We start from the raw sequence: 51576 nt of genomic DNA, 5'->3' as shown, positions 1-51576 counted from the left end.
GTCGTCTCCCAGACGAACTGGTCGCGGTTGGGCGCCTTGTAGTCGTGGCAGAGGAAGACGCGCGTCTCTCCGGGAAGCTGCATCAGCCGCCGGATCGAGCGGTACAATTGCCTCGCGCAACCGCCCGGAAAGTCGGTCCGGGCCGTTCCGTAGTCGGGCATGAACATTGTGTCGCCGACGAACAGGGCGTCGCCGATCGCATAGGCCAGGTCGGCTGGTGTGTGGCCTGGAACGTGCAGGACCGTTACCGGAATTTCCCCGACCGAAAAGTCGTCGCCATCGGTGAACAGCCGGTCGAATTGCGATCCATCGCGGGCGAACTCAGTGCCCTCGTTGAAGATTTTCCCGAAGACTTGCTGGACGGTAAGGATCTCGTGCCCGATGGCGATTTTTCCGCCGAGCTTCTCCTGCAGGTACGGCCCGCGGATAGGTGGTCGGCATGCGCGTGGGTTTCGAGGATCCAGTCGACGGTTAGTCCGTGCTCGCGGACGTAATCGACAATCTCATCCGCCGACTTCGTGGACGTGCGGCCCGAGGGCTGGTCGAAGTCGAGAACGCTGTCGATGATCGCCCCCGCTTTGCGGCGGGGTCGGAAACGACATAGCTCGCGGTGAAGGTCGCTTCGTCGAAGAAACCCTGAACGGTCGGCGCCCGCGCGTCCCCGCGGGTCACCGCTTCGACCTGCTCGATCGCCTTCTTGATGGGAGCGTCATCAGTCATTGGCGAAATTCCTCGATATTCCGCTGCCGAGCTCGGGGCAGTAAATTTCCTGTAGCAGCACAAGCAGCCGTTCGGCGCGTGGATCGGCGACGCGATAGAAGACTGTCTGGGCCAGCTTTCGCGTGGCAACCAGCCCCTCCTGGCGAAGCTTGGCGAGATGCTGGGACAAGGCCGACTGGCTTAAGCCGACAAGTTCACACATCTGGCTGACGGACAGCTCTACGCCCCCGCCAGATGGCAGAGCACCAACAGCCGGCTGGAGTTCGACATCGCCCTAAGAAGACTCGCCGCTTCCGCAGCCTGATCTCCAAAGGCAGGATCGAGCATTGTTTGGGTCATTTCCATTAGTATTCACTAATTTAGTGATACCTAATGGACTGTCAATGTCTCGGGTGCGTGACCGTTGACAGCGGGCGACGTCGGAGTTCCACTGAACGGGATGTTTTCGAACCCCTTATCGAGGGACGCATCGGCGAAGTCGAAGGTTGCGCTCGATTTCGCGTCTGCCGCCTTGCGGTCGGGCAATCGGCTGAAGGCGCAGATGCATCTTCGCGACAGGCTGGCGGAAGACCCGACGGACGCGGACGCGCTGACGGTGCTCGCTCAGATTTCCGCCGAGGATCGTCAGATCGAGGATGCGACCGTCCTGCTTCGCCGCGCCGTTTCGGCTGATCCCAGGCCGGAGAGACGGCTCGCGTTGATCGAGCATCTGTTGAAGCACGCAGGTGCGGCTCTGGCCCTCCGCGAATTCGAAGAGCTTCCGCCCAATTTCCGAAAGAAGCTGGAAGTCAGCGGGATGGAGGCGAAGACGCTTGGCCTGCTCGGCATGCACGACGCCCAGATCGATACCTACAAGCGCATGCTTCGTGAGCAGCCGAACCGCGCGGGAACGTGGATGAACCTCGCCAATGCGCTTCGGACAGTTGGCCGGATCGACGAGGCAGTGAAGGCGCTGAAGCGAGCGACCAAGCTGCAGCCCACCATGGGTCAGGCTTATTGGACGCTCGCCAACTTCAAGTCGTATCGGTTTTCAGCGCCGGACATTGCCCAGATGCAGCAAGCGCTTCGGCAGAATGTCTCGCTCGATGAGGCGCTGCATATCCATTTTGCGCTCGGCAAGGCGTATGAGGATCAGGGGACTACGAGGCTTCGTTCCGTCATTATGCCGCGGGCAATGCGCTTCGCACACGGCAGCTGGATCCCGAGACGATCCCGATCACAGAGCCGGTCGAGGACGCGCTCGCGCACTGCACTCCGGAAATCTTCAAGCGTTTCGCGGGCGCGGGGTGCACGGCGAAAGATCCTATCTTCGTATTCGGGCTGCACCGCTCGGGGTCGACGCTCGTCGAGCAGATCCTCGCCAGTCATCCGCTGATCGAGGGTACGGCCGAGCTTCCGGTGATGAACACCATCGCCGCTCGGCTTCGGCGGTCATCCGGCCAAACCATCGGCGAGGCGATCGCGGCGCTCGAACCGTCGGAGATCGCGGCGATCGGCGAGGAATATATGGAGCGGACCCGGCCGTTCCGACAGACCGGCAAGCCCTATTTCGTGGACAAGATGCCGGGAAACTGGATCAACGCGACCTTGATCCGGCTGGCGCTCCCGAATGCGAAGATGGTCGATGCTCGGCGATATCCGATGGCGTGCGGGTTTTCGAACTTCAAACAGAATTACGCGACTGGTGTGACGTTCTCCTACAGCCTCCGTTCGATCGGCGAATTCTACTACGATTACTGGCGTTTCATGCGGCACTTCGACGGCGTCCAGCCAGGCGCGGTCCACCGCCTGCTCAACGAGAAGCTGATCGAAGATCCGGACGGAGAGGTGCGGCGGCTGCTCGCTTACATCGGCGTTCCGTTCGATGATGCCTGCCTCGAATTCCATGCCAACAAGAGGGCGGTTCGAACGCCGAGCGCGGAGCAGGTGCGGCGACCGATCAACCGGGACGGCGTCGACGCCTGGCGGCCTTACGAACCGTGGTTGGGTGAGCTGAAGGAAGCGCTCGGGCCGGCTCTCGAAGGCTGGGAAAGCTAGCTCCAACGAAAAGGGCGGAGTGGTTGCCCACCCCGCCCAGTTTCGATCGGGTTACGCCTATCCTCTCTCTGGCGCCGGAGGCGGCGGAGGAGGCGGTGGCGGCGGTACCGGACAGGCATCCGTCGCCAATATCACCGAGCCGTCCGGACACGTCTGCGTCGCCGGTGGAGGCGGCGGCGGCGGAGGAGGCGGTGGTGGTGGCGGTGGAGGTGGAGGCGGTGGTGGAGCCGCGAAGTTGTAGATCAAGCTCGCCAGCAAGCTGTGCGACTGGAACCGCGTTCGGGCGTCGAACGTCCCGCTTACCGAGGCGCCTGAGGCAAAGACCTCGCTTTCCTTCACGCGCGGTCCCCTGAAGTAGCGATACTTCAGCCCGAGATCGATGTTGGGAGACAAAGCGTACCGAACCCCGGCGATCCCCTGCCAGGCGAAACCGCTATCCTTCGCTGTGCCCGACAAATCGTCGATTGTCGTATCTGTTGAGTCGAGCGAGACGCGGTATTTCGTCTGTGCCCAGCCGACGCCGCCGCCGGCGTAAAAGCTCAGGCCGTTTTCATCGCCAAAGTCGAGCAAGGCATTGACCATCGCCGACAGGACCGTCGTCTTGCCGTCGGCATCCGCGTCGTATGGGCCATAGGTAAAGGTGTCGCCTTCACTGCTCGTCGCGACCAATGTCGCATTGTCATAGCTTTTGTGCTTGGCCTGTTTCCAGCCGAGCTCGCCTTCGAGCCGGAACATGCCGAAGTCGTAGCCCCCGATCACGTCGACATCGACGCCGGTTTTGTAATTGGTCTTGAAGTCGGCGACGAAGTCATAAGTGCCGCCTTCGGAATAGGTATACGTGCCGGCGAAATCGACGTGGCTGTCTTTCGGGAAGAGCGCGCCGCCCTCCACTCCGAAATAGCCGCTTCCATCACGGGCGACTGCAGGTGAAGCGATTGCGGCCGCGGCCGCGGCGGCCAGAAGATATTTGCGCAACTTGCCCTCCTCCGTTGTTTTGAACGCGGGTGACTCGACGAACGCTTTATCGGGTGAACGCAGACCCGGAAGCAGGTGCTACCGGGGACAAGAGCGACGCATTGATTCATATCAGTCTTCGTGTGCTGGAGCAAAGAAAACTGCGGATTCTCGCGGTTTTCTTACGCTGGGATAAAGTCCAGATTGCGCCAGATCAGCGGTAGAGTGTAAATCCCTCTGCCCGCGCAATCCGGCATTATCCTCAAATCTGGAGGTGCATCCATGCGGCAGTTGGTTTCGCTATCGACCATCGCGATCGTTTCGGGAGGCTTGGCGTCGCCGGTCGCTGCGCAGCAGGTCGTGCGCCAGAGCAACGGCGAACTCAACGTCGAATTCCCCGGTCCGTGCACGGTCCATTACAACCGCAACCTGACGATCGAGAGCGTCGATCGCAGCTGCACGTCCTACCAGAGGGCGCAGGCGGAGCGGGCCATCGCGCCGTACCGAGGCGGCTATCCGGGCTATCCGCCGCAGCCGGGCTATCCAGGTTACCCCGGCAACGACCACACCTATTACGATCCGCAATATCCGGGAGCGAACCGTCAGTACCGGATCACCGACATCCGGTACGACCGCGTCCAGTTCGCCGATGGCTGCCGTGTCTATTACAACTGGATGGGCCAGCACCTTCGCAGCAAGGGCGGCTGCAACATCCGGCAGCGATCGATCGCCGATCGGGCAATGGCCGATTGGCGGCGGCACAGCGGCTATTATCCGGGCGGTGGCGGCTACAACCCGGGCGGAAGCTGGAACGACATCATGCTTCTGCCATCCTACGACGGCGGGCTGCACGTCCGTTTCACCAACAAGTGCGACGTCTACTACAACGCCCGCGGCTACCGGATCCGGGCCGACAACATCTGCAGCCGCAACCAAGTCGCTCGCGCGGACCAAGCGGCGAGGTACTACCGGCCGGGCATCCGTTACTGACCCCGCCTATTGAGTGCGTCGCCCTTTGGCTTGAAGAGCTGAGTCAACGCCAGCTTCCCGGCATCGTTCTGGCTCAAAGGTTACATTTGCGGGCAAAAGGCTTATGTGGGGGCGCTACTAGTCGCAATCGAACGGTCTCCAGGCGCTTTGCGGCTCCTCATTCCTTCTATCGCCTCTCCTAGCGCCAGAGGACCGATTGGCGGTCCTCCATGGAAGGAACGACAATATGCCGATCGGCACAGTAAAGTTTTTCAACGACCAAAAGGGCTACGGCTTCATCGCACCCGAGGACGGCGGCAACGACGCTTTCGTCCACATCACGGCCGTTGAGCGTGCCGGAATGCGCACGCTGCAGAAGGACCAGCGCGTCAGCTACGAGCTCGAAGAAGACCGGCGCGGTAAGATGAGCGCCGTCAACCTTCAGTCCGCGTAACGTAAGCGAATTCCCTCCCGTTTTCGGGAGGACCTTCGGCCCGCTCCGCCTCGCGCGGGCGGGCGGAGGGAGCCAGGAGTTGAACAATGGTCGAGCCCGTATCCGTACGGCAATTGAAAGACCGCGATGTCTACCGGCTCCGCGCCGAGCAGGCTCGCGCCGAGGCTGACGAAGCGACGCTCGAGAACGTGCGCGATCGCTGCCTCCGTGCAGAGGCCGCGTGGATGGAAATGGCCACGCGAGCCGATCGCACCGAGAAGATGCGCGCAGACCTGGCCGCCGCGAAAGCCGCGCAGCTGGCGGAGAGCGCCGAAGCCTGAAGGCCTGCGAGATCCGCGATTGCCGGATTTCCACCAAGGCGAAGTTGCGCGCGGCCTAAGCTGCGCTGCGAGACGCGTCCGACGTCACGGGATTTGCTCCCGTGGCGGCCTTCGTTGGACATCGGTCTACAAAAGACTGTCTGGCTGGACTTCCCAATTGAAGTCTGGGACTCGGGCTTGGCTATCATGGGTTCCGGGGTGGGCGCTCAGCGACGATTTCCTCGGCAGTGATGGCGCGGGCCGATCTTACTGAGGTGATGACCCACGACCGAGTCCGAAAAGGAACTGTTGGCCTAATGTCTGTAAGAGGTCGGAAGAAAACACGACGTAACAGTCGCTAAGAGGCGCTGACGAAAGAATCCAAAACCTTCTTCAACCCCGCATGCTCAAACTCGATCTCGAGCTTGTTGCCTTCCTGCGCGACGATCTTGCCGTAGCCGAACTTGCCGTGGAACACGCGCTGGCCGAGCTCCAGGTCCGTCCGTCCCTGGTTGCCTAGCGACACCGCAGACGCCTTGGCTTCGATCACGCGCTGGGGGTCGCGGTTGAAGCGGCCGCCCTGGCTCGCGCGCTGCCAGCCGGGGCCGCGGGTCGCGGCTCGCATGCCTTGCGCGGGGCCGAGGTGAGCGAAGGGATCGGCGCGCTCGCTCCATTGCGCGCGCCACAGGCTCTCGCCGCCGGACATGGTCGTTTCCTGATCGATATGCGCTTCGGGAAGCTCGCCGACGAAGCGGCTGGGGAGGGAGCTGGTCCACTGGCCGTAGATGCGCCGGTTGGCGGCGTGCATCACCGTCGCCTTTTTCCGCGCGCGGGTGATGGCGACGTAGGCGAGGCGGCGTTCCTCCTCGAGGCTGGCGAGGCCGCCTTCGTCGAGCGCGCGCTGCGACGGGAAGATACCTTCCTCCCAGCCGGGCAAATAGACGATGTCGAACTCCAGCCCCTTGGCGGCGTGGATGGTCATGATGGTGACCTTCTCGCCCTGCCGGTTCTCGTCATTGTCCATGACGAGGCTGACGTGTTCGAGGAAGGCAGGGAGGCTTTCATATTCCTCCATCGCGCGGGTGAGCTCGGCGAGGTTTTCGAGGCGGCCGGCGGATTCCGCGCTGCGCTCGGCCTGGAGCATGGCGGTATAGCCGCTTTCGTCGAGCATGATGCGGGCGAGCTCGGCATGGGGAAGCTCGTTCGCCATCTGCTTCCAGCGGGCGATGTCGGCGACGAAACGGCCGAGGCTAGAGCGGGCGCGGGACTGAAGCTCGTCCGTGTCGAGAAGCTTGGCGGCGGCGATCAGAAGCGGCTCCTGAGACGCGCGCGCGTGCGCGTGGATGGTGGCGATTGCCTTGTCGCCGAGGCCGCGCTTGGGCTGGTTGACGATGCGCTCGAACGCGAGGTCGTCGGCGGGCTGGTGGATGAGGCGGAGGTAGGCGAGGGCGTCGCGGATCTCGGCGCGTTCGTAGAAGCGGAAGCCGCCGATGATCTGGTAGGGCAGGCCGATCGCGATGAAGCGCTCTTCGAACTCGCGCGTCTGGAACTGGGCGCGGACGAGGATGGCGACGTCGTCGAGGCTTAGCCCGCGGCGCTGCATGCCCTCGACATCCTCGCCGATGCGGCGCGCCTCCTCCGGGCCGTCCCAGATGCCGACGACCTTGACCTTCTCGCCGTCGCCCTTGTCGGTCCAGAGTGTCTTGCCGAGGCGGCCGGCATTGTTGGCGATGAGGCCGTCGGCGGCGGCCAGGATGTGCGAGGTGGAGCGGTAGTTCTGTTCCAGGCGGATGACCTTCGCGCCGGGGAAGTCCTTTTCGAAGCGGAGGATGTTGGCGACCTCCGCGCCGCGCCAGGAATAGATCGACTGGTCGTCGTCGCCGACGCAGCAGAGGTTGCGGCGCGGCTCGGCAAGGAGCTTGAGCCAGGCGTACTGCGACTGGTTGGTGTCCTGATATTCGTCGACCAGGATGTAGCGGAAACGGTCGCGGTAGCTCTCCAGCACGTCGGGGTGCGTGCGGAAGATCGTCAGCATGTGGAGCAGGAGGTCGCCGAAGTCGCAGGCGTTCAGGGTGCGCAGGCGGTCCTGGTAGGCGGCGTAGAGCTCGCGGCCGCGGCCGGGGCCGAACGCTTCCGCTTCGCCGAGGTCGACCTCTTTCGGAGTCCAGCCGCGGTTCTTCCAGCGATCGATGAGGGTGGCGAGCTGACGCGCGGGCCAGCGCTTCTCGTCGAGATTGACGGCGCTGATCAGCTGCTTGAGGACGCGGAGCTGGTCGTCGGTGTCGAGGATGGTGAAGTTGGACTGCAGGCCGACGAGCTCGGCATGGCTGCGGAGCATGCGCGCGGCGACCGAGTGGAAGGTGCCGAGCCACGGCATGCCCTCGATCGCTCCGCCGCTGATCCTGGCGATGCGCTCCTTCATCTCGCGCGCGGCCTTGTTGGTGAAGGTGACGGCGAGGATCTGGCTCGGCCACGCCTTGCGGGTTGCGATGAGGTTGGCGAGGCGAGCGGTGAGGGCGGAGGTCTTGCCGGTGCCGGCGCCGGCGAGGACCAGCACGGGGCCCTCAGTCGTAAGCACGGCCTCCCGCTGCGGCGGGTTCAGGCCGGCGAGCCAGGGGGCTTCGCGACTCGAGTCGGGCGAGTCGGGCAGGTCGGCGGACGAATCTGGCACGGGTTGGAGGTAGGTTAGGGGGAACGGAACGGCAACCAAAGTGGGCGACTCGTGGGAATCATGAAATGTTCCGACTGTTGTTCCCAGTATCCCCGTTATCCACAGGCCTGAGCACATATTTTTCGCTTCCCCGACTCGGCGGCGACGTGCATTGTCAAATGGTGATCGGGACGGAAGTCCCCGCCTCCACCGGAAGGCCCGCAAGGGACAGAAGGGAGCGGAGGGTGACGGAAGGACCGATCTCCGCCGACAGGCAATGCGAAACTCTTCGGAGGTTTGTGGCGCCAGTCGGGAAGAGGCGCCGGAAGAGTTGATCTTCCTCTAGCGCGACGCGGTTCGGAAGCCCTCGGGCGGAAGAACAAAGCGAAACGCAAGAGTGGTCGACCCAAGAAGGGCCGCAGAACATCGGGTGGCTTTGGCTTAGCCAGGCACCGATAGTCGAAAGGGAAGCGAGCCTTCGGGCAGCGCAGCCAAGTAGACGGTCGGTCTCCTCTTCGGAGGGAGCTGTCAGATGGGAAGCGACGCCTGAGCTGGTGAGCCAGGACTTTTGGAATAGGTCCCCTGGGACTTGGACCACTTGACCGGCATATCCTTCGCTCGGCGCAGTGGGGGCTGGCAGCAATGCCGGCCCCATTTCTATTTAGGCCAGGCGCTTTCGAGCGGCCGGCCAGATCCGGTCAATCCGACCCACCCAAGCAATTCGTGATTTACAACCTCCACGGGCGACATCGCGCAGGTGCAGCTGACCTACGAGAGCCCGTCACGCGATTTCCAGATCCGCCGCCGCAGCGAATATATTCGCTGAACCTCGCCTACACGCACAGTTTCAGCCCCACCCTGTCGGTGACCGCGAACCTGAATGGCCACGGGACGACGCGCTTCGGGCACCGTCTGCGAGCGCCTTTGGTGCAGGAAGACTATGAGAGAAGGGAAAGCCAGCCGGAGTTCAAACTCAAGCTCGTGAAGACTTTCGGCAAGCCATAGGCCCGACTAACGGACGATGATGTCCGTATGCATTCCGAGCATCTTGTGGAACGGGTGTCCGCAATGAGCCTTGTAACGCCCGGCGGCGGGAATGAGCGTGACGCTTGCCGTCTGGCCGGGGCGAGGTCCACTTCGCCCTCTCCGACCTTGCCCGAAAGAATCTTCGACGCGCGGAAGAACTTCTCGGCGGTGAAGTCGTGGCTCTTCCCGGCGCGATTGACGAAGCTCAAAGTCACCGCCTTACCCGCATTGAGTACGATCGGGGTCGGATTGAAGCCGTAGCTGTAGAGAGCGATGGACTGGACGGGGGCACCAACAACCTGGGCGGCTGCCGGGTCGGCGCAAAGAAGAAGCGGGGCAATCAACAGGACCGAACGCATTGTAGTCCTCCTACTGATGCCCCGCGCTTTAGCACAGAAGGCTGAACGCCGGATAACTTGATCCGGCGCCCATCGGTCAAGCGATCAGCTTTCCGCGCAGGAGGTCCCCGACGCGCTTCGAGCCGCCGTCGTAGAAGCCGCACTCACCGGTGAATTCCTTCGGGTTGTGAAACGTTCCGAAGATCATGTCCCACAGCGGAAGGTCGGAATAATTCCGCGCGTGAACACCCCGTTCGTGATGGCAGGAATGACTCTCCGGCCGCTGGATGATGTAGCCCAGCCAATGCGGGGTGCGGACGTTCAGGTGCTGGAACATGCCGTAGAAGGTCGCGATCACATTGATCGCGATTGCCGCCTCCGCGCTGACCCCGAAACCGAGCACCAGGGCAAGGCTGCCGAGGAAAGCCCAGCCGATCGAATCGAACGGATGAAAGTAGAGCGCACCCCAGATATCCACGCGCTCCGGGCTGTGGTGCATCTGATGGAACCAGCGCCACAGAAACGTCACGTTGTGCATGGTCCGGTGCCAGGCATAGATGCCGAGCTCGAGCACGAGGAAGCCGCCGAGAATCTGCACCCAGAGGGGGAGCGTGTCGGCAGCGAACAGACGATGCTCGCCGAGCCATCCGTCCCAGAATAGAGGTGCGTAAGTGGCCACGGCGAAATAGAGCAAGGTGAAGGCGGTGCCCTGCAGGCGCCAATGCGTAATAGCCGGGAACTTGCGACCCGCGAGGAGGAGTTCCAGCAGCGCAAAGCCGGCGAACAGCCCGGCCGCAATATAGTGGTACAAACCGATCATCATCTCCCCCAATTCTGTGTGGGGACGTAAATACTCCGAGCGCTTATAGCAGCTCTAGCAAGAGCGCGGTCAGTTCTTGCGCGTAATGGGATTTCCCCTGTTATTCGCGTAGCTTGGCATGGGTTCGCAGCGAGGCAAAGCGGCAATGGTCGACAGGTTGATCGAGAAAACTGGACCTGAGGTACAGTTGGAATCCGCCGCCCAGACCAAAGGTGAGCGGACGCGCGAGCGGATCCTCGACATCGCTTACGAGTCTATCGTCGAGAAGGGGTTCGCGGCCACCTCGATCGAGGAATTGGTCGAGGCCGCGGGCATCACGAAGAGCGGCTTCTTCTATCATTTCCGCGACAAGAACGACATGGCGCGGCAGCTGTTCGACCGCTTCCTTTCCGAAGACGAGAAGATCATCGAGACGCTGGAGCAGCGGGCGCGGGAGCTGAGCGACGATCCGCTCCAGAGCCTGCTCATCTTCCTCAATCTCTACGCCCAGATGATGGACGACATGGAGACGCTTCATCCCGGCTGCATGGTAGCGAGTGTGACCTACCAGGAGCGGCTGTTCGATTCAGAGATGAAGAGGATGAATGTCGATTATTTGCTGAGGACGCGGCAGCGCTTCGCCGACTGGCTGAAAGAAATCGTCGAGCTTCATCCTCCGAAAATGGAGGCAGATCTTGATGCGCTTGCGGACCACCTCACGATCATCGTGGAAGGCGCGATCATTTACGCCAAGGCGCTACGCGACCCCGCAATGATGGGCCGCCAGACCCGGCTGTTCCGGAGCCACGTCAAGCTTCTGTTCGGGGCATGAAGAAAAGCGGCGACGCTTTCGCGCCGCCGCCGTTGGTTCCCGGAAGATCAATCGGGACTAGCTGTTCGCTTCCATGCCATGCTTGAGCTGGCTGATCTGGTCGTGGCCGGCGCGGATAGACTGATAGGCGCGTTCGACGCACTGGCGAGCTTCACCGGCCAGATGGCCGCTTTCGATCGCGGTCTCGAACTTCTCCTTGAGATAGTCTTCGCCACGCTCGACTTCGTTGATCACCGCTTTCTCGTCGCGGCCCATGATCGCCGACTTCAAGTCCATGAAGCGCTGGTGGGTCTTGCCCATGAAGCTGCCGTCGTCTTCGGGGTTTCCCCGAGCCTTCGTACTTCATCGCGAAGCTCTTCAACAAGTTGGCTGCGCTCGTCCGCGCGCTCTCGAAACATCTGCTGGAAGCGGCCGCTTTCGGAATCCTCGGCGGCATCGCGGTAGCCGTTCACGCTGTCAATCAGCGTCGCAGTCAGCGTGTTGAGTGCTGTGATCTGGTCCTTGTTTTCCATTGTTATGTCTCCCGTCGAGGTGGTTCAAACTGTTGAAAGAACGCACCAAACCGTGAGGCGATGCGGTGCTTGGTCGAATATTTGAGGCGCAAGCCGCATTTCCCTGTCAGTCTATCGGACAGTCGCACGACGCAGGGGCGAGTCGAGCGTGTGGCCGAGTGTTCCGGAGGTAAGTCCAGGCAAATCGAAACAGGGGAGGCGGCATGACGGTCAGTCGGCGAGAAGTGCTGTTGCGTGTCGGGGAGGTCGGCGGAGCCGGCGCGGCGCTCGCAGCGATGCAGATGCTGGGGCTGTCGATCCCGACAGCCGCCGCCGCGGCGGATTTCACTCTTCCCAAGTCATCCGGAAACGGCCGCTCGGTCGTGGTTCTCGGCGCGGGGATCGCAGGGCTGGTCTCGGCCTACGAGCTTCAGCAGGCCGGCTATCGCGTAACGGTGCTCGAAGCCCGCGACCGGGTCGGAGGCCGGGCCTGGACGATCCGAGGCAAGGACCGGGTGATCCAGAACGACCGGCCGTTTCAGCAGGCCAATTTCTCGGACGGAATGTACTTCAATGCGGGGCCAGCCCGCATCCCGTCGTGGCACCACGTGATCCTGGGCTACGCGCGGCGGTTCAACGTCCCCCTCGAGACCTTTATCAACAGTCACCACGCGACCGGATGGGATTTCGACGGCAAGGTGCATTCCGGTCGCCAGATGATCTACGACCTGCGCGGCCGGATGGGCGAACTGCTGGCGAAGGCGATCGACCAGAACGCATTGAACGCCGCGATGCCGAAGGACGAGTTGGATGCGTTCCGGCAGTTCCTCGGGTTCTACGCTTTCCTCGACGAGAAAGGCGTTTATCGGGGCAACGCCAGCTCCGGCTATACCCAATGGCCGGGCGGTTACACGATCGAAGGGAAAGCGATCGACCCGCTGACGCTCAAGGAAATCCTTCCGTCACGCGGCGCGGCATTCCCGCAGATCTTCGAGTCCATCATCGATATGCAGCCGACCATGCTTCAGCCTGTCGGCGGAATGGATCGCATCGCGCATGGGATCTACGAGCAGGTGAAGACAAACGTTCGACTGAACACGCCCGTCACCGGGATCCGGCGGATCGGCGATCGCGTGCGCGTCGAGCATGGCGGGCAGGCGACCGAAGCCGACTTCGCAATCGTCACGCTTCCGCCGACCTTGCTGGAGCGGATTCCGAACGACTTCTCGGCCGCAAAGAAGGCCGCTCTCAAAAAGGTCGTGATCCTGCGGAGTGCGAAGGTCGCTTTCGAGGCGCCCCGGTTCTGGGAAGCGGATGGCGTTTATGGCGGGTTGGCTTGGACCGATCGTCTGAACGAAAACGTCCTTTATCCCAGTTCCGGGCATCATGGCGCCCGGGGTGTGATCGTCGGCGCCTATGTCGCGGGATGGACGCACGAAAACACGCCGGAGGCCTTCACCAAGCTGCCGATCGCGGAGCAGATCCGGATCAGCCGGGAGTCGATCGAGGCGCTTCATCCGGGGAAGTCCAAGCTCCTCGAAAGCCCGCTGGCCGTGAACTGGGGGCAGGTCCCTTATTCGGAAGGCGTAGGCGCTCTTTGGGGCAATGGCCCCGGCGATTCGGGCCCTCGCGGTGACGGATATGCTGAGCTCTTGCGTCCGGAAGGACCGATCGTGTTTGCGGGCGAGCATTTGTCCTATCTCGGCCTCTGGCAGGAAGGATCGGCTGTGTCCGCTCACGAAGCGCTGAAGCTCGTCCAGTCGATGGCGGCAGAACGGGCTGGAAAGGCTGCCGCAGCTTAATTACAGTCGCAGTGCTCGGGACTGTTTGGGGGAGTGGTCGCGTATGCTTGCCCGGCTCTTGGCGCTCGCCGCATTGGCGTCTTCAACCGCGGCGACCGCCGCTCCCGAAGCTGCGCTGCAGCCGACCGGCAAATGGGTCGTCAACTTCGCGGATGCGCAGTGCATTGCCACGCGCAATTACGGGACCGAGACCGATCCGTTTTACCTGATGCTGAAGGCCCCGCGGTCGGCGATACCATCCAGCTTGGATTCATCCGCAAGGGCGGGAAGCTGGATGCCAACCAGCTCGAGGGGGAGATCGTCTTCGACGAGGCGCCGCCGCTTCGGACCAGCTTTCTCGAGTTCGGCGTCAAGTCCATGGGACAGCGAGCCCGCTTCGTGACCCTTGCCGCCAAGGACGTTGCCAGCATCCGCCAGGCCAAGACCATCCGCGTGCGCGTTCGCGAGAAAGGCATTGAGCGGCTCGGCACACGTTTCGGTCTGGGCCAAGCCACCGGCGAGGATGCCTTTGCGGTGACCAGCATGCCTGCTTTGCTCAGCACGCTTGGGAATTGCACCGCCGACCTTCGCAGGATCTGGAAGGTCTGGAGCGAAGAGAAAGGCGGATCAGAGCTGAAGGAAGGGCCGTCGGCGAACCTCGCCCAGCTGTTCAACGCTGATGATTATCCGGGATTGCAGCCTTGAGAGGACAGTCGGGACGCGTTTCGCTTGTGGTTCTCGTGGACGAGTTGGGGAAAGTCGCGGACTGCACCGTGATCGAGCCCAGCGGAGTTGCGTCGCTGGACGCGCAAAGCTGCGCGGTGATCAAACAGGGCGCCAAGTACAAGCCGGCGATCGGCCTTGACGGAAAACCAGCGAAAAGCGCGGCCTTTCAGAGCATCCTCTGGAAGATGTTCTGATGCGCCAACGACCGATGCTCGGCGGAGCGGCGTCGGCTGTCGCTGCAGTTCTCCTGGTGCTCTCATCCGCTTCAGCACTTGCGGCACCGAAGGTTCGGGAGCCGACTGCCAAGTGGACGGTGGAAACGCAGGCGAACGAGTGCCTGCTCGTCCGCTCCTACGGATCACCTCGCAATCCCTTGTTCCTGGCTCTGAGCGAGGCCCGATGGGAGCCGGCGCGAACGCGACCATCCTCTATAATCGGGAATGGGCGCTGTTCGGGAGCGGCGATGCGACCGTGCGGTTTGACGGGGGTGAGCCGAGCGAAGTTTGGTATAGCTCGCGGCTGCTCTGGAACCTGAGCAAGGAGATCAAGACTCTAACCATGCGCAGCGTGGTGATGGGAATGGACTCCGATTCCCATAAGCTTCTGACCAACGCGGCCAGCGTGGCTTTCGATGTTCCCGGAGAAGTGAAGATCGCTTTCGCGCTTCCCGAACATCCGGCGGCGCTGAAGGCTCTCGACGACTGTGCGACAAATCTCGGCGTCAAATGGGGATATCCGGTCGAGGAGCAGCGCCGCATTGCGAAACCACCCCGACGCGAGAAAGGCTTTCGCGGCTTATTCACCGCAGCCGATTATCCGGTTGAGGCCATGAAAGCGGGCCGAATGGGTCGGGCGCACGTCCGACTTAGAATCAGTGACACCGGCGCAATCACCGAGTGCTCGATACTCCGCTCATCAGGTAATGCGGAGCTCGACAACGCAACGTGCAGGATTCTGACCGAGCGGGCGACATTCGAACCTGCGCGCGATGTCGAAGGGAAGGCCACGCGCGGCGTGGTCGTGACCGCCATTCGGTGGATCATGATGGGATGATGGTGGCGCGTTCCTAACTCCCGACTCCCGGTAGCTGCGCGGCGATCGGCGCCCAGGTTCCGCTGACGATCAGCGCTACCGGGATGAGCATCGAAAGCGCGTAGACCCCGAACGCGACCTTGGTGGCCGGGTGCGTGTGGCCCAGCGAGCGCTTGTCCCAGATGAACAGCGGCACGAAGAACAGCAGCGATGCGATCATCTGTGCGGCGAAGGCGGGCTTCGACGGCGGCGCGAGCGGCAGGCGGCCGAAGCCGGGGCCGAGCACGACCACCATCGCGGCTCCGAGCATCAGCCTTTTGTGCCACTGTGCCTCGCGCCGGCGCTTCCAGCCCTGCCAGACGAGGATGACGAACGCCGGCAGCGCGAACAGCGGGAGTGAGGTCCAGTCGAGCGGCGTGGTGAAGGGCGGGACGTTGTGTCGCGCGACCTGCCAGACGCCGATCAAATACATGAACGGCACCATGGTGATGGCCAAGAACATGGACGCCTTGCCCAGCTTCATGTGGATGTCGCGCCGGCCGGCAGCCACGAGCTGGGTCTGCGCGACGAAAACGAACATCCAGAGCGTGAAGAGCAGGCCGTGCAGGATGACAGAAACCGGCAGGGTTGGGTTCGGCCGCGGATACTCCGGCACGATGCCGCGCAGGTAGAAGCTCGGCGCGAAGCCGAGGAACATCAGGACCACCAGCATGATGGCCATACGGCAGTAGAAACGACGCTCGCGCGTCTGAATGTCGACGGCAGGTGAAGCGACGGACGCCATCACATTCCTCCCCAAGGGACGAAAGACCGCGAATTAGACCCTTTTGCGTCTGGCGAAAAGCGGCTGAGTGGGGCAACCAGCGTACTTCGATCATGGACGGAGGGGCATATGCGCGGATTTCGGTTGATCCTTGCGGCGGCACTGGCTGCGGCGCCTGCCATGTTGAGCGCCGCGCCCGCGGATGTCGCGGCGGCAGTCGCCAATACGGCCGCGCGGACTCCCGAAAATGTGAAGCTCGACGAGGCCCGTAAGCCGACCGAAGTGCTGACTTTTTTCGGGCTTCAGCCGGGCATGCACGTCATCGATATGTTCGGTGCCAACAAATATTGGGCAGAGATCATGGCGCCCGCGGTTGGACCGACCGGAAGCGTAGTCGTCTGGAATCCGACCCAGTTCTTGAATGACAAAAGGCGCGCGGCCTTCGCGGAGTTCGCTGCTCGTCAGCCGAACGTCGTGCTGATCTCGAGCCCCATGGAAACGCCGTTGATCGGATCGAACGCCTACGACTTCCTGATCATGAACCTAGATTATCACGACGTGTACTGGGAAAATGCGGAGCGGAAGATCGTCCGCATGGACCCGGACGCCTGGCTGAAGCGGCTGTTCGACGCGATGAAGCCTGGCGCGGTCGTGGGGATCATCGACCACGCCGCAAACCCAGGCGGAGACACTCGTGAGGTTGTCGAGAAGCTGCACCGGATCGACCCGGCAGTGGTGAAGGCGGACTTTACGCGGGCCGGCTTCGTTCTCGAGGAAAGCAGCGACATCCTCCGCAATCCGGCAGACGATCATTCGCTGCTGGTCTTCGACGAGAAGATCCGCGGAAAGACCGATCGGTTCATGTACCGCTTCCGGAAGCCTCAATGACGAGCGAAAAGGCCGAAGAGGCTCCTGCCGCCGCCTCGCGCGGGTCGCGACCCTATCTTGTCCTGGTCGCGCTGTTCATCGGCCTCGTCGGCGGGACGTTTGCGCAGGCTGGTGGAGACGGAATTCGCGAGCCGCTGATCCAGGTCGCGACCTATGTCGGCGGGCTCTGGCTCGATGCGCTGAAGATGACCGTCATCCCGCTGATCGTCGCATTGCTGGTGACGGGAATAGCCAAGGGTGCCGAGGCCGCGCGGGCAGGCCGCATCGCCGGCCGGTCTATCCTTTGGTTCGTGATCGTCTGCACGTCTTCGGCAATCTTCGGCGCGGTCATGATGGCGCTGCTCGTTCGCTGGTTTCCGCTGCCTCAGGGGGCAGGAGAGGCGCTCCAGGCGGGGCTAGCCGCGATCGACCAGTCCACCTCCTCGCCGCCGATCCCCAGCGTCGCCGACTTCTTCCGCGGGATCATCCCGTCCAATGTGATTGCAGCCGCCTCTAACGGCGACGTCCTGCCGCTCGTCGTGTTCACGGTGTTCTTCGCTCTAGCCGTTGCACGCATTGCTCCGCAGCGGCGTAAGACCGTCGTCGAGTTCTTCGACGGGATTGCGGACGCTCTGCTGATCGTCATCGGCTGGGTGCTGTGGATCGCGCCACTCGGCGTGTTCGCTTTGGGTTTCGCGCTCGGGGCAAGTGCGGGCGGTGCGGCCTTCGCGGGACTCGCGCACTACATCGTTCTGGTCTCGGTGATCGGCGTGCTTGTTACGCTTTGGGGTTATCCAATCGCAATCGTCGGCGGGAGTGTTCCCGCGGGGCTTTTCACCAAGTCGATGATCGCTCCACAGAGCGTGGCCATTTCGACCCGGTCCTCGCTCGCGTCGCTGCCCGCGATGCTTGGAGCTGCGAAAGTGCAGGGCGTTCGCGAGCAGGTTGCGGACGTCACGCTGCCGATGGCGGTGGCTCTGTTCCGCGCCACCGGGCCGGCAATGAATGTCGCAGTCGCTTTCTATGTCGCCAGCTGGTTGGGCTATCAGCCGAGCCTTGGAGCGGCGATTGCGGCGACCGGGGTCGCGTCGGTGATCAGCTATGGCGCCGTGAGCTTGCCGGGCGAGGTGAGCTTTATCAGCTCGATCGCTCCGATCGCCATGGCTCTTGGGGTACCGATAGCCCCGCTTGCACTGCTGGTAGCGGTTGAAATGGTCCCCGACATCTTCCGGACGCTCGGCAACGTCACGCTCGACAGTGCGGTGACTGCGGTCGTGAACAAAAACCTCGGATCGGTTTCGACCGAAAACTAGATCGATCGTTCGTCGAACCGCCGTCCGACGAACGGCCTTCGTCGACAAATGTAAACGATCGCAGAAGGCGGCGCGGCGCTCGTCGAGCGGATGGCGACGCCGCTCCCGCATCATCGTAGCCGGACCCTGCGACGCGGCGGTCACAACACCCCTCGACTTCCCCGATTGAGGCTGCCGCGTCGCATCCCAAAAGGAGCGATACGATGAGATTTCTAGTCATGGCTGCTGCCGTCGCAGTGTCGAGCATCTTGCTCGTTCCGACGCTCGCCCATGCGCGGCAGGTTGATAGCGTTGAGCAGGTGAGCGCGACGGTGCGCTACAATCCCGCGGACCTGCACACCCAAGAGGGCGCCGAACGTTTCCAAAAGAAGGTGGACGCCGCCATCAAGATCATGTGCTCGCGCGGCCGTCAGAACATGCCGGCGCTGATTTCGGACACCCGTCGCTGCATCGCCGGCGCTCGCCAGACAGCGGAGCAGCAATTGCAGCTGGCACTCGCGGACGCCCAGTGATCGGGCCAATTTCGCCTGGCGGCAGGTTGCAGTGCTGGCCGCCGGGCATTTCGCCTCAACGGCGGGCGATCGTCCTGACCTTGTCGGTGTAGAGCCGGCCAACCGGCTGCTCGACTCCGTCGGACAGGCGCGCAATCCAGCGGCCGGACGGGTTGCGCGTGAAGCCCGCGATGAAGTCCTTGCGCACGATCGCCGAGCGGTGAAGCCGAACGAATAGTTCGGGGTCCAGCCCTCCTCCAGCGCGTTCATCGAGTGGTGGATCAGCCAGCTCCTGCGCCCAACGTGCAGGCGCATGTAGTCGCGCTCAGCCGAGACACGGTCGACATCGCGCGAGGCGATACGGACGAGACCCGACAAATCGGAAGCCCAAAACTCTTCCAGGTACGGTGAAGTCGAAGCAGGGCGTGCGGGTGCCTTCTCGCGGCGCTGAAGATGGTCGCGGGCGCGCTTTAGCGCCCGCTTCAGCCGTTCCGGCGTGACCGGCTTCATCAGATAATCGACGGCTTCCACCTCGAAGGCCGCGACTGCGAACTGGTCGAAGGCGGTGATGAAGATGACCGCTGCGGAAGGCCGCTTGCTCGCAAGGGCGCGCGCAACGTCGATGCCGTCGAGGCCTGGCATCTCGATATCGAGCAGAAGGACGTCCGGCGACAGGGCCTCTGCCATCCTGACTGCGCCCTCGCCATCGCTGGCCGTGCCGATCAGGTCGACGTCGGGGATCTGCGCAAGGAGAAGCTGCAGCCTTTCGGCTGCAAGCGGTTCGTCGTCAGCAATTAGGAGCCGAAGCGGCTGGTCATCCATCGGCGCGGTCCAACGGCAGTGTCATCAATACACGATAGCCACCGTCGGCCGTTGGGCCAAATTCACATTTCGCAGCCGTACCGAAACGCGCTTCCAGCCGCTGGCAAACGTTCGTCAGGCCTACTCCCGTACCGTCGGGCTTTCCGTTGCGGCCCTTCGTCGAAGCTTCGGCTCCGCTGTTCTGGACTTCGATCGTGAAGCGGCCGGGACCGGCTTCGGCCGCGCGGATGTTCAGCGTCACCTTGTCGCGCGTTCCCGAGACTCCGTACTTGATCACATTCTCCACAAGGGCTGAAGCAGGAGTCCGGGCACCCGGGCGTTCTTGAGATCGTCGGGAATGTCGATCTCAACCTTCAGGCGGCGCGGGAAACGGACTTTCTCGATTTCGAGATACAGCCGCTGGAGGTCGATCTCCTCGGCCAGCGTCACGTCGGCGGATGGATCGAGCGAAAGGCTGGAGCGAAAGAAGGTCGAGAGCTTGAGGATCATGTTCTCGGCTTCCTCGGGCCGGCCGCCCATGACCAGCGACGACAGCGAATTGAGCGTGTTGAACAGGAAGTGCGGGTTGATCTGATAGCGCAGCGCACGGACTTGCGCGGCTTGCGCGGCGCTTTCCGCTTCGACTGCGCGGCGCTTCGCGTTCAGCGCTTCGGCCTGCGCCTTGGTCGCGAGGTAGAAGGCGCTCCACGCCGCGAAGAAGAACAGCCAAGTGACGGAAACGTCGGCGGCGTATCGGATGCGCTTGTTGGTATCGAGCTCGCCCATGCGCGGCCAGGTGAGGACCAGAGGCTCCTGCGCTCGACGCTCCACCGTCAGGGTTCGGCCCTTTTCGATGATCACGAAGCCTTCGCGCGACTGGTAGCGGAAGACTTCCTTAGGCTCGCGCATCACGTCTTCGATGGCGATAAAGCTGCCCGCCATTCCCCACGAGGCGACGAACGAGGCGAGGCCGGCTACGATCGCTTTCTTCCGAATCCCGGCATTGCCGGCGAGGCTTGCGATCGCGATGTAGATCAGGCCGGTGAGGACGATCCCGATGCTGATCGAGATGAGCTTGTTGAACAGGATCGTCAGCGCGTCGGTGCCCATGAAGGCCCGAGCGGCGACGGTGAGGGCGTAGACGAACCAGAAGCCGAGAATCGACTTCAGGGCGAGCGGCCAGTCGGAGAAGCGGCCCCGCTCGATACGGTCTGCGGGGCTGATGGTGAGTGCGTGCATTTGAAGTGCTTGTAACCTTGTGAAACTCAAGGCCGCAATTGTCGCCTGTCCTTTGGCAGAAGCATGAAACCCGCCGGTCGAAACTGAACGCCAGATTTACGGGGTGAATGCAGGAACGGCGCTCCCCGTTGCTCGTTTATTCCGCGAAACGATTCGCCAAAGGAATTCGCCGTGACCGAAGTGAAGGACGACAGGGACAAGGTGCCGCCGCCAGTAATCTCCGCGCCGCCGGAAAAGGAGCTTGAGGAGAAGCTAAAGAAGGACCCGAGCTGCGAGCAGGCGAAGGCCGATGTCGGCAGCGACGAATCGATGGACGCGTCGGATCCGCCGGCCGCTACCCAGCCGGGCGGGGCGGAGAGCCTGCCCCTCGTCGGGATTTCCGGAAAAGGATCGCTGAGTCCGCGACTTATCCCCAATTCAGTTGCACAGAATCAACAGCGGCGCGGGTTTGCGACGAGCCGTGAGTATTTAGCATTGCTGTTAGAGCCGCCCTCTGATTCAATCTGAACGGGGTGGGATTAGTGGTTAAGCAAACCGCAACTAGTGCGGCCGCATCATCCCGCCGGTGGGACTAAGGAGTCGGGGTGATGATTACGCGGACCAGCCAGCCGGCGAACGGTGCGTTGCTCCTTTCTGAGATGAAGGAGTTCGCGAGCTTCCCGAAGGCGACGCAGCGGTACATTCGCCGTTCGTTGGACGTTGCATACGGTCGTCGTGATGCGATCGAATGCTGGGCCCGCGACGAGGGCGAGGCCGCTTCGATCCGTGCCCAGTCCCGAATCTTCAAGCAGCTCGACCACCTGCGCATGCAGGTTCCGGACGACAGCGGCCTCGACATGATCGAGCCGTTCATGGGCATGCTGATCACGCTTGCCGCATTCGACCTCGGCCAGGATCGCCTGCCGAACTTCGCGGCGTTCCGATTCCTCTACGAGCGCCTGATCGGTGCGTCGGCCCGCCCGTGGCTGCCGGCCGCCTTCTGCGCCGCAGCGGCCCTGCCGCACCTGCACCCGGATCGTCGCCGGACCCTGCTTCAGTCGATCAGCGAGAGCGCTGCCACCGCACCGGGCTGGTCAAACCGCGAGCCGGTGTTCTGGCCGGAGTGGGTCGAGAAGGTGGACCTCCAGGCCGCTGCCTAAGCGTCGGCTTCCACATTCACTGACGGGTAGATCTTCGCCAGCTGGCGAAGCGTGTCTTCCGCATTCTTGTGATGGATGAAGGTGCCGCCGGCGTCCTCCCATAGCTTGCGGTGATTCTCGCGGTCGTCGACCAGCACGTCGCCCGGGTCCATGTGGAGGTGCTTCTGGCGCGCGAGGGTGGTGATGATCGGCACGTCCGGGAAATGCTTCGCGGCCCAGCGTTCCTTCTGAGGAGCAGCCCAGGTTCCTAGCGGGATGCCGGTCAGGATCGTCGGCTTGAGGTGCTTAACGGCCCGGAAGAGACGCTTCGCATCCGGCATCTGCTGGAGGTCCCGTAAAAGTTGCCGTGCTTGGCCAAGCGCTTCCAGAATTCGCCGCGTCCGTGGCGAGCTTCGAAGGACTTGGGGCTCATCCCGAGCAGAAGCTTGGCCCGGTGTCGAAGTCGGCAAGCACCCCGTCGCAGTCGAGGAAGAGATGCGGTCGCTTCGTCATCAGAAGCGCCCGGGCTGTAGCTTGACGGGAATCGGTTGGTCGAGCTTATGCCAGCCGCGCTCCCTGATCACGTCATTGCTTTCGCGCGCGCGGCGGCCGCCCCGAGCGACCAGGTGATGTGATAGGTCAGGCCGTCGGGCCGGTCAGTTGTCCCGTCGACCGCTACGACCATGGCCTCGACACCGCTTTCGTCGTCGGTACGGCCGACGACCTCAGCCTCCACGTCATTCGGCAGACGGTCACGCTCGGCTTCGGATTTCAGCGTGACATGGTGAGCGACGGTCTTTTCGAACTTGGGCGGGAATTGCTGGAGGAGCTTTTCGCGGTCGTCTTCCGCGAGAAGCCATCCGATCACGCTACCGGGCTTTGCCATGCCTGCCCGACGCCGAAGTGGGCGATCAGTTCCGCGCCGCGAGGCGCTCGACGAGCTCCGCAGCGAACTCGCTCAGGCTGTCGTCGCGCGCGCCCATGATGACGATGCGGTCGCCATCGCGGGCCTCGGCGAGCAGGGCTTCGCCGATCGCAGCGCGCTCGGGAATGTGCTCGGCCTTGCCGCCGCGCTCCCGGACCTGCTCTGCAAGCCAGTCCGACCCGCGCGTCCGGTCGACCGAGCCGCCCTGGTAGACGGGATCGGGAAGATAGAGATGGTCGTCCTGTGCGAGGCCGCCGGCGAAGCTTTGCGCCAGCTCCTCACCCATCTTTGTGAGCGGTCCGTATCCGTGCGGCTGGAACATGATCAGCAGGCGCCCGGGCTGCGCGCGCAAGGTTGCGAGCGTGGCGTCGATCTTGTCGGGGTTGTGCGCGAAGTCGTCGATCACGGAGACGCCGACGGCCGATCCAATGGTCTCGAGGCGGCGCTTCAACCCTTCGAAACGCGCTAGGGCCCCTGTCGCGTCTTCCAGCGACACGCCAAGTGCGCGGGTCGCTGCGATCGCGGCCAGTGCATTGGACGCGTTGTGGCGGCCGGGGACGTTGAGATGGACGTCCTGGCTCTCCTCTCCAGCGATGACCGTGAACGTGCTTCCGCCCGGAGTAAGCTCGAGGCTCTTGCCCATGAAGTCGGCGCCGGGACTGTCGAAGCCGTAGCCGACGCGCTTGTCGGTTGGGATGACGTCCGAAAGAGCACGCGCTTCGGGATCGTCGAGGTTCAGGACCGCCTTGCGGGCGCGCAGGAGGAAGGACGCGAATAGGCTTCGCAGCTCGGTCATTTCCTTATGGTCGAGACTAACGTTGGTGAGGATCGCGATCTCGGGCTTGTATAGGGCGATCGAGCCGTCGCTCTCGTCGACTTCGCTGACGAACAGCTCCGGGTCGCCGACTAGCGCGCTGGCGAACGGCGCCGATGGCGTGACGAAATTCCTCATCACCGCGCCATTCATGACCGTCGGCTGGCGGTGCGTGGCATGGAGAATCCAGCCGATCATTCCGGTAACGGTTGACTTGCCGCTGGTGCCGCCGACCGCGACGCTGCGCTGCGCGTCGTTGAGCAGCTTGGCGAGGAATTGCGGGCGGGTGAGATGATCGATTCCGAGCTCGCGGGCGCGGACCACGTCAGGCACCGTTTCCTCGACCGCAGCCGAGGTGATGAGCGTCATGCCCGGCTGGAGGCCTGAGCCATCCTGCGGGAACAGGCCAATCCCGAGCGAGCGAAGGTAAGCGAACTTGTTGGCAACGCGCCCGGCATCGAGCGAGCGGTCGGAACCGGCCACCTTGGCGCCGGTCGCACGGACGATCGAGGCGAGCGGAAGCATGCCGCTGCCGCCGATCCCGCAGAAGAAGATGGTGGAATCAGTCATCGCCGACTGCCCTATTGGGCGGCGGCTTATTTGCAAGCGCCTCCGCCCGGCCAACCGGCCCAGCCCGGCCCGCGAACGAACCGACCCGGCTTGGCTCCGGTGTGCTCGCCGTTCTTCAGGACCTGTGTGCCGTTGATGAAGACGTCGCGGACGCCGGTCGAAAGTTGCTGCGGCTTTTCGAAGGTCGCGTGGTCCTGGATCTTCGCGGGATCGAAGACGACGACGTCGGCATAATAGCCGTCGCGAAGCACTCCGCGGCCCTTGATGCCGAGATTGGTCGCTGGGAACGAGGTCATCCGGCGGATTACGTCCGCGAGGGTGCGGCCTTTTGGTCTCGCGCATAGGTGCCGAGTGCCCGCGCGAAATTGCCGTAAGCGCGTGGGTGCGTGGAGGACTTCAGGAAGACGCCCTCCGGCGCGGAGGATTCTGCATCCGATCCGAAAGCGACCCAGGGCAGTCCGACCTGCCGCTTCACATTGTCCTCGTTCATCAGGAAGTAGACGGTGCCGACGCGGCTGCCGTCTTCGACGACGAGGTCCATCGCAGTCTCCTCGGGCTCTTGCCGCGCATCCTCGCGACCTCGCCGAGCGTCTTGCCGGTTAGCGGTTTTAGCTTCGGGTTCTTGAAGGCGATCAGCAGCACCTTGTCCGGGCTGCCGGTACCCAGAAGCAGGTTCTCCCAATCCTTCGAAGGAGTGCGCATTTCCTGGACCAGCTTGGCGCGGATTTCAGGGTCCTTCAGGCGCTTGATCCAATCCTCGAGGCCGCCCGATTGCACCCAGGTCGGCATGGACGCGTCAAGGCCCGTCGCGCCCGCCGTGTAGGTGTACATGTCGGCGGTGATCCGTTGTCCGTTGGCCCGCGCCGCTTCGACGTGCTTGATCACTTCGTCCAGCTTGCCCCAATTCTCCTTGCCCGCCTGCTTGAGGTGGTAGATTTCGGCAGGAGCTCCGGACTCCCTGCTGATGGTGATCAGTTCATCGACCGCCTCAACAAGGCGATCGCCTTCGGAGCGCATGTGGCTGATGTACATGCCGCCGCATTTCCCGGCCTCGGTCGTGATCGCGATGAGTTCCGGAGTCTCCGCATAGCTCGCAGGCGCGTAGATCATGGAGGAGCCGACGCCGAGCGCGCCTTCTTTCATCGCGTCGCGGACGAGCGCGCGCATGCGGTCTAGCTGCTCCGGTGTCGGGTCGACGTCCTTTTCGCCGAGCTCGTGTACGCGGACGGTCGTCGCGCCGATGAAGGATGCGACGTTGGGCGTGATGCCCTTCTTAGTAAGGTAGGTCAGATATTCGCCTAGCGTCGTCCACTTGATCGGATATTTGATGTCGTCCTGCCGCTTGACCGCGAGCTTCTTCATCTCCGGATTGAGCGGGCCCATCGAATTGCCTTCGCCGAAGACTTCGAGGGTGACGCCCTGCGTCGTGTCGGACAGGCCGCGGCCGTCGGCAATCAGGCTCTCGACCGCCCAGCTCAGCATGTTGATGAAGCCGGGAGACACGGCCATGCCCGTTGCGTCGACTGTCTTCTTCGCGGAGCCCGGCGCCTGCGGGCCGACATAGACGATGCGGTCGCCCGGATGGCGACATCGCCGGTGAATGGCGCGCCGCCCATCCCGTCGTAGATCGTGCCGTTGTCGATCAGCAGGTCATACTGTTCCGGCGCTTGCGCCTGGGCGATGGCGGACGAGGCGAGAAGAGACGCGGTGGCAACGGCGGCGAACATCGAACGCTTGATCATTGAATCCCCCTGCTGAGCAGGCCGTCGAAGCTGCCCCATTGCGCCGCGCTCCGCCATGCTAAATGTAAGGTCCGATGAAGATCGCGATTGTCGCCCCGAGCTGCACACTGTCGCATCAGGCGGCGGACCGGCTTCAGTCTCTCGTTTCGGAACGGGGCGATTGCGAGATCTCAATCCATCCGCAATGCTTCCTGTCCGACGGGCATTTTGCCGGGACCGACGAGCAGCGGCTGTCGGCGCTCCGCGAAGTGATGGCCGATCCGGCGATCGACGCCGTCTGGTTTGCGCGCGGAGGCTATGGGTCGAACCGGATCGCGGAAGCGTCGATGGCGGACTTGCCGGATGCGGCACGGTCGAAGGTCTACCTCGGCTACAGCGATGCGGGATTCCTGCATGCTGGGCTGCACAAGGCAGGGTTGAACGTCGCCTGGGCCCGATGCCCCAGGATCTCATGCGGGAGGGCGGGAAGGCAGCGGTTGCCCGGTCGCTCGACTGGCTGGTGAAAGGCGTTCCGTCCGCACTGGAGCCGGAGCTTCGGCAACCGGCGATGGCGTTCAACTTGACGGTATTGGCGGCGCTGCTTGGTACGGTGCTCGAGCCCGATCTGTCAGGCGTCGATTTGCTCATCGAGGATGTGAGCGAACATCACTATCGCATTGACCGGACGATGTTCCATCTGACCGGCAGCCCGAATGTCCGAAAGGTTGCCCGTCTGAGGCTTGGAAGGGTCGGCGACATCCCGTTCAACGACCCCGATTTCGGGCGCGACGAAGTCTCGATCGTGAAGGAATGGTGCGAGCGTTCCGGAATAACTTATGGTGGACGCGCGGACATCGGTCACGACGTTCTGAACCGGGTCGTTCCGTTCAGGAGATAAGATCCGCGATTTTCCCTCTGAAACGGCATTGCCAAGCGCCCTTCTTTGCGCTCTATCGATAAGAGAACAACAGGAGGGCCGTATGGCATCAAAATCATCGGGGTCGGGCAGGAAAGCAGGCGGCGGACTGGCGAGGCCGGTTCAACCGTCGGCAGAACTCGCTGCAATCACGGGTAGCGATCCGCTTCCGCGCAGCCAGGTTGTCTCGAAGGTGTGGGATCACATTCGCAAGAACAACCTGCAAAACCCGCAGAACAAGAGGGAAATTGTTGCAGACGACAAGCTGCGCAAGGTCTTCGGAAAAGACCGCGTCAGCATGTTCGAGATGAACAAGCACCTCTCGAACCACCTGAAGTAGAAGCGTCGCCGTTAAAGGCGAACAGGGGACTCGCGGGCTTCCGCGGGTCCCCTTTTTATTGGCCGGCCGACGCGACTCGGCGCGTCCTGGAAATGTAACGCACCCGACATGTCCACATTCTGTTCCCCGCAGGGTGCAAAACGGCCGCCAAAAGCGGCGTTGCAATAGGGTTACAGGATCGCCTGAAAGAGCGCGTCAGCCGCGCCAGAGTCCGTCCAGCTTCTCGCGCGTGACGGGATAGCCGATCCCTTCCGGGATGGTGATGAACCGCTCACCATCCACTTCGTCGAGCCACGGGCTGATCGGCTCGATCGGGTGGTCGAGCGCGTCGCAAACAATCTCGTCGAAACTGGTGTGCTGGGCGAGCCGCTCGAGTGTCCTTCGCGTCGGAAAGATGAGCTGAACCTCGCCGGCTTGGTCCCGTTCGAGTACTTCACTTGCGCTTGCCCAATGCGCGCCCGTGCATTCGCTCTCGACCGTATTCGGCAACCAGTCTCCGTCAGGCGCACGAGCGACAAAGAACAACGTGTCGAAGCGCCGCTTGGCGTGGAACCTCGGTACCCATCGGGCGAGCGGCGTCAGTGCATCGAGGTCGAGTTCGATCCCGTGCGGGACCAGCAAGTGCTCCAGCTCATCACCCGCCAGGAGCTGCGCCTGAAGCGACGCCGCGACATCCGGCGAAGGGAGGGGAGCCAAGCCGACCGGGATGGCCGTTTCCTCCAGCGCCTCGCGGACGGCGGCGACCCGTGCGCCTGCATTCGCGCTTCCAATGCGGCTGCCGAGCTGCTCGTCGGCGGCGTCAATCCGGCCGCCGGGGAACACCAAGGCGCCTCCGGCAAACGCCATGTCGACGGCCCGCTCGACCATCAACAGCTCGGGCGCGCCGGAACTGCGTTCGCGGACCAGGATCACGGTCGCTGCAGGGATTGCGTCGTCGCTCATCGCTCGTGCGAGTTAGGCGCTCGTGATGACAAGAAAAAGGCCGCCGCTCGAGCGAGCGACGACCTTATGATTTCCAATACGCGGGGATTACATGCCCTGGACGTCGTCTTCGACCTCGGAAGGGCTCGTCGCATTTTCGGGCGGCTCAGGAGCCACCGCCGTCGCATTGTTCTCGGCATCAAGCTGCTGTTGCTGGTTGCCGAGCGCTTCGAGCTCCGCATTCGCCGCATTGGCCGCCAGATCGTTGAGCGAGTTGGCCTCAATGTTCTGGGCCTCGGACTCGTTCAGCGTATCCGAATCCTTGCTGCCGCATGCGCCGAGTGCCAGCGCGGCGGCTCCAACGAGGAGAAAACCAAGCTTCTTCATCGACTTACCCCCAGGTATAAGCTTTATCGGGCCACGCATAGCAATCACGCAAATGCCATGCAAACTTGTCCTTAAGCCCTCAAATCCCTATCTTGGTACCTGCCGGGGCAACCCGGCTATGTCGGTAGACTGTCGCGTGGAATAAACACTTCGGACCCGGGGGCAGTACCCCGGCGCCTCCACCACCAGCCGCCAGGCCGAAAATTTTCGGCGGTTGCTGACGGGGGCGAAATAGGATCGACGAGTGCAATAAAGACGCGGTTGCCGATCGGTATGGATGCCACCGCAACGGCTCAATCACACAAGTGCCAACGATAACGAGGCGCTCGCAATTGCTGCTTAACTGAAGTCCTCACGGATAGACGTTAAGTAACGAAAGCGCGGTCGGACCCCACCGGGCAACAGAAGGGGATTCCAGCGGCACGGGAGGCGCCGGGCAACAGAAGCCTCCCACTTTCCTTCATCGCCGGCTGCGCTAGGCTCTCCCGCAAGGGGACGCCATGCATCAATTCGCCAAGCGTGCTTTCGTCGCGGCCGCGCCGCTGCTGCTTACCGGCTGTCTGTGGGGCCGGGGAAGTTCACTTCGGACCTAACGTTGAAAAAGGACGGAAATTTCGTCCTCGATTATCGGGGCGAGATCGTCCTCCAGACGCCGCCGGATGCCGAGGCGAAGGTAGAGCCGTGGAAACCGGAAATGGCGAAGTGCTTCGAAGGAATGGAAAACAAGAGCCAAACCCAGGCGGTCATCACGGAGCCTGGTGAGGCGCCCCAAAGGCGCGCCCCTGTAAAGCATCCGAAGCCGCTGCGCAGAAGGTGGACTACGAGAAGCAGTCCGCCGAACGCGTGAAATCGAAGCGCGAGGAAGCCGAGCAAATGGCCAGGATGTTCGGTCTTCCCGGCTTCGATGAAGAGTCGAACCGCGCGTTCGCGATCAAGCTCGCCAAATATGCCGGCTACAGATCGGTCCAGTATCGCGGGAAGGGCGTCTACGACGTCGACTATCATTTCGACGGGCGGGCGACCCAGGACTTCGTCTTCCCGGCACTTCCCGACAACGATTTCATCATCCCATTCATAGCCATTCGCCGCCGCGCCGATGGGTCCGTGCTGGTCACCGCGCCTGCATTCACGGGAGGAGCAGGACCCCTCGGCGCGCGCGCAGGCGCTGCTGCGGGTGCGATGAAGGAGGGGCCGGTGTCGGAGGCGCAGGGACGCTTCACGATCATCACCAATGGCGAAGTCCTGACCAACAACAGCGAAGACGGAACGGCGCCGCACGCGCTGGGAAAGCAGGTTCACTGGGACGTGGGTTCGGGGTCCAGCAAGATCCCGGAAGCGCTCATTCGCTTGCAGTAACCTGACGTTTGTCGAACGGGCGGTTGCGTGACGCGCTTCGCGCCGCCACGGTGTGCTCCTTCAAAAAAGGGGCCTTCCGTGCGTCATGTGATCCTCGCCGCTTTGCTCGTCGCGTCTGCGCCAGCCGCACTCGCTGCTCCGACACCAAAGGAACAATTGCTCGTCCCGCCGAAGGATGCTGCGCACTATGTGGTCATGTCGACGGCGGGGAAGCACGGCGACGAATATGCGTGGAAGCTGCCGGACGGGCGCATGGCCTTCCGTCAGTCGATCCTGCTTCGCGGCCTGATTTTCGAGACGGACGAAACCTTCCGCTTCGGCGCGGACAACATGCCGAGCGAGATCGTCATCCGCGGCGTGACTCCGAGCGGCGATGCCGGCGAGACGTTCGCAATCAGCGGAACGCAAGCCAGCTGGACTAGCCCCGTCGACAAAGGCAGCGCGCCCTACAAAAACGGGACCTATTACCTGCCGCAGGGTGGCACGTTCCTGGCTTTCGCCCCGCAGATCGATCGGATTCTCGCTGCAGGGGAGGCGGGTCTGCCGCTCCTGCCATCAGGCAAGGCGACGCTGCAGAAGATCTCGGAACTCGAAATCGATGGTCCGAGCGGCAAGAAGACGGTGCAGCTGCAATTGCTGCGAGGAACGACCCAGACGCCGACGCCGGTGTGGACAGCGGACGGCAAGTTCTTTGCGGCGCTCGTCGGGCTGGCGATCCTGCCCGAGGGCTTCGAAGCCAATATGGACAAGATGCAGACGGCTCAGGACGCGGCGATCGCCGCGCTGGCGCCTGCAACCGCGGCAAAGTTTCTGACTGCCGATGCCAAGCGGCCGGTCCTGTTCAAGAACGTCCAGATCTACGACACGGACAGCGAGAAATTCGTCGCCGGTCAAAACGTCCTGACCTCAGACGGCAAGATCGTCAGCGTTGGAGCCGCGCCTGCCTCATTGCCGGCCGGAACGCGCGTCATCGACGGTACCGGGAAGACGCTCGTCCCGGGCCTATGGGACAGTCACATGCACGTGCCGGACGACTTCACGACGGTCAGCGAATTGGCGCTCGGAGTGACGTCCTGCCGCAACCCCGGTGGCCCGCTGGAGCTTGAGGTGTCGCAGCGCGATCGCCGGGCCAAGGGGACGCTGCTCGCCCCCGAATGCTTCGACTCCGTCATCGTCGACCAGAAGGGTCCGCTTGCAGCGCAGGGGAGCATGGCGGTCGGGAGCCTCGAACAGACGCTCGCGGCGGTTCGCAAGATCCACGACGCGGGCCTCACAGGGGTAAAGTTCTACACGTCGATGAATCCCGCCTGGATCCCGCCGGCCGCAAAGCTTGCGCACGAGCTGGGGCTGCACGTCCACGGTCACATTCCCGCGGGAATGCGCACGCTCGACGCGATCAACGCCGGCTACGACGAGATCACGCACATCTATTTCGCAACGATGCAGGCGATGCCCGACGAGATCGTCGCCAAGTCGAACACCACGGCGCGGATGACCGGACCAGGCCGCTACTTCAAGGACGTCGATCTCGACGCCGAACCGATGAAGACCGTCATCAAGACGATGGCCGAGAAGAAGATCGCGCTCGATCCGACTTTGGTTGTGGTCGAAGGCGTTCTCCTGGCCAACGCCGGACAGGTCCAGCCTGCTTATACGGCCTATGTCGGTACGCTTCCCGCTGCGACGGAGCGGGGCTTCAAGTCCGGTCCAATTCCTTATCCCGAAGGAATGACCCGCGCCGATGCCGAGGCGAGCGTCAAGAAGATGGGCGTGTACGTGAATAAGCTTCGGGCGGCGGGAGCGCCGATCGTCGCGGGCACCGATGGCTTCGGGATGGAGATCGTTCGCGAGCTGGAGCTTTACGTCGATGGCGGGATGACGCCGGGACAGGCACTTGCCACTGCGACCATCAACGCCGCGCGCAACGTGAAGGCGGACAAGCGCACCGGTTCCATCACGGTCGGCAAGGAAGCTGACCTCCTGCTGGTCGACGGGGATCCGTCGAAGCGTATCGGCGACCTTCGCCATGTGGATCAGGTGATGAGCGACGGCGTTCTTATGGACGGCGACGCCCTTCGCTCAGAAGCAGGCTTCAACGGCCGGCCGAAATAGTCAGGCCGCGACGGGTTCGGGCGTTCTGCGCCCGGATTCGCTCAGCGACTGGTCGAGGATCACTCCAGCGACGATGCGCCCCTGGCAGTCGTCGATCACTGCCAGCACCGGCGCCGGGAGCCGGTCGACCGCATCCCGCGTGACCTCGGCGATCAGGCGCAGGCTCTCGGCCTCGCCGTGGTCGGTCGTCCATTGCATCAGCTCGCCGTAGCTGGACGTGTGCGTGCGTCCGTGGAGCTGCAGCATGATCCAGTCGAACAGCATCCGGAGCTCTGTCTCCTGAAGCACGCCGTCCAGCCCCGGACAGGCAGCGACGAGCCTCAGCCGGGCGATGTGCGGGAAGCGGGACCGGAACGCCGCCACGGTCGCCTGCTGCTTCTGCCGCTGTGCGAACAGCGCGATCAGAAATGCAATGAAGACCGCTGCAGCGACCGACAGCCAGAACATATGCCTAGCGCTTCTTCAGCTCGTCCCTGATCTGGGTGAGCAGGTCGACTTCGGTTGGGCCTGCCGCCTCTTCGCCTTTGTGCGTAATCTTGTTCGCGGACCGGATAATAAGGAAGATGATGAACGCCAGGATCAGGAAGTTGATCAGCACGGTGATGAACTGTCCCCAGCCAAGCACCGGCACGCCGGCTTTCTTGAGCGCTGCATAATCCGTCGGCGGTCCGGCGTAATCGGCCGGGATCGGGCCCAGCAAGGTGAAGTAGCTGGAGAAATCGAGGCCGCCGAAGATCTTCCCCACGATCGGCATAATGATGTCGTCGGTCAGGCTGGCGGTGATGGTCGCGAAGGCTGCGCCGATGATGACGGCCACCGCCAGGTCGAGCACGTTGCCGCGTGCGATGAAGTCACGGAATTGTTTCAGCATTATTTCCCCCTTTCGCGTCGCGGGATGGAACCTAGCGCAGTTGCTGCTGATTGAAAGCGCGGGAAGCATACGTGTGTTGCCCTTGTAAAACAGCTTGGGGGACTCTATCTCCGCGCCGTTTCGTTCTTCAGGGGAAACGACATGACCGCACTGCGTCGATTTGGCCTTCTCGCTCCGCTGGCAGCGCTCAGCCTCGCCGGTTGTGGACTCAACAGCGTTCCCACCGCAGAGGAGAACGTGAACGCCAAGTGGGGTGATCTCCAGGCGGATTACCAGCGCAGGTCCGACCTGATTCCCAATCTGGTCGAGACCGTGAAGGGTTACGCTCAGCAAGAGAAAACGGTGCTCGTCGAAGTGACCAACGCTCGCGCGAACGCCGGTCGAGTGCAGCTCAACGCGAGCGATCTGAGCGATCCGGCCAAGGTGCAGGCGTTCAATGACGCGCAGAACCGGCTGACTCAGGCAATTATCCCGCTTCAGCGGCTTCAGGAAGCCTATCCTGACCTCAAGTCCAACGCGAACTTCCTCGCGCTCCAGGACCAGCTGGAGGGCACGGAGAACCGCATCAACGCGTCGCGGCGCGACTATAACGAGGCGGTGCAGGCCTATAACACGCGGATCCGGACCTTCCCGGACGCGATCGGCGCCAAGATCTTCTACGGCGCGAAGCCGAAGGTGCCGTTCCAGGCGGCCGCCGGCGCGGAAAAGGCGCCATCGGTCGACTTCAACGCGAGCTAAGGTGACGCGCTTCCTCGCCGTCATGCTGCTGGCGCTGGTCGCGCTGGCCGCACCCGCTTCGGCGCAGACGTTTCCGCCGTTGACCGGCCGTGTGGTCGATCAAGCTGACCTGCTGCGTCCGGAGCAGGAGATCGACATTTCCAGCAAGTCGGCGGCGCTGGAGGCGCAGACGAAGCGGCAGTTCGTCGTCGCGACGGTCAAGAGCCTCGAGGGATATGAAATCTCGGATTACGCCTACCGGCTCGGCCGCGCATGGGGGATCGGGCAGAAGCAGGAGGATGACGGCGTCATCCTTCTCGTCGCGCCGAACGAGCGGAAAGTCTGGATCACGACCGGCTACGGCGCGGGTGCATTCCTGACGGACGCAATGTCGGGAGTGATCGTTCGCGAGAAGATCATCCCCGAGTTCAAGAAGAACCCGCCGGACTACGGAGCCGGGATCACGGCCGGCGCCGACGCCATCATCCAGCAAATGGAGCTTCCTGCCGACCAGGCGCAGGCAAACATCGCCAAGGCGCAGCAGCAATCCGAGCGCAAGAATGGCGGCCTGCCGATCATTCCGGCGATCGTGATCATGATCGTCTTCTTTTCGATCATCGGCTCCTTGTCGCGCCGATCGGGATCCAAGCGATACCGGACCCAGCGCGGCGGCATTAATCCGTGGATCGTGCTTTGGGGCCTCAATGAACTCAGTCGCGGCTCCCGCGGCGGCGGCTGGGGTGGAGGCGGCGGCTTTGGCGGTGGTGGCTGGGGCGGCGGCGGCGGCGGCTTTTCCGGAGGCGGTGGTGGCTTCGGTGGCGGCGGGGCCGGGGGAGCTGGTGATGCTTCGGCTAAGCGACGAGGATCACGCAAAGGTCAGCGCCGCGATCGCGGCGGCTGAATCGCACAGCGATGGCGAGATCATCGCAGTCGCGACTCCGATCAGCGATCCGTATCACGACGTCGCCCTGCACTGGGCTGTCCTTGCCCTCATCGCCGTGCTTGCGTGGGCTGCGATCTGCCCGTCGTGCCTCGAATGGTGGCTCAATCTTTTCCTCGGCAGCTGGCGGCCCGAAACGACGATTCGGGAACTGCTGACCTTCCTAATGATCCTCGCCGTGCTGAAGTTCACGGTCGTGCTTCTGATCCTGAAATACATGCCGCTGAGGCTGCTGCTGACGCCGTCGGCCACCAAAGAGCGGCGCGTGCGTAGGCGGGCGATCGCGACCTTCAAGGCCGGCGCGGAGCGGCGGACGGTCGGCCGCACCGGAGTGCTCATCTATCTCTCGATGGCCGAGCGCCGTGCCGAGATCGTTGCCGACGAGGCAATTACCAAAGTGACCACGCCCGAGACCTGGGCGAGGCGATGGCTGCGCTGCTGGTTGAGGTAAAGGCAGGCCGGCCCGCGGACGGAATCGTCGCGGCCGTGGAGCAAGTGGGCAAAGTCCTCGCCGAGCATTTCCCGCGCTCGTCGACGAACACGAACGAAATTCCCGATAAACTTATCGAGCTATGACGGTCGATCGCGACGCTCCTCTGGAAGTTATGTGGGAGGGCAAGTTCGTCCGCGCATTGAAGCGCGGCCGCTGGGAATATGTCTCGCGCACCGGAAGCGTGAACGCGGTCGTGATCATCGCCGAACATGAGGGCAAGGTCCTCATCATCGACCAGTATCGGGTGCCGGTCGGCAAGCGCTGCCTCGAGCTTCCGGCCGGCCTCGTCGGTGACGAGGATGAGCATGCGACCGTCGAGGGAACGGCGGTCAAGGAGCTGGAGGAAGAGACCGGCTACACTGCGGAGCGGATCGAGCGGCTGGGCGAGTTCCAGTCGTCGCCCGGCATGCTGTCCGAAAGCTTCGCGCTGGTCCGCGCGCACGGCTTGCGGAAAGTCGGGGAGGGGGGCGGCACCGATCACGAGGACATCAATGTCCATCTGGTGGCCCGGGAGGATATCCCCGCCTTTGTCGCGGAGAGGCGGGCCGAAGGCATGGCAATCGACGTCAAGCTGTTGCTTTTCATGAACTTCTAGCCGTTCGGCCTGTCAGTGGCCGTTCACTTGCGGTTCGATACGTGCCGTTCGTCGAAGTGTCGCTTGCCGCGGTTCGGTCCGTCCGCAATGCGCTTGCTCGGGCAAATCCTTTCTTGAGGGTAATATGAAGATGCTGCTGGCCACCACGGCCATTCTTTCAATGACCGCGATTGGCACGGCTGCGCAGGCTCAGGGAGCCGCAACTCCGGTCGCGGCCGCCGCCACGGCAGTTCCGAACAACATCCTGCTCGCCGACTGGACGGGGCCTTATGACGGCGTTCCGCCCTTCGACAAGGTTACTCCGGCTCTGTTCCCGCAGGCGTTCGAGTTCGCAATCGCCGAGCGCCGCCGTGAGGTGGAGGCGATCGCCAACAATCCGGAAGGGCCGACCTTCGCCAATACGATCGAGGCTTACGAGAAATCCGGCCAGCGCCTCGACCGCGTCGACGCAATATTCGGTGTGATGACCAACAACATGGCGACGCCGGAATATCAGGCGCTCGACAAGGAATGGTCGCCGAAGCTGTCGGCGGCGTCAGACGAGATCACGCTCAACCCGAAGCTCTTCCAGCGTATCAAGTCGCTCTACGACCGGAAGGCGTCACTCGGCCTTGATGCCAAGCAGGATCGCCTGCTGACGCGCATCTACGATAGCTTCGCCCGTCGCGGCGCGAACCTGAACGATGCGCAAAAGCAGCAGCTCTCGGCGATGAACCAGCAACTCGCGCAGCAGTTCGCTACCTTTTCGGAGAAGGTCCTTGCCGACGAAAGCACCTACATCACTGCGACCGAAGCCGAACTGAAAGGCGTTCCGGCCGACGTGAAGGCCTCGCTCGCCGCCGCCGCCAAAGCGCTGGGCAAGCCCGCAGGCACCTTCGCGATCAAGAACATACGCTCGGCGGTCGATCCTGTGCTGACCTTCGCCGACAACCGCGCTCTCCGCGAGAAGGTGTGGCGCGCGTTCGTCAACCGCGGCGACAATGGCGGTGTCAACGACACGAACGAGGTGATCGCGAAGATCGTGAAGCTGCGTGCGGACCGCGCCAAGCTGCTCGGGTTCAAGAACCACGCCGAATGGCGGATGCAGGACACGATGGCCAAGACCCCCGCGCGGGCGATGGACCTGATGAATCGCGTCTGGCCGGCCGCCGTTGCGCGCGTGAAGGAAGAGGTTGCCGACCAGCAGTCACTGGCGAAGAAGCTCGGCCAGAACATCACGATCGAGCCGTGGGACTATCGCTACTTCCAGGAGAAGGTCCGCAAGGAGAAGTATGATCTCTCGCAGGACGAGATCAAACCCTACTTCTCTCTCGACAACATCATCAGCGGCTCATTCTGGGCAGCGGGCGAGCTCTATGGCCTCGATTTCAAGGAAATCACCGGCACCGTACCGACCTGGAAGCAGGACATCCGCGTCTATTCGGTGACCGACCGCGTGACTGGCAAGCAGGTCGGCGTCTTCTACCGCGACGACTTCGCGGCGGAGGGCAAGCGCTCCGGCGCCTGGGCGACGACCTATCGTAGCCGCGCGAGCCTGCTCGGCGACGACATCGTCCTTGGCTCGAACAACAACAATTTCGTGAAGCCGGGGCCGGGCGAGCCGGTGCTTATCAGCGCCGACGATGCCGAGACCCTGTTCCATGAGTTCGGCCACGCGATCCATTACTTTCTGTCGAACGTGAAGTATCCGAGCCTCGGCGGGTCGCAGCGCGACTTCGTGGAATATCCGAGCCAGGTGAACGAGAATTGGCTGATGACGCCGGAGGTGCTCCAGCGCTTCGCCAAGCATTACAAGACCGGTCAGCCGATGCCGCAGGCCCTGGTCGACAAGATCCAGAAGGCGCAGACGTTCAACCAGGGCTTCGCCACGGTCGAATACCTGTCGTCGGCGATCGTCGACATGAAGATGCACATGGACCCGACCGGCGTTGAGGACCCGGACGCGTTCGAGAAGAAGGCGCTGGCCGAGATCGGCATGCCAAAGGAGATCGTGATGCGGCACCGACTGCCGCAGTTCAATCACCTCTTTTCGTCCGACGCCTACTCGGCGGGTTACTATTCCTACCTCTGGTCGGAGACGATGGACGCCGACACCTGGGCGGCGTTCCAGGAGGCAGGAAGCCCGTGGGACAAGAAGGTCGCGGGGAACTTCAAGAAGTACCTGCTGTCGACCGGCAACGAGACCGATCGTGCCGAGGCCTACCGCCAGTTCCGCGGTCGCGATCCGGACGTGAACGCGCTGCTCAAGAAGCGCGGCTTCCCGATAAGCGAGACCGCGACCGGCAAGTAAGCAGCGAGGCGATTATGGAAGCCCCTTCCCGAGGGATCGGGGAGGGCCTTTCATTGAGCGCGACTTACCAGACCCCCCGACGATCGCCTTGGCGCGCGATACTGCCGAGCAGGTCAGGTCGGGCACCGGTTCTACGCCCTCGCTGGCGGATCCAACCAAACCCCGTTCCTTGAGAGCCCTCCAGAAAGCACGAAGATCGTGAGGCGGCGCGTGTTCTGAGGGCCGAACGCGATCCATCAGCGCCATGACGGCCCATCCCGCGCCGGTCGGCTGGATGGGAACGAGTTCCACGGGCTTGCCGGTCGAGATGGCGTCCGAGACCATTGCGACGCTATCCGCCGTGACGGAAATCGTGTCGGCCCATTCGAGAAGTTCCGCGTAGGGCGGACTACCTCCCACCGGAACCAATGTGGCCGGTACCTGCACGCTGCGGACACGCTCCTGCGCCTTGAGTAGGAGGCGTCGGGGGGTGCGCGGGCTTCCGATCACAACGACAGAACCGCCATGGGCTTTAGCCTTCGCCAAGAGGTCGTCCAGTGCTCTCCCCACGGTCTGCGGACTGAGCCGCCAGTATAGAGTTGGGCCGCCCAGGATCAGTAGGCGGCGCGGAGCCGGATAGGATTGCCAGAAGTCCTCGTGATGCTCCGCGCGACGTGTACCGCGGCTGAGAGCGATAGGGATCCGAATGAGGTTCGGATGCTCGCGGATGGGATATTCCGGGGTTGCGATCACGAGGTCGAACTTGTCCGGCGAGATCCTGGGATAGCCGACATGGATCGAACGAGTCCTGCCGCCGGACCGCCGGCGCAGGGACTGCACCACCGCAACGCTTCGATGGCCCGTCGAGATGGTCAGGTCAGGGAGATCGCCGGACAATAAGGCCCGCGACCCCGGTGTCAGGCTGCGGAGGGTCGCGCCAAGGAGATGGGGACCCAAATGACGCCAGTGATTGTAGGTCAGCTGCTTGCATACGAATGGAAGGCCCAGCGCCTCGGCGAGCGCCAGGACCTGATTGTTGTCGCCCTTCCTAGCCCCCAGCAGCGCCCAGATCCTTGGCGTTCGCGGTCTTTTCAGAATGTCGCGAACAGCCTCGACCGCCACTTGGGTCGTGTCTGGAACTGCCGATGCTACGGGTAGCTCGACCGTTCCGACGAGTCCGTTTTCGGTGAGATAGCGCCAGAAGCCCGACAGGTCCGCTCTGGCCTGGAGTGGGATCCCAAGTCTGCGCAGGAAATGGCCGACTTGGCCGCGCAGGGAACGCCGGATGGGATCATTCCAACCGGTCTTCCAGTGAGGATCGCCTCTGAAAGCATTGAAACGCTGTCTGCAGTGACATGGAATTCGTCGCACCGCGCAAGAAGCGTGGCGAAACGCGGGAAATCGTGAACGCAAGCCTCCGCATCGCCGGTCAGCTGGTCTTCCAGTGAGCGCTTGATCTCTGGGGCGTGCGCCTGCTGGTCACGGCGATGACGCTACCTCCCGAACGTGCGCGCGCCTCCTTGAGATGCCGGATGGCTAGATTCAGCCGCCTCTCGTCTACCTTCCATTGCCTGGTCGACCCGCCGACAGCCACCAGGCGGCGGGGACTTGGCATGGATTGCAACCAATCCTCTTCCTCCTGCGTCGCCGTAACGGCGCGCGCCGGGTTGCCGATTGGCAGCGGAATCTTGAGAAGGTTCGTGGCGTCCGGCAGGGGATATTGAGGTGTGGCGATGACGAGGTCGATGTCGTCGATTGCGCAGCGCGGGTTGCCGATCTGGATCAACCGCGTGTGCCCCCGGGACTGCCTTCGGATGAAACGAGCGGCCGGGAGGCTCTCGTAGCCAAGTCCGATCACCAGGTCGGGCCAGGGCGGAAGCAGGGTTGAACGTGTTTCCCCTATGAGATGCAGCAGGCGCTCGTCGCGCAGAAAGGGAAAGTGGCGCAGGCTGTTGTAGCGGAGTGTCTTCGTTTCGAACGGCCAGCCGAGCGCCACGGCCAGGGCGCTCAATTGATTGTCATCGCCCGTTCGATTGCCAAGCAAGATCCAGACCGTTGGATCGCGCTGCGTCGGTCCGCGAATCGCCGCCGTCGAGAGACCCTGTCTAAGAGCTCCGTCAGGCAATTTGCCGTTCCGGTAGCGAGACGCTGGCGGGCATGGGTCGCTGCTCGCGCCACCAGCAACTCAACATGGCTATCGCATAAAGGAGCCGCCCATGGTTGCTAAGTCCCCTGCGATGTTCGTCGAACATCTGATCTACGCCCGCGGGTCGAGGAATCCCGCACTGGCCAGCCCGGACGATTGCCAAGCGTCCCGCGCGAAATCGTTGAAGCCTCCGACGAACCAGTCTGCGAGCGGCATCTGGAATCCCAGCTTTCGCGTTCCGACCGCACCCCGCGGTAGCAACGGTTCGATCGCACGCCTCAGTACATGTTTCCCGACGCCGTTACGGAGTTTCATCTCCGTAGGCACTGTCAGCGCCCAGTCGACGAATTGATGCGAAAGGAAGGGGACCCGCGCCTCGAGCGACGAGGCCATCGATGAACGGTCCAGTCGCTGGAGGAGCGAGGCCGGCATATGCACCGTGAGGTCCCCGAGAGCGAGTTGGTCGAGTTCGGACAAGCCTGGCTGCGCAGTCGTGAAATATCTCTCCGCCATCGTCGCTTCCGAAGCCGGCTCGTCCCACAACTGATAGAATTCTCGATCAAGGATGCGCCGGCGAACGGCGTCAGGCGTGATCGTGACGGCGGCGAAGAAGCGCTCGTATCCATTGGCGAGCAGCGCTCCGTGCCGAAACCGGCTGGCATGATCCCTGAGGTAGTTGAGCTTGCGTGCCCGCGACTCGGGCATGCGGCCGATCATCTCAAGTCCGCCAAACGCCCGGAAAAGCGGCGACCAACGGGCCATACGTTGCGCCCAACGCTGGCGATTGTATCCTAGGAACAACTCATCACCGCCTTCGCCGCAAAGAACGACCTTCACGTGCTCGGCCGCGGAGCGTGAAAGATACCAAAGCGGAATCGCGGAATTGGCAGCCGTCGGCTCGTCGAAGGATCGCTGTACGGCCGGAAGGACGTCTGCCGCAGTCTCGGGCACGATCGGCAGCAAGACGTGTTCGAATCCGAGATGACGCGCGATCTCGGAGGCCGCCGAGGATTCGTCGATCTTCGATCCTGGGAATGCCGCGGTGAACGCCTTGAATTGAGCGGTTGAAGAATGCGCCATGCTTGCCGCAATCGCGCTCGAATCCACGCCGCCTGAAAGGAATACGCCGACGGGAACGTCGGACAGCATGTGCTTCCTGACCGTCGCTAAGACGCGCTCGCGCGTCTCTTCGATCCACTGCTTCTCACTTAGCCCGCTCATCGGCCGTACCTGGGGTTTCCAGAATGGCCATGTGGCACTTCCAAGCGCTCCGATCTTCATCACGTGACCGGGCTGAAGTGCGCTCACCTGACGGAAAATCGATCGGGGACCGAGCACGTGCCCGAAACGGAAGAAGTCCCGGATGCCGCCTTCATCGACGTCGAACTGGAAATCGGGAACGACACGTAACGCGGAGATCTCGGATGCGAAGGCGAAGCCGCCGTTTTGCTCCGAGACGAACAGTGGCTTGATCCCCAATGGGTCGCGCACCAGAGTCAGCATCTTCGTGAAATGGTCCCAGATGGCGGCCGCATACATGCCCTCAAGCCGAAGCCAGGCATCGTCGCCCCATCGCACGTAGCTCGCCAAAAGCGTCTCGATGTCGCTGTGCGTTCGGAACGCGTAGCCCTGAAGTTCCCGCCTAAGCTCGAGATGATTGACGATCTCGCCGTTGCAGATGATCGAATATCGGCCGTCCGCGCTCGTGATCGGCTGCTGTCCGTTAGCGATGTCGATGATGCTGAGGCGACGCATCCCGAAACCGAAGTCGCCGTCGATTAAATAGCCAGCGTCGTCCGGGCCGCGATGGACCAGTTGCTCGCACTGACGGACGACGACGTTCCGCCCGACCGGGCGACCCATCCTTCTGTACCAGCCGGCAATCCCGCACATGGCTCACCCACAAAAAGCGAGCGGAACCGGTCCGCACGGGACAACCAAATGAGGACCGAATTGGGGAAGGGGAAGGAAAGAATCGAAAGATTGCAGAAGTTTAATCTGCGAGTAATTTTGCGCGTCGAAGGCTAGCTCGGAAACGTTCGACGAACATGAACACGGCCGCTCGCGGAGCAAGTCCGGACCGAGCAGGCTGGACGTCCTTTCGTTCGAAATCGGTGCGAGTCCGAAGATGGAGGCGCGCATCATCAAGGACATCCCTTCGCTTGAGAAAGAGTCCCTCCATGACGCCGCCGACCTGCACGTACCGCAGTCGACGCCGCCGTTTTCGATGACTGCTCCGGCTCTTGGATTGCCTAATTCGAACGACCAGCCTGCGGTCGGATCATGATGGCGGCGTCATTACTGCATCTCATCCGAAAAGGGACTTCACGATGACCCGCCGCGCGCTGATTACCCTGGGATTCGCCTGCACCCTCCTTGCCTCTCCGTGCTCTGCGGATGGCCTGGCCAGGACGGCGTCGATTATCGGCGATGGGAACAAGGTGATTGGGACGGTGACCTTGTCGCAAGCTCCACGCGGGGTTCTTTTGAAGGTGGAAGCATCGGGCCTATCGGAAGGATGGCACGGAATGCACATACATTCTGTCGCCACGTGCGGAGATCCAGGCTTCAAGGCGTCCGGCGGACACGTCCACGGCTCGGCCGCGGCGTCGGTCCACGGCCTGCTCAATGAGAATGCAACCGACCTCGGCGATCTTCCGAACCTATTCGTCGGTCCCGACGGCAAGGCCTTTGCCGAAGTGTTCGCGCCCAATCTCTCGCTTGGCGAAGCCGTCGGACGCTTGAACCTGCTCGATGCCGACGGATCGGCGCTTGTCATCCACGCATCGCCCGACGATCACGTCAGCCAGCCCATTGGCGGCGCCGGAGCAAGGATCGCCTGCGCCCCAATTCAGTGACGGCGGCTAGCTCACCAGCCGCACGAGGGCGATCAGCCCTTCCATTTCACCCGGCAGCGCGAGGTGCCGGATTTCCCGTTCTCCTTGCATCACTCCCGCCGCTTCCAATTCCGCTTCGAGTTGCTCGCGCGAAAAGTGGCGATGGGTTCGGGACCGGCGAACGGCCACTTCGCCATCGACCGGGCGGAGGTGACGTAGATTCCCAGGCTTGCGTCCGGCCGCGCGACCCGCCGGCACTCCTGCACGAGGGCAGGAATGTCGGTACAAAAATAGAGTACATTGGAGGCAAGGATCCGGTCGAACGCATTTGCGCCGAAGGGCAACGCCAGCATGTCACCGTGGCGAAGCCTGACCCGCCCCGCCTTCAGGTCTCGATTCAATCGGTGCCTTGCGATCGAAAGCATCGTCTCCGACTGATCGACACCGTACCGCCAAGTGGTCTGCGGGACGGCAGACAAGGCCATTCCGTCCCCGCACCCGATGTCGAGGACGTGGTGGCCTGGACGAATATCGAGCGCTTCGATCAGCGCGCGCGTCGGGCGGCGATTGAAAACCCGCATCATCACGGCGAGCAGGAAGCCGCCCGAGCCGGAAGGGTTCGCAAGTTGCCGACCGACGGCCAAGGCCGCACGGTCGACGAACGTTCGGCTGCTCATCCGAGCTTGGCGAGGAGCGCCCGGACTTCCGCCGCCGTCCCGAATCCCAGACGGGCCTGTCCGGGTTCGTTGGGGCCTGAAGCGCTCGCTGCAGATATTGCCGCGCCGACGCCTTGTCGCCTTCCTGGGCTAGGAAGTCGCCGTAGAAATAGTTGTTATCCAACCCCTTCGGGTCCTGCAGTAGTGCCCGCTGGAAATATGTGCGAGCCTTGGCCGTGCTTCCGAAGCCGATCGGCCAGCCCGGAACCTTGTAGTACAGCACGCCAAGGCTCATCGCGGCGCCTCCGTCCGCCACGCGCGGATTGATTGCATAGGCCTTCGCCAGAATGTCGCGTGCACGGGTCGCAAGGCCGAGTTGCTTGAAGGTGGACGCCCTCGCAGCCTCCTCGCTGACCACGATGCCTTCCCAAAGCAGCGGCTCGGCCTTGCCCGGATATTTCTGGACGACCTGGAGCGCCTGCCCTCAAGCGCGGCCAGCTGATTGTATTGCGCGTTGCGGTCCTTCACCTGGTAGCGAATGTGCGCCCAGGCATTGTTGATGCGCATGACATCGGAATCCATTGCCGGATTGTCCGAAGCAAACGCCGGAGCGGCCAGCACCGTCAGGCTCAATGCAGCCAAAACTTGAATGTAGCGGCCAAAATCCATGAATTGCTCCTTCTCCTGGATCAGTTGGCGAAAAGCTCGCGTGCCTTGGCGGTCGTGCCTGCGAGGCCCGCATCGACTAGGCGGGGCAGAGGCCGTTCAGGCGGGTGTAGAAATGTTCGGCGATGCCGAGCGTGACCTCCTTGCGGCGTCCACCGATTGCCCGGGCGATGCGCCGCGCGACCAGCGCGGGATCGTCGGGATGCATCTTCGCGATTTCGAGGAAGCGATTGACCTCCGCTCCGTTGAAGGCTGTGCGGACTGCTCGGGGGCGATGTAGGTGATTGCGATGGGCGACTTGCCGAGCTCCCGGCGAAGAGCCTCGGACAGACCCCGCAAGCCTGCCTTGCTGCTCGAATAGGTGGCGAAATAGGGATAGTTCACCGCGCCAAGGACCGAACCGATATTTACGATCTGTCCGTCTCCGCGTGCCTGCATTTGCGGAAGGACGCAGCGCATCAAGGTTGCGGGTGCGATCAGGTTGACGACGTATCCGGTCCAGATCTGATCGGGCTCCTGCCGGTCGAACAGACCGAAATATTGCATCCCGGCGAGGTTCACGAGCAGGTCGACCCGCCTCGACGAAAGCAGGTTGCAGATGTCGGCAAGGCCGCTTTGGGTCGCGAGATCGGCCATGATCGTCTCGTCGGCCTCGGGACAATCGACGCGATCGACACCGACGACGGTCGCACCCTCTCTCTTCAACTCGCGACAAAGGAGGCTGCCGATTCCGCCGGCCGCTCCGGTGAGCACAACCGTCTTGCCATCATGCCGCATCACGAACGCCTTCGATTTCGATTCCCCCGAACATTCCGCCGAATAGACGAAACATGTCCTTCGCCATTTCGACGATGGCGGACTGGTCCGATGGATCGTCGACGCGGTTCATCAGGCTCTCGAAGAATTTCATGTGATCCTGATCGAGTGCGCCGTGTGAATTGAGGTAGCGGAAGGCGGTGTTCGGAAGCCCCAGTCGCCGCTGGACCGCGGAAGCGCCATGCGAAGCCAACGCGACGCTCGTTCCTTCTAGAACGAAGACCATCCCGAAGAACGCGGCCGGATTGCCGTCTCGAATTGTTGCATAGGCATGGTCGACCATCGCCTTGGTCGCCGGCGCGGGGTCGCTGCGCGATGCCGCGTCCCGATCCCCGCCCGCGGTCTCGATATCGTCGAGGATCCATTCTTCGTGGCCGGTCTCCTCCACAATATAATTGTCGAGTGCCTCCACGAGCATTGGGTTGCCCCGCTCCGCGAGCGCGGCGCGCGCCTCACGCATCAGCGGGACCGTGTGGCGCACGTGATGAAAGGCTTGCGTCAGGTACGCGATGTAATCGCTGCGACTGATCTGGCCGGTGAGCCCCGCAAGAAGCTGCGGGGTCATCGCAAAGCGCGCCTGGTCGCCTTTCGTCTCCGAAATTAGCCGGTCGAAGAACTTATCCGCCGCCGTCTCCTTGGGATGGGCTCGATTGATCGCGCTGCGTCGCATCCGGCCGTTGCCCGTCAGCAGTCCGCTCGCCGGCGTGAAGGGGGGTACAAGACGACAGGCGCCGATCCGGGCGTATTCCGGAAGTCCGCCGTTGACGCGTTCGACCGCACTTTCGACGTCGGCCTCGGGTCCTGCGGGGACGAGCAGGGCCTCGAGTATCGCGTCTCCGTCGCCGCGGACCATGGCTTGAGCAATCTCGGGCTGAGCCGTCAGCAGCGCTTCGAGCCATTCGGGCGAGATGTTGCGTCCGAAGGCTGTAACGATGAGGTTGGACTTCCGGCCGTCGATCCAGAGTGACCCTTGCTGGTCGAAGCGACCGATGTCCCCTGTGGCAAAGGAGCCGGGCTCTCGAGACTGACCGACGAGACCGAGGAATAGCGGCCCATCGATGATGATTTCGCCGTCGTCCGCCAACCAAAGCTTGTGGCTGCCGACCGACCGACCGACTCCCCTTGAGAGATGGTCGATCCGTCCTCAAGCGTGATGACCGAGCCGGCTTCGGTCATTCCATAACCCTGCCGAACCGGCAGACCGACCAGGCTGGCGCGCTTTAGCAACGCGGGGGAAATGCTAGCGCCGCCAACGGCGACGAGGGTCAACTGCGGCAAGCGGGTCGAGCATGCTTCCATCGCTGCCACCAGCGCTGCCAGATATTCGGGAACGAGGATGAGGGACGTCGCTCCATCCCGAATGACGGCGTCGAGTAATTGCTTTCCGTCGGGCCGAAGCGGGTTTGCCAATCCGACTGCGCTTCCGGGCAGTGGCAGGTAGGTCCCGCCAGCGATGAGCGAGGCGAACAGGCCGGCGACTTGTTCGAGCAGGATTCCAAACGGAAGGACCGGTAGGTGCCGGCCCGCAAGATCGCGGCCAAGGTAGTCGCAAACCGACGTGGCGACAGCAATGAGGTGATCTGCGGAAAGGCAGACTCCCTTGGGTTCATCGGTCGAGCCGCTGCTGAAGCTTATCACCGCCGTTGCGTTGGGAAGGTCGGCCTCCCCCGTTTCGACGGGGACCGCTCCGAACCGAACGGTGAGATCGTCAAGGGAGCAGCCCGAGATGCAGGCGCTCGCACCGGCGTTGCCGAGTGCAGCGAGCCGCTGCGCCTCGTTGAAATACGGTGGGAGCGGGACGACCGGGATTTCCGCCTCGATCAGTGCGACGAGAAGAATTGCCGCGCCTGTCGAATGATCGATGTCCAATCCGACCGGACTTCTGCCCAGTCCAGATCGTTCGAGCTCGCCAATCGTGTTCTCGATGGCTAGAGCGCTGTCACCCCAGCTCAACGATTTGTGGCCGTCATCAAAAGCAGGATTGGAACGACCTGCACGCACGTGGCTTCGGACGGCTTCGAGCAGCGCAGTCATGCGCAGATCCCGGTTACGCCATCGTCGAAGCCGGCCAATTTCGGAAGCGCGGGTGCGATCAGTCCTGCGCAGATTCGCGGCTGCAGGTCATAGTATCGTCCCCAGTCCGCAGCGCCTTCCGGAAGCCGGGCCGGATCGGCAGCGCCAAGATCGTGAATGTCGATCCCAAGCCTTCCGAACATCAACCGTAGCGGACCGGTCAGTACGGCTACCGCTACATCCGCGATCCCGTTCAAATGACGCGCGGTTCTGGCCCACAACGCCACGGTGGCGCGGCTTTGGGCCGACGCATGCGCTCCGATCTCGACGATGCGGTCACGATTGACTCTAATTCCGATCTTTTCGCTGACTGCCCTCTCGATGGGATCGTCGAGATAGTCTTCAAGAAACAGCCGCTCCTCTCCGGCCAGCCGAAAGCCCAAGGCGGCAGTGGGGCCCATCTCCGGACCGGAATCGACAATGCAAAAATGGGGATAGTCTGCCGCCTGGACGGCACCGTGGACGGTGGCGTAACGACGTTCAATCAAGTGCCTTGCGGCTTCGACATTCATCAGGAAGTCCCCGGGCTATTCCCGGTGAAGACGCCCCGAAATCGTCGGCACCTCAGTCGGTCGGCTGACTAAAAATGCGAAACTCAGAAAGACCGGCTGAGGGATATGCCGATCGATCGCGGCCTGGCCGGCGTGCGCTGCGGCACCAGCCTGACGCGGTACGGATTGCCGAAACCGAACGTGTCGGCGGTGCTGTTGGTGAGGTTCTCGCCAAGAAGCTCCGCGGTCCAGCCATCGCGCGAGAGGGAAACATGCGCGTCCATCAGCGCGTGTCCGGGGGTCCTTCGATCAAGTACAGGATCGAAGCTCAAATGGGTCGCTCCGATGTACCGGCCACCGATGCTCGCCTCGCCATCCCATGAGTCCCAATGGAAGCGGTGGCCGAGCTCTACCCGAGCAGCAAGCTGCGGAACCGCGGGCAAGCGGCGATCTTCGATTTCGCTGCCTTGGTTCGACGAGGCCAGTCGCGCGGACTGAAGGATGAGGCCGCCGGTCAGCATCGTGGCCTTGCCGACTGCCAAATGGATGCGCCCTTCGAGGCCGGAATTGTGCGCGTTGCCTGCGTTTCGAGTTGCGACCAACCCGTTGGTCAGGAGCTCGTCGGTCTGAACATGTTGCCACCTGGACGCAAAAACAGTGGCTTCTGCCGAAGAATCTTCGCCCAGCTCGATCCGCGATCCGAGCTCGACGCTTGCCAGCTCATCTGCTTCGTACGTCGGTTGGGAAGCGTCGCGTTGGACGTTGATTCCGCCAGGGCGATATCCGCTCGCTGCGTGAAGGAAGGCCGTGACATTCGCCGACGGCTTCCAAGTGATGCTTGCATCGGCCGCCGCCCGGATACTTCGTCGACTGAGCGCTCCTGATGAATTGGCTTCCTGCCCTCGTCGTCGATCCCCACTGAAAAGACCCGGCCTCCGCCCGCCAGGATCACACCGCGGCCGATCTTGGCGCTCGCCTCGCCGAAGGCGGCCGCCTCACTGATCGACCTTCGAAACCTCAGTAGGGGAACGCCGGTCGAGGCGTCCTTCGCGACGATATCCGTGTCAGTTGTCGCATTGATGAAGGACAGGCCCGCGAGCCATTCCAGTCCGCCTGCGCTCCGGTTCTGGATCCTGACCTCCTGGTCGAACAGATCATAGTTCCGAGCGTCGTCGACGCTTGTTGGCCCTACAGTCCCAAGAATCGGTGCAAGCGGTGCAGCGTCGTAGGTTGCCGCTGCTTCCTGCCGGCTGAAGCTGGTGATCGAGGTGAGTTCAACCCTGCCAATCGGACCCTTTATGGTCAACATGCCGATCTTGGCGTCAAGGTCGCGAGGCTCCCGCAATCGATCCGGACGGCGTAACGGACCGACGTTGCCGTCGGCGTACTGGCTGTCTCGCGTATTTCGACTTTGGAGCGCGCCGATCAGATCGACGGTCCAGTGCCCGGCAGGAATCCAGCGAATGGCGAGCCGTCCACCGACAAGCTGCAACCGGTTGATGTTGCCGTCTCCGCCGGCGTTGTCGATCCACCCGGCCTGCTGGTCGCGATAAGCCACGGCGCGCACGCCCAAACGTTGAGATGCAAGCGGCAGATTTGCCGTCAACGATTGCGCGTTCGAGAAACCGCCGCCCTCCACAACCGCTCCAGACGTCGAAACGCGAGCGAACGAATGTCCCAGATCAGGGGCCGTCGTCGAAAGCTTGACGATCCCGCCGAGCGCTCCCGTTCCGTAAAGCGGACCCTGCGGTCCTTCGAGGACCTCGACCCGGTCAATGTCGATGAGTGCCCAGTCGGGGTCTGGGGCGTCATAGTTGATCCGGGCTTCGTCGAGCAGGATGGCCACGCTTCCCTGGTTGAAGCCATTGAGTGGCCCGTCCCGATTCCACGAAGAAAAAGGCGGTTGAGGCCGGGTCCCAGACTGCTGGTCGTGAGCGATGGAAGCTGGCGCCCGATCGCGTCGCTGCCCGCCAGGCCCGCGGCGGAACGGAGGTTGTCGGCGAATATCACGCTTACGGTGCCGGGAAGGGTTGTCAGCAGCTGTGGCCGCTTGAGCGCGGTCACGACGATGTCTGGCGACGGCTCTTCAATCGGCGTGCTTGGTGTTGATGCGGCGTGCGCTGCGCGAGGTAGTCGCTCGATCCGAAAGCTCGATGGTCCGGTCGGCACGGCATGGTAACCGCTTCCTTTGAGCATCTGGCGTAGCGCGTCCGCCGGGCTCGACGCGCCGCGCACGGTTCGTGCCGCGATACCGGGCAATTTGCCCGCGAAGCCGATCGAGACGTCTGCCTGGTCGGCTAGCCTCCGGATGGACTGCGAGAGCGGGCCGGCCGGGATGTTGATTGATTGAGTCGCGGCATAAACGGGGGAAGCGAGCGTAAACTGGCTAGCGACGAGGCCGAAGGCGAGAAGCGCCGTCCACCCTCTGGATGTCGAGCGACAGGATCTGGGCGAGGGTCTGTTCAGGGCCTCACCTTGGTCAATCGCGATCACTCCGCTGAATGGCTGGCCGGCGATAGCGCGGTCGACCGTCACCTTCCTGCCCGAATATCTTGAGATGTCGCGCGCGACCAGCGCGAGCGGTACCTCATCGAACTGCAGCTTGCCGTTTCGCCACGTCGCGATACGCTGCGGCTCAACGCTGACGAGCTGAACGGTCGCGCTCGACCGGTCGGCATGCAGGCCGTGACCCGCATGCAAAGCTATCGGCGATCCCAGCCGTTGCGATGAGACCGAGAGGGCTCCTTCCTCAACCTCGACGCTGACTCCTTCGACCTCGTTCGCGACCGAGAAGCGCGTTCCGATGTCGGTGACTTGGAAATCGCCGGCGTTGACGGTGAGCGTGCGCCCGGGCCTGTGTGGAACGTCGAAGTATCCCGTCCCCTCAATTGTAATATCCCCACCTCGAACCCGAAGGTGGCTGTCCGGCGCGAGCACGACATGGCCGCCGTCAGCCAGAGCGACCTGGGCGCTCTTGCCCGGAGCCGACCGATAGTCCTGGGCCCGAATGTCCGATGTCGCTGGCTGGAGCACCAAGGCTAGCGCCAGGCCAGCAGCCAGAGCGCCACCGCCTACGCCCGCCCATCGCTTCCAGCGCACGGGCTCAGCGTCGTTTGCGGCGACGGGCGCTGGCACCGTCCGGTTAACTTCAAACCTTTGCGCGAAAGTATCGAGGTCGGCATCGAGCAATGCCAGATCGTCATAGGCGGCGCGGTGGCGCGGGTCGGCTTCCAGCCAAAGGGTGAAGCCTTGCCAGTCCATGGCGTCATCCTGCTGGCGAACGAGCCAGCCGGCGGCCTCTTCGTAGATCCGGTCGATGCTCATGATTTCAAGTCCTTGCCTCCCTCGGCCGGACCTCCCTTGTTGATTTCTAGACGCCGCGGACCGGGCTCCGCCTCAGTCGTCAGGATTCTGCGGAGATGCGCCATGGCCAAGGCCATATGCTTCTCGACGGCGCTTTTGCTTATCCCCAGTTGAGCGGCGATCTCGGCATGGCCGAGCCCTTCCAGCTTATGCATTCGGAGCACGCGGCGGGCCCCGGCGGGCAGTTGGTCGATCGCTTCAGTCAGCCGATTCTGCTCGTCCCGTTCGATGAGCATTTTCTCGGCGCTGGACGCCGGATCGGCGGGCTCTTCCACGAGGGCGTGGCTGCCGCGTTGCTCTGCGATCCAGTCGCCTTCGCGCCGCTGGCGGCGACTGGTTTCGCGAAGCCTGTCGAGTACGAGATTATTGGCCATCTTGAAAAGGTAGCTGCCCGGATTGGAGACCGGACCCGGCTGGACCGAATTGGCCTTGATCCAGAGCTCGCTCAGCAGATCGTCTGCATCAGCCTCGCTGCCTGTCCTCGCAATCAGGAACCGGCGAAGGTCTCCGCGCCGTGCCTCGAGGGTTCCGGTCAATCCAGCAGGTTGGACCAGCGACATTCATCCCCAGAAGCAGCGATCGGGTCCGTTCCGCAACCCGTATTCGTATCGGGGCCACTGCCTCGGATGGAAAGCGGACGTTTCAGAGCCGCAGCCCAAACTTCGGTCCGATGGCAATCATTGCCGAATAGAAAGCGATTGTCGCCGCACAACCGATTAGCAGCGCCAACCAGAACGATGTCCCATTCCGCAGGAGCCACGGAATGAGCAGGAACATCGGCAGGGACGGAAGAACAAACCAGAAGGTCGCCTCGACGTGCGACGCCATGTTCTCAACGTCGGGCTTATCTCGCCAAAGCCAGATCATGCCGAGGACGGAAA

59 protein-coding genes, 1 other RNA gene and 6 pseudogenes (2 of these 66 running past the window's edge) are annotated in these 51576 nt (G+C 62.9%); 29 read left to right on the top strand and 37 right to left on the bottom strand.

Going from position 1 to position 51576, the window contains the following annotated elements; translation table 11 throughout:
* Together H9L14_RS09360 and H9L14_RS15895 are read right to left on the bottom strand one after the other, a co-directional pair.
* Nucleotides 1–720: pseudogene (locus H9L14_RS09360) on the bottom strand (MBL fold metallo-hydrolase); it reaches 208 nt to the left of the window's first position.
* Complete coding sequence (locus tag H9L14_RS15895) at nucleotides 713–922, bottom strand: ArsR/SmtB family transcription factor (RefSeq protein ID WP_246444055.1); 210 nt, start codon at nucleotides 920–922, stop codon at nucleotides 713–715. The pseudogene H9L14_RS09360 and the gene H9L14_RS15895 overlap by 8 nt, the downstream one beginning before the upstream one ends.
* A 237-nt stretch (nucleotides 923–1159) precedes the next feature.
* Between H9L14_RS15895 and H9L14_RS09350 the strand changes: the two genes are divergently transcribed.
* The gene (locus tag H9L14_RS09350; protein WP_187707888.1) at nucleotides 1160–2095 is read left to right on the top strand and encodes a tetratricopeptide repeat protein; all 936 of its coding nucleotides are present in this window, start codon (nucleotides 1160–1162) and stop codon (nucleotides 2093–2095) included.
* Nucleotides 1981–2757: a sulfotransferase family protein gene (locus H9L14_RS09345; protein ID WP_343070256.1), complete on the top strand. Its 777-nt coding sequence runs from the start codon at nucleotides 1981–1983 to the stop codon at nucleotides 2755–2757. The genes H9L14_RS09350 and H9L14_RS09345 overlap by 115 nt, the downstream gene beginning before the upstream one ends.
* 57 nt (nucleotides 2758–2814) lie before the next feature.
* Here H9L14_RS09345 and H9L14_RS09340 read toward each other — a convergent pair whose 3' ends face one another.
* Nucleotides 2815–3732, bottom strand: coding sequence for an outer membrane protein (locus tag H9L14_RS09340; protein ID WP_187707886.1), 918 nt, complete (start codon nucleotides 3730–3732; stop codon nucleotides 2815–2817).
* 261 nt (nucleotides 3733–3993) lie between these two features.
* On the opposite strand from H9L14_RS09340, the gene H9L14_RS09335 reads away from it, so the two are divergent.
* The 3 genes from H9L14_RS09335 to H9L14_RS09325 all read left to right on the top strand — a co-directional run bounded on the left by H9L14_RS09335 (nucleotide 3994) and on the right by H9L14_RS09325 (nucleotide 5454).
* Nucleotides 3994–4701, top strand: a complete 708-nt coding sequence (locus H9L14_RS09335; RefSeq protein ID WP_187707885.1) for a hypothetical protein — start codon at nucleotides 3994–3996, stop codon at nucleotides 4699–4701.
* Between the two features lie 226 nt (nucleotides 4702–4927).
* A complete protein-coding gene (locus tag H9L14_RS09330; protein ID WP_187707884.1) occupies nucleotides 4928–5134 on the top strand; it encodes a cold-shock protein in 207 nt (68 codons plus the stop codon).
* Nucleotides 5135–5220: 86 nt separating this feature from the next.
* On the top strand, nucleotides 5221–5454 hold the full coding sequence (locus tag H9L14_RS09325; protein ID WP_343070176.1) for a hypothetical protein: 234 nt from the start codon (nucleotides 5221–5223) through the stop codon (nucleotides 5452–5454).
* Nucleotides 5455–5791: 337 nt separating this feature from the next.
* On the opposite strand, the gene H9L14_RS09320 is transcribed toward H9L14_RS09325, so the two are convergent.
* The 3 genes from H9L14_RS09320 to H9L14_RS09310 all read right to left on the bottom strand — a co-directional run bounded on the left by H9L14_RS09320 (nucleotide 5792) and on the right by H9L14_RS09310 (nucleotide 10270).
* The gene (locus tag H9L14_RS09320; RefSeq protein WP_425506907.1) at nucleotides 5792–8083 is read right to left on the bottom strand and encodes an ATP-dependent helicase; all 2292 of its coding nucleotides are present in this window, start codon (nucleotides 8081–8083) and stop codon (nucleotides 5792–5794) included.
* Between the two features lie 938 nt (nucleotides 8084–9021).
* The gene (locus tag H9L14_RS09315; RefSeq protein ID WP_187707882.1) at nucleotides 9022–9468 is read right to left on the bottom strand and encodes a cupredoxin domain-containing protein; all 447 of its coding nucleotides are present in this window, start codon (nucleotides 9466–9468) and stop codon (nucleotides 9022–9024) included.
* A gap of 76 nt (nucleotides 9469–9544) precedes the next feature.
* Complete coding sequence (locus H9L14_RS09310; RefSeq protein ID WP_222949802.1) at nucleotides 9545–10270, bottom strand: sterol desaturase family protein; 726 nt, start codon at nucleotides 10268–10270, stop codon at nucleotides 9545–9547.
* A gap of 115 nt (nucleotides 10271–10385) precedes the next feature.
* Between H9L14_RS09310 and H9L14_RS09305 the strand changes: the two genes are divergently transcribed.
* Nucleotides 10386–11078 (top strand): TetR/AcrR family transcriptional regulator, encoded by a 693-nt coding sequence (locus H9L14_RS09305; protein WP_222949801.1) that lies wholly within the window; start codon nucleotides 10386–10388, stop codon nucleotides 11076–11078.
* Between the two features lie 57 nt (nucleotides 11079–11135).
* Here H9L14_RS09305 and H9L14_RS15885 read toward each other — a convergent pair.
* Nucleotides 11136–11590 (bottom strand): annotated as a pseudogene (locus H9L14_RS15885) (ferritin-like domain-containing protein).
* A gap of 203 nt (nucleotides 11591–11793) precedes the next feature.
* Between H9L14_RS15885 and H9L14_RS09290 the strand changes: the two are divergent.
* From H9L14_RS09290 to H9L14_RS09275, 4 genes are all read left to right on the top strand, one after another.
* Nucleotides 11794–13371 (top strand): flavin monoamine oxidase family protein, encoded by a 1578-nt coding sequence (locus H9L14_RS09290; RefSeq protein WP_187707879.1) that lies wholly within the window; start codon nucleotides 11794–11796, stop codon nucleotides 13369–13371.
* A 132-nt stretch (nucleotides 13372–13503) separates the two neighbouring features.
* A complete protein-coding gene (locus H9L14_RS09285; RefSeq protein ID WP_222949800.1) occupies nucleotides 13504–14055 on the top strand; it encodes a hypothetical protein in 552 nt (183 codons plus the stop codon).
* A 26-nt stretch (nucleotides 14056–14081) separates the two neighbouring features.
* Nucleotides 14082–14270 carry an energy transducer TonB gene (locus tag H9L14_RS09280; RefSeq protein WP_187707877.1) on the top strand — a complete coding sequence of 63 codons (189 nt, stop codon included), beginning with the start codon at nucleotides 14082–14084 and terminating at the stop codon, nucleotides 14268–14270.
* Nucleotides 14271–14475: 205 nt separating this feature from the next.
* The gene (locus tag H9L14_RS09275) at nucleotides 14476–15129 is read left to right on the top strand and encodes an energy transducer TonB (protein ID WP_187707876.1); all 654 of its coding nucleotides are present in this window, start codon (nucleotides 14476–14478) and stop codon (nucleotides 15127–15129) included.
* 13 nt (nucleotides 15130–15142) lie between these two features.
* Here H9L14_RS09275 and H9L14_RS09270 read toward each other — a convergent pair whose 3' ends face one another.
* Nucleotides 15143–15892, bottom strand: a complete 750-nt coding sequence (locus H9L14_RS09270) for a hypothetical protein (RefSeq protein WP_187707875.1) — start codon at nucleotides 15890–15892, stop codon at nucleotides 15143–15145.
* Between the two features lie 108 nt (nucleotides 15893–16000).
* On the opposite strand from H9L14_RS09270, the gene H9L14_RS09265 reads away from it, so the two are divergent.
* From H9L14_RS09265 to H9L14_RS17435, 3 genes are all read left to right on the top strand, one after another.
* Nucleotides 16001–16759: a class I SAM-dependent methyltransferase gene (locus H9L14_RS09265; RefSeq protein ID WP_187707874.1), complete on the top strand. Its 759-nt coding sequence runs from the start codon at nucleotides 16001–16003 to the stop codon at nucleotides 16757–16759.
* A complete protein-coding gene (locus H9L14_RS09260; protein ID WP_187707873.1) occupies nucleotides 16756–18051 on the top strand; it encodes a dicarboxylate/amino acid:cation symporter in 1296 nt (431 codons plus the stop codon). Before H9L14_RS09265 ends, H9L14_RS09260 begins: the two co-directional genes overlap by 4 nt.
* 203 nt (nucleotides 18052–18254) lie before the next feature.
* Nucleotides 18255–18563, top strand: a complete 309-nt coding sequence (locus H9L14_RS17435; RefSeq protein ID WP_187707872.1) for a UrcA family protein — start codon at nucleotides 18255–18257, stop codon at nucleotides 18561–18563.
* A gap of 510 nt (nucleotides 18564–19073) precedes the next feature.
* Here H9L14_RS17435 and H9L14_RS17025 read toward each other — a convergent pair.
* From H9L14_RS17025 to H9L14_RS09240, 3 genes and pseudogenes are all read right to left on the bottom strand, one after another.
* A pseudogene (locus H9L14_RS17025) lies at nucleotides 19074–19364 on the bottom strand (LytR/AlgR family response regulator transcription factor); the annotation flags it as partial.
* Nucleotides 19357–19641, bottom strand: a complete 285-nt coding sequence (locus H9L14_RS09245; RefSeq protein WP_187707871.1) for a LytS family sensor histidine kinase — start codon at nucleotides 19639–19641, stop codon at nucleotides 19357–19359. The pseudogene H9L14_RS17025 and the gene H9L14_RS09245, both read right to left, overlap by 8 nt.
* Complete coding sequence (locus H9L14_RS09240; RefSeq protein ID WP_187707870.1) at nucleotides 19638–20582, bottom strand: sensor histidine kinase; 945 nt, start codon at nucleotides 20580–20582, stop codon at nucleotides 19638–19640. The genes H9L14_RS09245 and H9L14_RS09240 overlap by 4 nt, the downstream gene beginning before the upstream one ends.
* A 171-nt stretch (nucleotides 20583–20753) precedes the next feature.
* Here H9L14_RS09240 and H9L14_RS09235 point away from each other — a divergent pair, with 171 nt between their 5' ends.
* Nucleotides 20754–21089 (top strand): hypothetical protein, encoded by a 336-nt coding sequence (locus H9L14_RS09235; RefSeq protein WP_187707869.1) that lies wholly within the window; start codon nucleotides 20754–20756, stop codon nucleotides 21087–21089.
* 80 nt (nucleotides 21090–21169) lie between these two features.
* On the top strand, nucleotides 21170–21721 hold the full coding sequence (locus tag H9L14_RS09230; RefSeq protein ID WP_425506878.1) for a hypothetical protein: 552 nt from the start codon (nucleotides 21170–21172) through the stop codon (nucleotides 21719–21721).
* Here H9L14_RS09230 and H9L14_RS09225 read toward each other — a convergent pair.
* The 7 genes from H9L14_RS09225 to H9L14_RS15865 all read right to left on the bottom strand — a co-directional run bounded on the left by H9L14_RS09225 (nucleotide 21718) and on the right by H9L14_RS15865 (nucleotide 25751).
* Nucleotides 21718–22170 carry a 5' nucleotidase, NT5C type gene (locus tag H9L14_RS09225; protein WP_246444051.1) on the bottom strand — a complete coding sequence of 151 codons (453 nt, stop codon included), beginning with the start codon at nucleotides 22168–22170 and terminating at the stop codon, nucleotides 21718–21720. The genes H9L14_RS09230 and H9L14_RS09225 overlap by 4 nt on opposite strands.
* Nucleotides 22171–22280: 110 nt before the next feature.
* Nucleotides 22281–22586 carry a hypothetical protein gene (locus H9L14_RS09220; RefSeq protein ID WP_246444049.1) on the bottom strand — a complete coding sequence of 102 codons (306 nt, stop codon included), beginning with the start codon at nucleotides 22584–22586 and terminating at the stop codon, nucleotides 22281–22283.
* A 25-nt stretch (nucleotides 22587–22611) separates the two neighbouring features.
* On the bottom strand, nucleotides 22612–24009 hold the full coding sequence (locus H9L14_RS09215) for a UDP-N-acetylmuramate--L-alanine ligase (protein ID WP_187707868.1): 1398 nt from the start codon (nucleotides 24007–24009) through the stop codon (nucleotides 22612–22614).
* A 26-nt stretch (nucleotides 24010–24035) separates the two neighbouring features.
* Nucleotides 24036–24314, bottom strand: a complete 279-nt coding sequence (locus H9L14_RS15880; RefSeq protein ID WP_246444597.1) for an amidohydrolase family protein — start codon at nucleotides 24312–24314, stop codon at nucleotides 24036–24038.
* Nucleotides 24314–24550 carry a hypothetical protein gene (locus tag H9L14_RS15875; protein ID WP_246444048.1) on the bottom strand — a complete coding sequence of 79 codons (237 nt, stop codon included), beginning with the start codon at nucleotides 24548–24550 and terminating at the stop codon, nucleotides 24314–24316. The genes H9L14_RS15880 and H9L14_RS15875 overlap by 1 nt, the downstream gene beginning before the upstream one ends.
* Complete coding sequence (locus H9L14_RS15870) at nucleotides 24499–25518, bottom strand: N-acyl-D-amino-acid deacylase family protein (RefSeq protein ID WP_246444047.1); 1020 nt, start codon at nucleotides 25516–25518, stop codon at nucleotides 24499–24501. Before H9L14_RS15870 ends, H9L14_RS15875 begins: the two co-directional genes overlap by 52 nt.
* On the bottom strand, nucleotides 25485–25751 hold the full coding sequence (locus tag H9L14_RS15865; RefSeq protein ID WP_246444046.1) for a hypothetical protein: 267 nt from the start codon (nucleotides 25749–25751) through the stop codon (nucleotides 25485–25487). The genes H9L14_RS15870 and H9L14_RS15865 overlap by 34 nt, the downstream gene beginning before the upstream one ends.
* Nucleotides 25752–25825: 74 nt before the next feature.
* Here H9L14_RS15865 and H9L14_RS15860 point away from each other — a divergent pair, with 74 nt between their 5' ends.
* The 3 genes from H9L14_RS15860 to H9L14_RS09200 all read left to right on the top strand — a co-directional run bounded on the left by H9L14_RS15860 (nucleotide 25826) and on the right by H9L14_RS09200 (nucleotide 26986).
* A complete protein-coding gene (locus H9L14_RS15860; protein ID WP_246444044.1) occupies nucleotides 25826–26254 on the top strand; it encodes an LD-carboxypeptidase in 429 nt (142 codons plus the stop codon).
* Entirely contained in the window at nucleotides 26188–26628 is a 441-nt protein-coding gene (locus H9L14_RS15855; RefSeq protein WP_246444043.1) for a S66 peptidase family protein, read from the top strand. Before H9L14_RS15860 ends, H9L14_RS15855 begins: the two co-directional genes overlap by 67 nt.
* 82 nt (nucleotides 26629–26710) lie before the next feature.
* Nucleotides 26711–26986, top strand: coding sequence for an SWIB/MDM2 domain-containing protein (locus tag H9L14_RS09200; RefSeq protein ID WP_187707867.1), 276 nt, complete (start codon nucleotides 26711–26713; stop codon nucleotides 26984–26986).
* Nucleotides 26987–27181: 195 nt separating this feature from the next.
* Here H9L14_RS09200 and H9L14_RS09195 read toward each other — a convergent pair whose 3' ends face one another.
* Complete coding sequence (locus tag H9L14_RS09195; protein ID WP_187707866.1) at nucleotides 27182–27928, bottom strand: NUDIX hydrolase; 747 nt, start codon at nucleotides 27926–27928, stop codon at nucleotides 27182–27184.
* A gap of 87 nt (nucleotides 27929–28015) precedes the next feature.
* Complete coding sequence (locus H9L14_RS09190) at nucleotides 28016–28294, bottom strand: hypothetical protein (protein WP_187707865.1); 279 nt, start codon at nucleotides 28292–28294, stop codon at nucleotides 28016–28018.
* A 61-nt stretch (nucleotides 28295–28355) separates the two neighbouring features.
* Here H9L14_RS09190 and ssrA point away from each other — a divergent pair.
* The 3 genes from ssrA (at nucleotide 28356) to H9L14_RS09175 (ending at nucleotide 31762) form a co-directional block, all read left to right on the top strand.
* Nucleotides 28356–28710, top strand: a transfer-messenger RNA (tmRNA) gene (gene ssrA, locus H9L14_RS09185).
* 397 nt (nucleotides 28711–29107) lie between these two features.
* Nucleotides 29108–29650: a hypothetical protein gene (locus tag H9L14_RS09180; protein ID WP_187707864.1), complete on the top strand. Its 543-nt coding sequence runs from the start codon at nucleotides 29108–29110 to the stop codon at nucleotides 29648–29650.
* 78 nt (nucleotides 29651–29728) lie between these two features.
* Nucleotides 29729–31762 (top strand): amidohydrolase family protein, encoded by a 2034-nt coding sequence (locus tag H9L14_RS09175; RefSeq protein WP_187707863.1) that lies wholly within the window; start codon nucleotides 29729–29731, stop codon nucleotides 31760–31762.
* On the opposite strand, the gene H9L14_RS09170 is transcribed toward H9L14_RS09175, so the two are convergent.
* Together H9L14_RS09170 and mscL are read right to left on the bottom strand one after the other, a co-directional pair.
* Nucleotides 31763–32209, bottom strand: a complete 447-nt coding sequence (locus H9L14_RS09170) for a hypothetical protein (protein ID WP_187707862.1) — start codon at nucleotides 32207–32209, stop codon at nucleotides 31763–31765.
* A gap of 4 nt (nucleotides 32210–32213) precedes the next feature.
* Nucleotides 32214–32633, bottom strand: coding sequence for a large conductance mechanosensitive channel protein MscL (gene mscL, locus H9L14_RS09165; RefSeq protein ID WP_187707861.1), 420 nt, complete (start codon nucleotides 32631–32633; stop codon nucleotides 32214–32216).
* A gap of 141 nt (nucleotides 32634–32774) precedes the next feature.
* Between mscL and H9L14_RS09160 the strand changes: the two genes are divergently transcribed.
* From H9L14_RS09160 to H9L14_RS09140, 6 genes are all read left to right on the top strand, one after another.
* Nucleotides 32775–33371 carry a LemA family protein gene (locus H9L14_RS09160; RefSeq protein ID WP_187707860.1) on the top strand — a complete coding sequence of 199 codons (597 nt, stop codon included), beginning with the start codon at nucleotides 32775–32777 and terminating at the stop codon, nucleotides 33369–33371.
* A 1-nt stretch (nucleotide 33372) separates the two neighbouring features.
* Entirely contained in the window at nucleotides 33373–34251 is an 879-nt protein-coding gene (locus H9L14_RS09155) for a TPM domain-containing protein (protein ID WP_246444042.1), read from the top strand.
* The gene (locus tag H9L14_RS09150; RefSeq protein ID WP_343070175.1) at nucleotides 34193–34741 is read left to right on the top strand and encodes a hypothetical protein; all 549 of its coding nucleotides are present in this window, start codon (nucleotides 34193–34195) and stop codon (nucleotides 34739–34741) included. Before H9L14_RS09155 ends, H9L14_RS09150 begins: the two co-directional genes overlap by 59 nt.
* Nucleotides 34717–34866: a hypothetical protein gene (locus tag H9L14_RS17020; RefSeq protein ID WP_343070174.1), complete on the top strand. Its 150-nt coding sequence runs from the start codon at nucleotides 34717–34719 to the stop codon at nucleotides 34864–34866. The genes H9L14_RS09150 and H9L14_RS17020 overlap by 25 nt, the downstream gene beginning before the upstream one ends.
* Complete coding sequence (locus H9L14_RS09145; protein WP_187707859.1) at nucleotides 34863–35378, top strand: NUDIX hydrolase; 516 nt, start codon at nucleotides 34863–34865, stop codon at nucleotides 35376–35378. Before H9L14_RS17020 ends, H9L14_RS09145 begins: the two co-directional genes overlap by 4 nt.
* Before the next feature lie 124 nt (nucleotides 35379–35502).
* Nucleotides 35503–37668, top strand: a complete 2166-nt coding sequence (locus tag H9L14_RS09140; RefSeq protein WP_246444041.1) for a M3 family metallopeptidase — start codon at nucleotides 35503–35505, stop codon at nucleotides 37666–37668.
* Nucleotides 37669–37680: 12 nt separating this feature from the next.
* Here the strand turns inward: H9L14_RS09140 and H9L14_RS09135 are convergent, their stop codons facing one another.
* From H9L14_RS09135 to asnB, 4 genes are all read right to left on the bottom strand, one after another.
* A complete protein-coding gene (locus tag H9L14_RS09135) occupies nucleotides 37681–38769 on the bottom strand; it encodes an ELM1/GtrOC1 family putative glycosyltransferase (RefSeq protein ID WP_187707858.1) in 1089 nt (362 codons plus the stop codon).
* Nucleotides 38770–38795: 26 nt separating this feature from the next.
* Nucleotides 38796–38981, bottom strand: coding sequence for a hypothetical protein (locus H9L14_RS17430; RefSeq protein WP_425506877.1), 186 nt, complete (start codon nucleotides 38979–38981; stop codon nucleotides 38796–38798).
* 95 nt (nucleotides 38982–39076) lie between these two features.
* A complete protein-coding gene (locus H9L14_RS15850; RefSeq protein ID WP_281389367.1) occupies nucleotides 39077–39691 on the bottom strand; it encodes an ELM1/GtrOC1 family putative glycosyltransferase in 615 nt (204 codons plus the stop codon).
* A 213-nt stretch (nucleotides 39692–39904) separates the two neighbouring features.
* The gene (gene asnB, locus H9L14_RS09120; protein ID WP_246444039.1) at nucleotides 39905–41656 is read right to left on the bottom strand and encodes an asparagine synthase (glutamine-hydrolyzing); all 1752 of its coding nucleotides are present in this window, start codon (nucleotides 41654–41656) and stop codon (nucleotides 39905–39907) included.
* Nucleotides 41657–41921: 265 nt separating this feature from the next.
* Here asnB and H9L14_RS09115 point away from each other — a divergent pair, with 265 nt between their 5' ends.
* Nucleotides 41922–42080, top strand: a complete 159-nt coding sequence (locus tag H9L14_RS09115) for a hypothetical protein (protein ID WP_187707856.1) — start codon at nucleotides 41922–41924, stop codon at nucleotides 42078–42080.
* Nucleotides 42081–42123: 43 nt separating this feature from the next.
* Entirely contained in the window at nucleotides 42124–42651 is a 528-nt protein-coding gene (locus H9L14_RS09110) for a superoxide dismutase family protein (RefSeq protein ID WP_187707855.1), read from the top strand.
* 89 nt (nucleotides 42652–42740) lie between these two features.
* Here H9L14_RS09110 and H9L14_RS09105 read toward each other — a convergent pair whose 3' ends face one another.
* The 11 genes and pseudogenes from H9L14_RS09105 to H9L14_RS09070 form a co-directional block, all read right to left on the bottom strand.
* The gene (locus H9L14_RS09105) at nucleotides 42741–43307 is read right to left on the bottom strand and encodes a class I SAM-dependent methyltransferase (RefSeq protein ID WP_187707854.1); all 567 of its coding nucleotides are present in this window, start codon (nucleotides 43305–43307) and stop codon (nucleotides 42741–42743) included.
* A 124-nt stretch (nucleotides 43308–43431) separates the two neighbouring features.
* Nucleotides 43432–43581, bottom strand: a pseudogene (locus H9L14_RS17580) (hypothetical protein); the annotation flags it as partial.
* 470 nt (nucleotides 43582–44051) lie between these two features.
* Nucleotides 44052–44729 carry an SDR family NAD(P)-dependent oxidoreductase gene (locus H9L14_RS09100; protein WP_246444036.1) on the bottom strand — a complete coding sequence of 226 codons (678 nt, stop codon included), beginning with the start codon at nucleotides 44727–44729 and terminating at the stop codon, nucleotides 44052–44054.
* Entirely contained in the window at nucleotides 44719–45621 is a 903-nt protein-coding gene (locus tag H9L14_RS15845; protein ID WP_246444034.1) for an iron-containing redox enzyme family protein, read from the bottom strand. The genes H9L14_RS09100 and H9L14_RS15845 overlap by 11 nt, the downstream gene beginning before the upstream one ends.
* 26 nt (nucleotides 45622–45647) lie before the next feature.
* On the bottom strand, nucleotides 45648–46802 hold the full coding sequence (locus H9L14_RS15840; protein WP_246444032.1) for an AMP-binding protein: 1155 nt from the start codon (nucleotides 46800–46802) through the stop codon (nucleotides 45648–45650).
* Nucleotides 46799–47353 (bottom strand): thermostable hemolysin, encoded by a 555-nt coding sequence (locus H9L14_RS09090; protein ID WP_187707853.1) that lies wholly within the window; start codon nucleotides 47351–47353, stop codon nucleotides 46799–46801. Before H9L14_RS09090 ends, H9L14_RS15840 begins: the two co-directional genes overlap by 4 nt.
* An 83-nt stretch (nucleotides 47354–47436) precedes the next feature.
* Nucleotides 47437–48168 (bottom strand): TonB-dependent receptor domain-containing protein, encoded by a 732-nt coding sequence (locus tag H9L14_RS09085; RefSeq protein ID WP_246444594.1) that lies wholly within the window; start codon nucleotides 48166–48168, stop codon nucleotides 47437–47439.
* Between the two features lie 932 nt (nucleotides 48169–49100).
* Nucleotides 49101–49178 (bottom strand): annotated as a pseudogene (locus H9L14_RS17425) (hypothetical protein); the annotation flags it as partial.
* A gap of 905 nt (nucleotides 49179–50083) precedes the next feature.
* A pseudogene (locus H9L14_RS17420) lies at nucleotides 50084–50656 on the bottom strand (FecR/PupR family sigma factor regulator); the annotation flags it as partial.
* Complete coding sequence (locus H9L14_RS09075; protein WP_187707851.1) at nucleotides 50653–51255, bottom strand: RNA polymerase sigma factor; 603 nt, start codon at nucleotides 51253–51255, stop codon at nucleotides 50653–50655. The pseudogene H9L14_RS17420 and the gene H9L14_RS09075, both read right to left, overlap by 4 nt.
* Before the next feature lie 82 nt (nucleotides 51256–51337).
* A protein-coding gene (locus tag H9L14_RS09070) for a DUF3147 family protein (RefSeq protein WP_187707850.1) crosses the window boundary here: on the bottom strand, nucleotides 51338–51576 show its 3' portion. 112 nt of this gene lie beyond the right edge of the window; 239 of the gene's 351 nt are visible here — the last part of the coding sequence; its start codon lies off the right edge, out of view; its stop codon occupies nucleotides 51338–51340.

Origin of the sequence: Sphingomonas sediminicola (assembly GCF_014489515.1) — a bacterium.
GTDB classification, from domain to species: domain Bacteria; phylum Pseudomonadota; class Alphaproteobacteria; order Sphingomonadales; family Sphingomonadaceae; genus Sphingomicrobium; species Sphingomicrobium sediminicola.
The sequence above is the reverse complement of the archived record's forward strand: the minus strand, read 5'-3'. Positions and strand labels throughout refer to the sequence as shown.

What these genes read in the sequence shown, in the direction of transcription:
- H9L14_RS15895 (WP_246444055.1), bottom strand. Translation starts at nt 922, where the DNA reads ATGTGTGAACTTGTCGGCTTAAGCCAGTCGGCCTTGTCCCAGCATCTC.
- H9L14_RS09350 (WP_187707888.1), top strand. Translation starts at nt 1,160, where the DNA reads ATGTTTTCGAACCCCTTATCGAGGGACGCATCGGCGAAGTCGAAGGTT.
- H9L14_RS09335 (WP_187707885.1), top strand. Translation starts at nt 3,994, where the DNA reads ATGCGGCAGTTGGTTTCGCTATCGACCATCGCGATCGTTTCGGGAGGC.
- H9L14_RS09330 (WP_187707884.1), top strand. Translation starts at nt 4,928, where the DNA reads ATGCCGATCGGCACAGTAAAGTTTTTCAACGACCAAAAGGGCTACGGC.
- H9L14_RS09325 (WP_343070176.1), top strand. Translation starts at nt 5,221, where the DNA reads ATGGTCGAGCCCGTATCCGTACGGCAATTGAAAGACCGCGATGTCTAC.
- H9L14_RS09315 (WP_187707882.1), bottom strand. Translation starts at nt 9,468, where the DNA reads ATGCGTTCGGTCCTGTTGATTGCCCCGCTTCTTCTTTGCGCCGACCCG.
- H9L14_RS09310 (WP_222949802.1), bottom strand. Translation starts at nt 10,270, where the DNA reads ATGATGATCGGTTTGTACCACTATATTGCGGCCGGGCTGTTCGCCGGC.
- H9L14_RS09305 (WP_222949801.1), top strand. Translation starts at nt 10,386, where the DNA reads ATGGGTTCGCAGCGAGGCAAAGCGGCAATGGTCGACAGGTTGATCGAG.
- H9L14_RS09290 (WP_187707879.1), top strand. Translation starts at nt 11,794, where the DNA reads ATGACGGTCAGTCGGCGAGAAGTGCTGTTGCGTGTCGGGGAGGTCGGC.
- H9L14_RS09285 (WP_222949800.1), top strand. Translation starts at nt 13,504, where the DNA reads ATGGGTCGTCAACTTCGCGGATGCGCAGTGCATTGCCACGCGCAATTA.
- H9L14_RS09275 (WP_187707876.1), top strand. Translation starts at nt 14,476, where the DNA reads ATGGGAGCCGGCGCGAACGCGACCATCCTCTATAATCGGGAATGGGCG.
- H9L14_RS09270 (WP_187707875.1), bottom strand. Translation starts at nt 15,892, where the DNA reads ATGGCGTCCGTCGCTTCACCTGCCGTCGACATTCAGACGCGCGAGCGT.
- H9L14_RS09265 (WP_187707874.1), top strand. Translation starts at nt 16,001, where the DNA reads ATGCGCGGATTTCGGTTGATCCTTGCGGCGGCACTGGCTGCGGCGCCT.
- H9L14_RS09260 (WP_187707873.1), top strand. Translation starts at nt 16,756, where the DNA reads ATGACGAGCGAAAAGGCCGAAGAGGCTCCTGCCGCCGCCTCGCGCGGG.
- H9L14_RS17435 (WP_187707872.1), top strand. Translation starts at nt 18,255, where the DNA reads ATGAGATTTCTAGTCATGGCTGCTGCCGTCGCAGTGTCGAGCATCTTG.
- H9L14_RS09240 (WP_187707870.1), bottom strand. Translation starts at nt 20,582, where the DNA reads ATGCACGCACTCACCATCAGCCCCGCAGACCGTATCGAGCGGGGCCGC.
- H9L14_RS09230 (WP_425506878.1), top strand. Translation starts at nt 21,170, where the DNA reads ATGATTACGCGGACCAGCCAGCCGGCGAACGGTGCGTTGCTCCTTTCT.
- H9L14_RS09220 (WP_246444049.1), bottom strand. Translation starts at nt 22,586, where the DNA reads ATGGCAAAGCCCGGTAGCGTGATCGGATGGCTTCTCGCGGAAGACGAC.
- H9L14_RS09215 (WP_187707868.1), bottom strand. Translation starts at nt 24,009, where the DNA reads ATGACTGATTCCACCATCTTCTTCTGCGGGATCGGCGGCAGCGGCATG.
- H9L14_RS15875 (WP_246444048.1), bottom strand. Translation starts at nt 24,550, where the DNA reads ATGGACCTCGTCGTCGAAGACGGCAGCCGCGTCGGCACCGTCTACTTC.
- H9L14_RS15870 (WP_246444047.1), bottom strand. Translation starts at nt 25,518, where the DNA reads ATGGCCGTGTCTCCCGGCTTCATCAACATGCTGAGCTGGGCGGTCGAG.
- H9L14_RS15865 (WP_246444046.1), bottom strand. Translation starts at nt 25,751, where the DNA reads ATGATCAAGCGTTCGATGTTCGCCGCCGTTGCCACCGCGTCTCTTCTC.
- H9L14_RS15860 (WP_246444044.1), top strand. Translation starts at nt 25,826, where the DNA reads ATGAAGATCGCGATTGTCGCCCCGAGCTGCACACTGTCGCATCAGGCG.
- H9L14_RS15855 (WP_246444043.1), top strand. Translation starts at nt 26,188, where the DNA reads ATGCCCCAGGATCTCATGCGGGAGGGCGGGAAGGCAGCGGTTGCCCGG.
- H9L14_RS09200 (WP_187707867.1), top strand. Translation starts at nt 26,711, where the DNA reads ATGGCATCAAAATCATCGGGGTCGGGCAGGAAAGCAGGCGGCGGACTG.
- H9L14_RS09195 (WP_187707866.1), bottom strand. Translation starts at nt 27,928, where the DNA reads ATGAGCGACGACGCAATCCCTGCAGCGACCGTGATCCTGGTCCGCGAA.
- H9L14_RS09190 (WP_187707865.1), bottom strand. Translation starts at nt 28,294, where the DNA reads ATGAAGAAGCTTGGTTTTCTCCTCGTTGGAGCCGCCGCGCTGGCACTC.
- H9L14_RS09170 (WP_187707862.1), bottom strand. Translation starts at nt 32,209, where the DNA reads ATGTTCTGGCTGTCGGTCGCTGCAGCGGTCTTCATTGCATTTCTGATC.
- mscL (WP_187707861.1), bottom strand. Translation starts at nt 32,633, where the DNA reads ATGCTGAAACAATTCCGTGACTTCATCGCACGCGGCAACGTGCTCGAC.
- H9L14_RS09160 (WP_187707860.1), top strand. Translation starts at nt 32,775, where the DNA reads ATGACCGCACTGCGTCGATTTGGCCTTCTCGCTCCGCTGGCAGCGCTC.
- H9L14_RS09150 (WP_343070175.1), top strand. Translation starts at nt 34,193, where the DNA reads ATGCTTCGGCTAAGCGACGAGGATCACGCAAAGGTCAGCGCCGCGATC.
- H9L14_RS17020 (WP_343070174.1), top strand. Translation starts at nt 34,717, where the DNA reads ATGGCTGCGCTGCTGGTTGAGGTAAAGGCAGGCCGGCCCGCGGACGGA.
- H9L14_RS09145 (WP_187707859.1), top strand. Translation starts at nt 34,863, where the DNA reads ATGACGGTCGATCGCGACGCTCCTCTGGAAGTTATGTGGGAGGGCAAG.
- H9L14_RS09140 (WP_246444041.1), top strand. Translation starts at nt 35,503, where the DNA reads ATGAAGATGCTGCTGGCCACCACGGCCATTCTTTCAATGACCGCGATT.
- H9L14_RS17430 (WP_425506877.1), bottom strand. Translation starts at nt 38,981, where the DNA reads ATGCTTTCAGAGGCGATCCTCACTGGAAGACCGGTTGGAATGATCCCA.
- asnB (WP_246444039.1), bottom strand. Translation starts at nt 41,656, where the DNA reads ATGGGTCGCCCGGTCGGGCGGAACGTCGTCGTCCGTCAGTGCGAGCAA.
- H9L14_RS09115 (WP_187707856.1), top strand. Translation starts at nt 41,922, where the DNA reads ATGGAGGCGCGCATCATCAAGGACATCCCTTCGCTTGAGAAAGAGTCC.
- H9L14_RS09110 (WP_187707855.1), top strand. Translation starts at nt 42,124, where the DNA reads ATGACCCGCCGCGCGCTGATTACCCTGGGATTCGCCTGCACCCTCCTT.
- H9L14_RS09105 (WP_187707854.1), bottom strand. Translation starts at nt 43,307, where the DNA reads ATGAGCAGCCGAACGTTCGTCGACCGTGCGGCCTTGGCCGTCGGTCGG.
- H9L14_RS09100 (WP_246444036.1), bottom strand. Translation starts at nt 44,729, where the DNA reads ATGCGGCATGATGGCAAGACGGTTGTGCTCACCGGAGCGGCCGGCGGA.
- H9L14_RS15845 (WP_246444034.1), bottom strand. Translation starts at nt 45,621, where the DNA reads ATGGTCCGCGGCGACGGAGACGCGATACTCGAGGCCCTGCTCGTCCCC.
- H9L14_RS15840 (WP_246444032.1), bottom strand. Translation starts at nt 46,802, where the DNA reads ATGACTGCGCTGCTCGAAGCCGTCCGAAGCCACGTGCGTGCAGGTCGT.
- H9L14_RS09090 (WP_187707853.1), bottom strand. Translation starts at nt 47,353, where the DNA reads ATGAATGTCGAAGCCGCAAGGCACTTGATTGAACGTCGTTACGCCACC.
- H9L14_RS09075 (WP_187707851.1), bottom strand. Translation starts at nt 51,255, where the DNA reads ATGTCGCTGGTCCAACCTGCTGGATTGACCGGAACCCTCGAGGCACGG.